Source organism: Bacillus sp. BF2-3 (assembly GCF_008368795.1).
GTDB classification, from domain to species: domain Bacteria; phylum Bacillota; class Bacilli; order Bacillales; family Bacillaceae_G; genus Bacillus_A; species Bacillus_A cereus.
In genome coordinates this window covers 230,019-272,082 of record NZ_QOSA01000020.1, presented here as the reverse complement: position 1 = coordinate 272,082, position 42,064 = coordinate 230,019, and the positions used below count along the sequence as shown (strand labels likewise).

Here is a 42,064-nt window from a genome sequence, read left to right as displayed (position 1 = left end):
TTTATCCTCTTCATATCTCTGGTTTTCTCCCAGGCAAGAATAAAAAAGGCCCTGACCGCTTCTATCCACGGTTCGGGCCTCTCTTCCATCTTAAAAAGATGCTTTTTATTCTTTATCTGCTTTCCTTCTAAACTAGAGGTCTCCTTCATAACTTTCATTAACAACTCTAACACCGGCTGTGCCTTCTCCATATCAAGTGCAATTCCATTATCATCTAAAATTGCCTTTGCTTCCGGTAAATGCTTCATTGCGATTTGTAAAAACTGCATGCTTTTTTCGTTCATATTATGCTCTTCCTCTCCATTAAAACTTTCACATACAATAGTGTAACACGCGTACTACCCTTCGTATAACTCTTTATATTTTTTCATGTGTGCCAGTTGCTTATTTAAACCGTATTCTAACGGAGTATTTCTTTTTATTGAAATTACCTTGATAGCCTCATCTCTTACTTCGTTATTATTTTTATTTACTTTATCATCCGCGCGTAAAAGATTCATACCTTTTTCCCATAATGACTGTTTACCACTAAGTAAATTGTATATACCAAGATGCGCCCCGTTCGTTCCATTTTCCCATAAGTATTCACATACATCTTCAACGTAAAGTAAATCATTCCCCTTTTCCTCAATCGTACAACGGCACTCTTTTTCACCTAATTCTGATAAAATAAGCTGATGAAACATCATAAAGGACGGTTGCCACGGTCCATATAATGTTGGAACTCGAAATACACTATATTGTAAATTCCCTTTTTTCAATCCTTCTTCTACTTTCAAAAATAGTCGCTTATTTTCGGATTCATCTGTACTGCCTACTTCAATAGAAGAAATTAAATTTAACTTCACTTTTTGTTCTTCACACATTCTTATAATTCGCTTTAAATATTGTAATATGACTCTTTCATTCCGAAATCCACTTTGCTGATTTGGCTCATATAAGCAAAAGTAAACAGTATCGAATCTCTCTTCCTCAACCGATCTCCATCCATCTTCATCTCTTATCGAATAATACGTAAATAATGCATTTCGCCCAATTAATAATAACTTCTCTTCATTAATTTTCGTCATACTATCGAATTCATCAAAATCAAGACCATATACTTCCACTTCTTCTGCAATCATTTTATTTACAAGGTGATAACCTACAAACGTAAGTGCACCTACAATTAGCACGCGTTCCATACCACCAACCCTTTCCCTCTGAAACAAATAGCTCCTCATTTATGTATATGGGAGCTTCATAATTCTTCTTCATATTTTTTAAAGAAATCGGTCGTTTGCCTAACCATTTTATATTTCACATCTTGCAGATGGAACAAGACAGAAGTATCACATTGATTTAGTTGCCTCATTTTCTCATATCTACGCAACTGCTGTTTTCTTCCTCTTTTTTCTTGTGTTGATACGAAAATTTTAACAGGTACACAAGATGGAAGAAGCGTAAATGATTTCTTATTTATTTTTGATTCTAATTCTTCTTCTTTGGCATCATACGCCAAACTTAATTCCTTCACGAGTCTCTTGTAAAAAAACTTATGCTCTTTCTCAAACTCCACATATTCTGGTAAATCTAAACACGGATTTAACATAATGACAGAGCGTATACACTCAGGGTATTTGTTCATCATTTCGAGTGCTACAAGTGCTCCCATACCATCTGCCATAATATGCATTTTCGCATTCAATGTCTCTTTTCTCAACACAACGTCATATAAACGTTTCGCTAGACGAACAGATTGGTCGTTTCCCCAATGTCTTCCGTATAAATTAGAAGAAAAGACTGTGTAGCCTTGCTCAATAAGGCCATGTAAAAAATAAGATCTACCCGCATGCTGTGTCCATAAACTTGTACCATTCTCAATAAAGTAGTTATAATCACCGAGGAGCATAACAGAAAATCCATTTGGCTTCTCCGGTAAATAAATGACACATGGTTCTTTTTCTAAGTAAAAAAAACGTTCCGTAATACTCATTTTTCCCCCGCCTTATTTTCTAAACATATAAAACCACTCTTTTATAATGTATGAACGGAATGCAAATTTGCGTTGAAAAATCTACAAATATTTTTCTATATTCTTTTTTCAATTGTGTTACAATAAGGACAGATTGAACGAATAGAGGTGTAAAATATGCGTTTCATTTGGGCATTAATTTGGTCGTTCTTACTTGTACATATGATGAGCTATGTAATCGGCTCTATGACTGGCGGTACATACGACTTTAACCAAGCGTCTATTTTCTCAGTTGTTCTTGCTGTGTTAGTACTAGCAATTTCAGCTGCAATTCCAAACGAGCCAGTAGAACAACACTAAAAAAAGAGTCCGGATTTTATCCGAACTCTTTTTTATTTTTATTTCACATGAACGACTAACTCGTTATTTTCTACATCAACAACTACGTGACTATTATCAGTAATTGTTCCTGCAATTAATTCTCGTGCTAATTTCGTTTCCACTTGACGCTGTACGTACCGTTTTAATGGACGAGCTCCGTACATTGGGTCGAAACCGGCTTCCACAACAAATTCTTTTGCTGCATCTGTTAATTCTACTGTAATGTGACGGTCAGCTAGACGACCTTGTAGTTCTTTTACAATTTTATCAACAATGCCTTTAATTTCATTCGTTGTAAGAGGTTTGAATAAAATAATTTCATCCACACGGTTTAAAAATTCAGGGCGGAAATGTCCTCTTAATTGCCCCATTACAAGGTCTCTTGATTCCTCTTTAATGGAACCATCTTCTTCTAATCCATCTAGTAAATGAGCAGATCCAATATTTGAAGTCATAATAATAACTGTATTTTTAAAGTCCACTGTACGACCTTGCGAATCTGTAATGCGTCCATCATCTAACATTTGTAATAAAATGTTGAATACTTCTGGATGTGCTTTTTCAATTTCATCTAATAAAACAACGGAATATGGTTTACGTCTTACCGCTTCTGTTAATTGACCGCCTTCTTCATATCCTACATATCCAGGAGGTGCACCAATTAAGCGAGACACGGCGTGTTTTTCCATATACTCAGACATGTCAATGCGAATCATTTGCTCTTCACTATCGAATAAAGACTGGGCTAACGTTTTTGCAAGTTCTGTTTTACCAACACCTGTTGGTCCTAAGAAGATGAAAGAACCAATCGGGCGGTTCGGATCTTTAATACCAGCGCGAGCACGAAGAACTGCGTCTGACACTAAGCTTACTGCTTCCTCTTGTCCGATGACACGCTCTGATAAGATTTGCTCTAAGCGTAATAATTTCTCGCGTTCACCTTCCACGAGTTTCGCAACAGGAATACCAGTCCAGCGTGAAACAATATCTGCAATTTCTTCTTCACTTACTTCCTCACGTAATAAACGATTTTCTTGTTTATTATGCGCGCCCATTTCTTCCGCTTCTTTTAACTCTTTTTCAATTGCGGGAATTTTCCCGTGACGAAGTTCGGCTGCTTTATTTAAATCGTAATTGCCTTCTGCTTCTTCTAATTCACGACGCAAACGTTCTAAATGTTCACGTAAGTCACGAACTTTGTGAATGTCTTCTTTTTCTTTCTCCCATTTCGCTCTCATGCCACTTGCAACTTCTTTTAAATCCGATAATTCACGTTGCAATGTTTTTAGACGCTCTTGGCTACCACGATCCGTTTCTTTCCCAAGAGCTGCTTCTTCAATTTCCAGCTGCATAATGCGGCGCGTTACTTCATCTAATTCTGTTGGCATAGAATCAATTTCTGTACGAATTGTTGCACACGCTTCATCAACAAGGTCAATTGCTTTATCAGGTAAGAAGCGATCTGAAATATATCGATCTGATAAAACTGACGCTGCTACAATCGCACGGTCATGAATATTTACACCGTGATAAATTTCAAAGCGTTCTTTTAATCCACGTAAAATGGAAATTGTATCTTCAACAGTTGGTTCTTCTGCTAATACTTGTTGGAAACGTCTTTCTAGCGCTGGATCTTTCTCAATATATTTGCGATATTCATCGAGCGTCGTCGCCCCGATACAATGCAGTTCACCGCGCGCAAGCATCGGTTTTAACATATTTCCTGCATCCATGGCTCCCTCTGTTTTACCAGCTCCAACTATTGTATGAAGTTCATCAATGAATAATAAAATGCGTCCTTCACTCTTTTTAATTTCATTTAATACAGCTTGCAGACGCTCTTCGAACTCACCACGGAATTTCGCACCTGCTACGAGCGCACTCATATCTAACGCAAAAATCGTTCTATCTTTCAATCCTTCAGGTACATCCTTTTTCACGATACGCTGTGCTAGCCCTTCAACGATTGCTGTTTTACCAACACCTGGCTCCCCAATTAAAACAGGATTGTTTTTCGTTTTACGTGAAAGAATACGAATTACACGTCGTATTTCACTATCACGGCCGATTACAGGATCGATTTTCCCTGCTCTCACTTCCGCCACTAAATCACGGCCATATTTTTCTAACGCTTCATAAGTTGCTTCTGGATTTTGACTCGTCACTCTTTGATTCCCCCGAACTGTCATTAAAGACTGTAATAAGTTATCTTTCGTAATATGCAATCTTGTAAATAATTGATTTATATCGCCTTTTTCTTCAGAAAAAGCAAGCAATACATGTTCTACTGAAATGTAATCATCCTGCAGTTTTTCTGCTTCTTTCCCTGCTCTTACAAGAAGTTGTTGCAGAGCGCTCGTTACATACAATTTTCCAACTTCTGCACCGCTCCCTGTTACAGAAGGTTTCTTTTTAATTAAACTTTCAGCACCTTGCTTTAATGCTTCTATATCAACATTCATTTTTTGAAATATACGTACTGCTAATCCATCTTGCTCTTCTAATAATGCAAGTAATAGATGAACAGTATCCACCTCTTGGTGATGATGAGATACCGCTAAAGATTGGGCACTCATAATCGCCTCTTGTGTTTTTGTTGTCATTTGATTTAAGTCCATCTTTACAGCCCTCCAAAAGTTTGACTTTCTTTGACCTTTGATTTGATTATACGCCAACTGACTTTTTTATACAATAATTTTGCCTATGTATTTTCAAACTTATTATTTGAAAAAGAAAAAGAGAGCATTCATTATACTGCTAAAAAATACGGTAAATGAAATTACAATGTGTAACGACAAAAAAGCCGCAATAATGATTGCGGCTTCTGTTACGGTTTTCTTTTATATGTCCACTGGCGGTTATGATTCGTGTTATCCGGAAACTTTTCACCGGCAGTTAATTTCACCATTTGCGGATCTTTCACCATACTTCCCGTTTCACCAATTTCTACGTAAATGCCATCATTCGGCGCTTTTTGTCCAGAACGAAACCTGCGATTTTGTCCCATCTTCATTCTCCTTCCATGACGTCTTGCCTCATTAGTATATCCATTTTAAAAGAAAGCTTTTCTGTCATGTTTAGGAAACAGTACTACATCTCATTCTTGTACATATATATGAATGACACAAGCGTAAGCAGGGATTTCTTTCCTACCTGTAGAAAAAAAGAAACCAACCTACTCTAGGCTAGTTTCAAAGGAGAGTCAAACATATACGAGAAGATTACATGTTCATTATATGCCTCATCACACGAGCAATGTAACCCTTTTCACAATTTGTACATAATGAAAGAAACATTGTTTGAACTTTCTAAAAAGATGTTGACTTTTCTTAATTTCCAACGATAAATAGTAGACACCACAGCACTTTGAGACGTAAGATGGATATATAGTGAAATTTCCATCTATGGTGATTTCACCGAGTCTAACCTCTTATTTCTGCATATTAAAAACGGAAATACAGATAGATACAAAAAAATTATTATAAGAGGTGAAATTATGAACAAACAACATTTAATCGCATTAGACTTAGACGGCACTTTATTAACAGACAACAAAATAATTTCCACTCGAACGAAACATACAATTGCAAAAGCAAAGGAACAGGGACATATTGTTGTTATTTCAACAGGACGTCCATTCCGTGCTAGTTATGATTACTATAAAGAACTTGATCTTAACACACCTATCGTAAACTTTAACGGCGCTTACGTACATCATCCTCTTGATTCAAACTGGGGAACACATCACTCTCCTCTTGAGCTAGCAACAGCGCAAGAAATTGTCCGAGCTTGCTTTGATTTTGGCGTAAAAAATATATACGCGGAAGTAATGGACGATGTGTATGTTCGTGAAATTGATGAAGATAAAAAACATATTTTCGAATTCGGCTCTCCTAAGATTTTTACGGGAGACTTATTAAATATTTTAAACGATCATCCAACTTGCTTATTAATTGACGCACATGACGAGCATTCTACTGCAATTCGTCAACATTTAACCGATATGCATGCGGAAGTAATCGACCATAGAAAATGGGGCGCACCTTGGCCGATTATTGAAATTGTGAAAAGCGGATTAAATAAAGCAGTTGGATTACAAAAAATTTCTAGTCATTACAACATTCCACAAGAGCGCATTATCGCTTTCGGTGATGAAGATAATGATTTTGAAATGATTGAATTTGCTGGTCACGGCATCGCAATGGGAAATGCCATCCCTGAATTAAAATCACTCGCAAACCATACGACGTTAACGAACGAAGAAGATGGTATTGCTTTATATTTAGAAGAGGTTCTTGGGTTGTAATCTAAAAATTCCCTACTTATAGTTTCCTGCCAAATGTCCATACTATAAGTAGACGCATGAGACATCGCGTCGATTGTTTTCAGCTAAATAAAGGGGGTTTTTCGAATGGGTAAAAAGAACAAATCAAAACGTTTTATCCAACAAGGAGCCGATGCTGTTATGAAGCATGATGCAAGATTCCCGTACAGAGGTACATTAGCTGAGGCAGAAAAAGCAAGAAGTAACTCTTCTTTTGGAGGGGTTTAAATGGGGAACTTACTATTCCAACAAGCTAGAGATGCTGTTGAAAATGCCGTATCTTGTTCAAGCGGTACTGAGCAACAAGATCTCGTGTATAGAGCAAAAAATGCTTTGCAATCCGCTTACGCAAACTCTTCAACTGCTGAAAAAGTTCAGCTCCGTGAAATGCAAGAGCAATTGCAAAACATTACGAATTTACATTAAAAAAGAGGACCAACTTTGGTCCTCTTTAATCTTTCCGAAACAATCCGAACACCCCAACTGTTTGCAGTATATTTGTAAATGCACCTGGGTCCACTTGTTTAATAATCCTCTCTAATTCGTATAACTCATAACGAGTAATAACCATCATTAACATTTCTTTATTTTCATTCGTATAAGCACCTGTTGCTGGTATCGTTGTAATCCCTCTTACTAATCGCGAGTGAATCGCCTTTCTTACATCTGCCCCATTCTTCGTAACAATTAATGCTGTAATCTTTACATGACGAGTATGAATTGCATCAATAATTCTCGTTGATACATATAAAGTCACTAGCGTATATAACGCTTTTTCCCATCCATATACATAGCCAGCAGCGATAATGATAATTGCATTAAAAAAGAAAAAGTATGTACCGACAGGCTTATCTTTTATTTTTGATAAAATCATGGCGATAATATCTAATCCACCTGTAGAAGCACCCCACTTTAAAGCAATCCCTACTCCAATTGCCGAAATAATCCCGCCAAAAATCGCATTTAATATGATATCATTCGAAACCGCTCTAACAGGGATGATTTCTAGAAACAGAGTCATAAATATAACACAAAGAAAACTAAAAAAGGTGAAGGCCTTTCCAACCTTTTTCCACGCTAAAATAACGACAGGAATATTAAATAAGCTAAACAATACTCCCGTAGATATGTGAATCGATAAAAAATCACCTAATATTTGTGATAATAATTGAGACAATCCAGCAAAGCCGCTCGCATACACTTTTGCTGGCGTTAAAAATAAATTCATCCCAATCGCGTTTAATAAACCTGCGATGATTACAACGATTAACTTCTTTATAAGTTCAGTATAATTCAACTTCAAATCCATTTCGAATCCACCTTTACCCTTCATAAATGCACCGCTATACATAGTCTTTACGAAAAAGGAAATGATAAACGTACAACGTTTAGAAATGGAGTTGATACATATGCCACATACGAGTGATAACGACAAAAAAGCACGTGATAATAACGCAAAACGCACACAAAAAAATGAGCAAGAGCAAAAAAATATTCAGCAAGGTAAACGTGCATACTCTAAAAAGACCGATCACCTTTGATTCCATCGTACATCAACAATTATGTTGATGTACTTTTTTACATTTTAAAGGAAAAAACATTAAAAATTCACTTCATGTTCACTTCTATATTCTACAATAGCGATAACATATTCGGATGAGGTGTTGGCATGAGAGGGAAACATATTTTCATTATTACTGCACTAATAAGTATATTGATGCTATCTGCTTGCGGACAAAAGAATGGCTCAGCTACAGTCGCTACAGCAACAGACTCCACCATTACAAAGGATAACTTCGAAAAACAATTGAAAGATCGTTACGGAAAAGACATGCTATACGAAATGATGGCACAAGACGTCATCACAAAAAAATATAAAGTACCTGATGAAGAGGTAAATAAAGAAGTAGAAAAAGTAAAAAAACAATATGGAGATCAATTCAAAAAAGTATTAGAAAATTATGGTTTAAAAGATGAAGAGGATTTCAAAAATCAAATTAAGTTCAAACTTGCTATGAATGAAGCGATTAAGAAAAGCATTACAGAAAAAGACGTAAAAGACCACTATAAGCCAGAAATTAAAGCGAGTCACATTTTAGTAAGTGACGAAAATGAAGCGAAAGAAATAAAGAGTAAACTAGATGCTGGTGCTTCATTTGAAGAATTAGCAAAACAAGAATCACAAGATCTGCTATCAAAAGATAAAGGTGGAGACCTTGGATACTTCAATTCAGGTACAATGGCTCCTGAATTCGAAACCGCTGCCTACAAACTAAATGTTGGACAAATTAGCAATCCCGTAAAATCATCAAACGGTTATCACGTTATTAAATTAACTGATAAAAAAGCTTTAAAGCCTTATGATGAAGTGAAAGACTCTATTCGCAAAAACTTAGAGGAAGAACGTACTGCTGATCCTGTATTCAGCAAAAAATTGTTACAAGAGGAATTAAAAAAGGCAAATATTAAAATAAATGATAGTGATTTGAAAGATACGTTTACTCTTGTTTCTCCGCAAGGAAATTAAAAAAAAGCACAACCTTATCTTTTTACATAAGGTTGTGCTTTTTAATCTTCTATCTTATTTCTTAAAGTAAGTCCAACCTTCTTCTTGGTAAACCTTTTCTTCTTTCATCAATTTACCAAGTGCGCGCTTAAATGCAGCTTTACTCATGTTAAAGCGTTCTTTAATATCTTCCGGATGGCTCTTATCCCAAAACGGCATTGCTCCGCCTCGTTCTTCCATATATGCATAAATTACTGCAGCATCGTCTTCCATTCCTTCTTCTTTACGAGGAAGAAGTGAAATGTTAATTGTACCGTCATCTTTTACGTCAATAATACGTCCTGTTACACGCTGACCGATGCGGACTTGTTCTTTTCTTTCTGTATGGTGTAAGAAAGCACGGAAATGCTCATCAGTTAGTACGAATGAACCGACTTGAAGCGAACGATATACACGTCCATTTACGTTTTTATTACGCATAGATGGCGTTGCATCTACGATAATTTCTTGCATATCACTGTCTCTTGCCGGAAGAGCAATTAAACGATCACGATTCGTTAATTTTAACGTACAATATAATTCGTCGCCTACTTCTGGCCATACTGGCATATAAATCGGGAACTCATCAGCTGGAATTAGTATATCTTTTGACACACCAATATCAACAAACACACCTAAACTAGGAATAACTTCTACAACCTTTACCCAGTTCCAGTCATAAGTTGTAATAATTGGTTCCTTCATTGTTGCTGAAATACGATTTTGGTGATCAAGGTATAAGAATACATCAATCGTATCGCCTTCTTCAATTTCTCCAGCTACTTCGTTTTTATGTAGGAAAATTTCTTCTTCTTCATTCCCAACCATATATCCTATTTCTGTTTCGCGTAAAACAGTTACCTGTTCAATCGATCCTATTTGCAAATACATATTTTTTAATTCCCTTCTATATATATAAAATTATCTTTTTTATCATTCCAAACAAAAGTTAATTATAACATGATTTTTCCTGTATTTGTCCAACTGCCCAAAATTCACTATAATAAAATGAGGTTACATGAATATAAGTACGAAAACACTTAAGTCTAGACTCGTTTTCAGCTATACTTTAGTATGTACAGTACATAACAAGATTAGAAATTTATTTGGAGGTGCTAACTATGGCAAAAGATAGTTCTTTTGACATCGTTTCGAAAGTAGAATTACCTGAAGTAACAAACGCAATTAATATCGCATTAAAAGAAATCCAAAACCGATATGACTTTAAAGGAAGTAAAAGTGATATTAAATTAGAAAAAGAAGTACTTGTTTTAACTTCTGATGACGAGTTTAAATTAGAGCAAGTAAAAGACGTTCTTATCTCTAAACTTGTAAAACGTAACGTTCCAATTAAGAACTTAGATTACGGAAAAGTTGAAGCTGCAACTGGCAACACTGTTCGCCAACGCGCAACACTTCAACAAGGTATCGATAAAGATAACGCTAAAAAAATTAACAACATCATTAAAGAAATGAAATTAAAAGTAAAAACACAAGTACAAGATGATCAAGTACGTGTTACAGCGAAAAGCCGTGATGACTTACAAGCAGTAATCGCAGCTGTTCGTAGCGCTGATTTACCAATCGACGTACAGTTCATTAACTACCGCTAAAAAGAAAACTCCTCTTAATTAGAGGAGTTTTTTGTTTTGTAGAGACAATATTCCGAGAACAAACCATAGAAAAATGGTGTATGCGGTGAAAATCACTAAGTGAACAGAGTCTAACCATACGAATACTTTACAAGTGAGCGCATGATTAAACTAGGCCTTATTGTAGAATTTGTTTTATACATGTATTTAGCAGACCTTATTGAAAATAAGAAAAATATACCTTAAGACGTTTCCCCTTCAATTTGAATTACTTTTCTTAATAACCACATCCTGGGCCAAAGTCATCTTAAAAATCGCTGTAACTCATAATTCCTCTCCCCGCCAAAACGTAACAATTTATGAGTATAAGAATATTTCCCAACCTTTAATGTAATGTAAAATTAGTAAGGATCTAAAAAATGTTAATTAAAAAAGAGTTAGAAGTGGTTTTTTGAAGAAATTAATATTATGGTTTTTATTAGCCACATTCTCCCTAAATACTGTAGGATGTTCTAATAATACGAATACACTAACGGATAAATCTAACTGTATCAACAAAGCTTGGTACAAAAAAAATATGTCATGTAATCATTTAAAAAACATTAAATAGTTAATGATAAAGATCTAAAGAAAAGACACCCCAAAGTACCTTCCTCCGACTTGAACCAATAATATTCGGATGGATTTAAAAAGAAGCATACATCTTTAATAAAGATGCATGCTTCAAAATAAAAAAGTACGCTAAAGCGCTAAGTAAACTCTTATTCAAAAATTTATATTAAGCACTAATATTTTAGAAGCAAGTTTATAAGTATAAAACCTACAGAGATTTCCCCTGTAGGTTTTATTATATTTCAAGTGATTTCCAAATGAATTATGAGTGACTTTTTTCAGTTTGGTTTTCAAAATATTTTTCTTTAACCATTTTTATCAGATTTTCTTTTTCTGTTAGTTCAAATATAAATAATGCTTTTTTCATGTTATTTGCAACATCTTCTTCATTAGGTTGTTTAAGTTTCAATAAATTCCAAGCTTTTCCATAGTATAATTCACCTAGTAAATATAAAGTATTTAGATTAATAGCTAGTTTGATACCCATATCATTGTATTTTACTGCCTCTTCATGTTGATTTGCATGACCTAAAATTTTTGCTAAATTAAAAATAATTTTCAATTTAATTTCTTTATCTCTAGGAAAATCTAACTTATTAAAATTAGTTAAACACCTTCTTAATATATTAATACTTTTTTCATATTCTTTATTTTCCCCATGGAATATAGCAATTGTCTGCATAATATCTATTTCTCTTTCTGATAAAAAATCAGAATTAGTTACAGTTAATTTTAATGCATTATTTAAAAAATCTAAAGCAGTTTTTATTGATTTATCCACCATAAATATAGCAATCGCTTCATGCCATATTAAAAATTGTTTATCTTCTGTTGATTGGAAGTTATTTTCGTTTTTCTCTTTTTTCACTATTTCATAAAGTTCTTTGTATTGTTTTTGCTTTAAGCAATCTTTTATTACGCATTTTACATTTTCTACATATTTTAATTTTTTGTTTTGAGTTAATGCAAATATATTATTTGGGTCAATACCAAGTCTTTCTGATAATTGATATAACAATATACTAGATGGATAAATCACACCTTTTTCTATTTTGCTAATTTGACTTTGCGAACATATTCCATGACATAATTCGGATTGTGATATATTTTTTTTAATTCTAAGCTCTTTAATGGTAATACCCAAATCGTAAAACTCCATTTTCCCACCTACTATTTAGCACTGTATTAGTATAAGAGTATTCTCTAACTTTTAATGTAATGTAAAATTAATATAGTTGCAATTATTGATTGCTTCAAAGATTCTTCCCTATCGGTGCTAACACAAAAAACAGGTTAGGAAGAAAATCCTCTTCCTAACCTGGCCCTCCTCTCACTAGGGACGTTTTCATTCTCACATCGTTTCTCTTAAGAAATTTCATATCAACAGAATAACACTATTGCCCCGCCGAACAAACTTACAAATACAATAAGAAGACATGAACATAGAGCGAGTAATTTCTCATCTCATCTACGCTTCCTTTTAACTGCAATTAGAAACGCAATAAATAATACATTCACACCGATTATTAAGGAGATAAATAACCAATTCACATCTGTTTCTCCGTTAACTTTATACACATTTGATTCTTCACGTTTTAAAACGAGATAAAACTTTCCGTTTTCCTCTCTTATAATTTCATCCTGTAACAATCCTCTTAACTCTTGTTTTTCACCAATTGCACTTGCAGGTAAGGAGACTTTTTGTGTTTCTTTCGTATTATTAATTGCTACTAAAGTTACTTCATCTTTATATTTTCGTTTTAGTATGCTCATCCCGCTCTTATCATACAGAAGCTCAAACGTACCGCGTCGTAAAGACGGTCTCGCCTGCCTAATTTCACCTAGTTTTGTTATGTGCTGCATAAATTTTTCGTCTGACTTAAAATCCATTAATCGTCTATTATCGGGTACACTTCCTCCATCTAATGCAATTTCCGTTCCGTAATAAAAATTCGGAATCCCAGGTGATGTTAACAAATAAGTAAGCGCCAGTTTTAAACGTGATGGCGGATAATACATATTTTCTTTTGCAATACGCGCATATCTTTTTGTTTCTTGATCATCTAAAAACGTAACAAATTCCCCTTCTTTTTTACTCACATCGTATAACGATTTCACCGATACATCCGCTTCGGAAAACGATTCTACGATTTTTTCGTTGTATTCGCTATCCTCCTTTGTCATAATACGAAAATCTTTCTTTATCACTTGCATATCTTTTTGCGCGTTATCCCAAAAGGAACGCGGCTTTTTTTCACTATGTATAACATAACTTCCGTCTAAATCAACTTCTTTTATCCACCATTTCATTGCGTCAATTACCTGTCGTTCGTTTTCTCCAAGCGGAAATTGAAATACAACTTTCATTCCTTTTGCATGAGCTTCTTTTACAAGTTCTTTCACATCATTGTCTGTCCCGAAATGTTCATTTACCTTTTTAAAATTTCGCACGTCTAATCCATCGTACTTTCCACTTTCAAAAAGCGGCGAAAGCATAACGGTAGTAAAACCCATTTCTTTTATGTAATCCAACCTTTTTATAATTCCTCTTATATCCCCGCCTTGATACCCTTCTAAATTACCAACTTCTAATTGTTTGTCATTTTTCGGTTCTCCATTATTGAAGCGATCAATCATAATGGAGTATATAACTTCATCTTTCCACTCTCTTTTTTCGTCTGCAAAAGTATGTATTGGTACAAACAAAACAAAAGCTAAGCAAAAACAAATGAATAGTTTCCTAGTCCGTATTTTTCCCACACGCATCCCCCAAGTTTTTAATTGTAAGAATATTATACCAATTATCCGAGAGAAACGCATATGTCGATTTCAATCCTCACAAAATAATCTATGTTACATTTTCTAACATCATGTATATATTTTTCTGAATTTTTAGTTGATTTTTAGTTCCTTTTCGAATATGATATGAAACATAACAAAACGATGTTATTTTTTCTAACATTATAGGAGGAGAGCTCATGAATATGGGAGATACAGTTTTTATGTTTGTGACGACAGTAATGGTCATGTTGATGACACCAGGATTGGCACTTTTTTATGGAGGTATGGTTCGCAGCAAAAATGTACTCAGTACAACGATGCATAGTTATAGTGCAATGGCTATCGTTTCGATTCAATGGATTGTTATCGGCTATTCTTTATCATTCGGACCAGATTGGCACGGGCTTATCGGTACACTTGATTGGTTCGGTCTAAACGGAGTTACCTACGCACCAAATCCAGACTACTCATCTACTATTCCTCACAATTTATTCATGATGTTTCAACTCATGTTCGCCATTTTAACTCCAGCTTTAATTTCAGGTGCATTTGCTGAAAGAATGCGATTTTCTGCCTTTCTTATTTTTATCCTTTTATGGACAACGATTGTTTACAATCCTGTCGCTCATTGGGTATGGGGCGTCGGCGGTTGGCTAAGGGAACTTGGCGCACTAGACTTCGCTGGCGGAAACGTCGTTCACATCACTTCCGGAGTTGCTGGTCTTGTATTAGCTATTTTCCTTGGAAAACGAAAAAACATAAATGGCTCTTCTCCTCATCATTTGCCATTTACAATGTTAGGCGCAGGCTTATTATGGTTTGGCTGGTTCGGTTTTAACGTCGGCAGCGCATTATCCTTAAACGACGTAGCTTTAACTGCATTTATTAATACAAATATAGCCGCTGCTGCCTCAGCATTAACTTGGATGCTTTCAGAGTGGTTCTTCCAATCAAAACCGACTGCGATGGGAGCTGCTTGTGGCGCCGTTTCCGGTCTAGTCGCTATTACACCAGCTTGCGGGTTCGTTACACCTTTCTCAGCTCTTCTTATCGGAGCAATTGGCGGCGTATTATGCTTCGGAGCGGTCTTTTTCTTAAAAACAAAATTCGGATACGACGATACACTCGATGCATTCGGATGTCACGGCATCGGTGGAACTTGGGGCGGTATTGCGACAGGATTATTTGCAACTACTGCCGTAAACGGCGATGGCGCTAACGGATTATTTTACGGAAACGCCTCGCTGCTGTTGAAACAACTTGTAGCGATCGGCGCAACATATGCGTTCACAATTATAATGACGTATGCCATTATTAAAGCAATCAACTTCTTCCTCCCTGTCCGGGTAGATGAGCACGAGGAACATATGGGACTTGATATTTCGATGCATGGGGAGAAAGCTTATGAGTATACTGAGCGAGTGAACTAAAAAAGAGATGCAATCTATTAGTAATAGATTGCATCTCTTTTTTGCGCACCGGGCAACATACCCCACCTAGTATAACCGGAAATATATTAACGTATGGGACTTGATATTTCGATGCATGGGGAGAAAGCTTATGAGTATACTGAGCGAGTGAACTAAAAAAGAGATGCAATCTATAGATTGCATCTCTTTTTTGCGCACCGGGCAACATACCCCACCTAGTATAACCGGAAATATATTAACGTTTTTTTGGATATATCAACGATTTTTCAAATATATCGATTGTTCCTTTCAATATATCAACGTTTCGACACAAGATATCGATTTACCAACAAATTCCGACATAACGAAACTGAAGAATACCCGCGTGTAACTTTACACATAAAAAAGACGACCGAAACCCAGTCGTCTTTTCCGATTTATTTCGGAGCATTTCCTACATATTGCGTAATATCAACGTTTAATGCCTGCGCTAAACGCATACCGTATTCTTGATCTGCACGGAAGAAGTTACAAACAGCTAGTAATTTCGTGCGTTCATTTACGTCTTTTAAGTCATTTGTTAAGTTTGCAATTAAGTTGTCTTGCTCTTCTTTAGAGAATGAACGGTAACGCTCACCTGCTTGTTTGAAGTCATTTGGTTTGTCAATTTTTTCACGAGATACATAGCCTTCTACTTTCATAGTGGAATCGCAGTAAGCTGGGTCTTCAACTGGATTCTCTGCATGACGGCTCGGTTCGTAGTTGATTGTAGATGGGTTTTGATTCACTTGCATCGCACCATCACGTTGTTGATTATGAACAGCTGCGTATGGGCAGTTTACAGGAATTTGTAAGTAATTTGCACCAAGACGATAACGCTGTGTATCTGGGTAAGAGAATAAACGACCTTGTAATAATTTATCTTCCGATGGCTCAATACCATTTACAGTTGCACTTGGAGAGAACGCTACTTGTTCTACTTCTGCAAAGAAGTTTTTCGGATTACGATTTAACGTCATTGTCCCTACTTCCATTAATGGGAAGCGATCTTCTGGCCACACTTTCGTTGGATCTAGTGGATCAAAGTCTAAAGAGTCCATTTCATCTAATTGCATAACTTGTACGTGTAAATCCCATTTCGGGTGATTTCCTTTTTCGATTGCGTCGAACAAGTCACGAGTTGCATGATTGAAGTCTTTCCCTTGTACTTCTTGCACTTCTTTCGCATTTAAGTTACGTACACCTTGCTGTGGTTTCCAGTGGTATTTAATATAAACAATTTTACCTTCTTCATTAATCCATTTAAATGAATGGACGCCGAAACCTTCCATCTCACGATAACTTGCTGGTGTACCGTAATCAGAAAATACCCATGTCATCATATGTGTAGATTCTGGAGTTAACGTCATGAAATCCCAGTAACGATCTGGCGTTTGAATATTCGTATCAGGTGCTGGTTTTAAAGAATGTACCATATCAGGGAATTTAATTGCATCACGAATGAAGAAAACTGGTAAATGATTACCTACGATATCGTAGTTTCCTTCTTCTGTATAAAATTTAACAGCGAACCCACGTGGGTCACGTGCTGTTTCAGGAGAACCTTGACCATGAATAACCGTTGAAAAACGAACAAATACAGGCGTTTCAGTTCCTTCATTTTGTAAAAATGCAGCTTTCGTATATTGCTTCATACTATTTTTCGTTACGAATACACCGTGAGCACCTGCACCACGTGCATGCACAACACGCTCCGGAATACGTTCACGATCAAAGTGCGCAAGTTTTTCTACTAAATGATAGTCTTCTAATAATACTGGTCCACGACGACCGGCTGTACGAGAATTTTGGTTGTCTCCAACTGGAGCACCTTGGTTTGTTGTTAAGCGATTATTTGGATTCATCTAGGGGGATCCTCCTCTTTATTTCGTAGTAATTATTATTTATTTAAAATTATTATAAATTAATTATTATTCAAAACTAAATCTTTGTCAACTATTTCCTTCACTTTTTTGGAAACAATTTCAGCCAAACAGTCGATAAATGCTGATTGTGCATTCGGCATATTTGGTCTAAAATATTTGGCATTTAATTCATCAGTTACAACTTTACATTCATAATCGTTGTCATATAAAACTTCTAAATGCTCCGCTACAAAACCAACTGGGCAATATATGAAAGATTCGTACCCATGCTCTTCATATAAATCTTTCGTTAAATCTTGCACATCTGGACCAATCCACGGATCTGGAGTATTCCCAGCACTTTGCCAACCGATTGTATAGTTTTGAATATTTGCAGCTTCTGCAATTAAATCTGCCGTATGCTTTAGTTGTTCTACATAAGGGTCTCCTGCTGCAATAATTTTTTCCGGCAAACTATGCGCTGAAAAAATTACGACTGCTTTCTCTTTATTATCAATTTCTGTAAACGTCTCTTTTATTTGGTCTGCCCAATACGAAATAAATTTCGGTTCATCATACCATTGTTCAATTGGTTCAATAACAGGACCACCGATTTCTTTTGAAAGACGAATAGCACGGTCATTATACGCTTTAATGCTAAATGTAGAGTAATGCGGCGCTAATACGATACTAATCGCTTGCTCGATCCCATCACGCTTCATTTCTTCTACAGCATCTTCTATAAATGGTGCAATATGTTTTAAACCTAAGTAACAAGTAAATTCATACTCTGTAAATATGTTATTCATTGAATCTGTTAATTTATGCGCCTGTTCTTTCGTAATTTTTGCAAGCGGTGAAATTCCACCAATCGCTTTATAGCGCCCAATTAAATCTTCAAGCGCTTCTTCTGATGGCGTACGCCCGTGACGGATATGTGTATAATATGCCTCTACATCGTCTAATGATTCTGGTGTTCCATACGCCATTACGAGTAAACCTATTCTTTTCTTTGTCATCTATCTAACACCTCAATTTTATAAATGAGAATCTTTTTCAGAACATTTGTTTCCAATTATAACAAGTAATAATAAGTACGTCAAAATAATAATTCTAATTAAGTATTATTTATAAGGTGATTTTGAATTTTATATGACAATTTCTTTAATAAAAAGCGACTTACATAATTGTAAGCCGCTTTTCCCTTATTCCTTAATATTTACCCCATATTCTTTAAACCAAACATGAATTTGTGCTAAATGAGCTAAAAGCTGTGGCCCAGTCATCAATTGACCAAACCATGGTGTTTGAAATGCACTGCCGCCAGACTGAATCAATCCGCTCAACTGCTCTTTATCAAACAGTTCGTGTAAAATTGAACCTTTATCCGTTAATAGATTTTGAAGCCATACTGTTACTGCTTTTGTATAGTGCGGATTGTGCGTTTTCGGATAAGGACTCTTCTTTCTATATAAGATGTCATGTGGAAGTACACCTTCTAACGCTTTACGTAATAGACCTTTTTCGCGGTTTTTATACATTTTCATTTCCCAAGGAATATTCCACGCATATTCGACAAGACGATGATCTGCAAATGGAACACGTACTTCTAAGCTCGCTCCCATACTCATGCGGTCTTTTCTGTCTAATAATGTTGTCATAAACCATACCATATTTAAATAAAATAATTGGCGTCTTTTTGCTTCTAGCGGACTTTCCCCCTCTAAAATAGGAACTTCTTGAATCGACTCTTCATAGCGCCTTTGTACATATTGTTGTAAATTTAATTTATTTCTCCATTCTTTTTTTAGAAGTTGTTCACGTGCCTCTGTAGAACGCATCCACGGAAATGCACTCGATTGTAAATCATCTTCTCTATAAAACCACGGATATCCACCAAATATTTCATCTGCACATTCTCCAGATAAGCCAACGACAAAATCTTGTTTAATTTCTCGGCAAAACCATAATAATGACGAATCGATATCTGCCATACCAGGCAAATCACGAACGAGTACTGCTTCAGTTAAATACTCTGCTAATTTTTCATTCGAAATGACGCAGCGATGATGGGTTGTTTGAAATGTCTCAGTCATTAAATTAATAAACGGAGCATCTGAATTTGGCTGGAATGCATTCGCTTTAAAGTATTTGTCATTATCTTCGTAATCAATAGAATACGTGTGTAATTGCCCTTTTCCTGATCTCTCATATTCTTTCGCTGCAATAGCTGTAATAGCGCTCGAATCTACACCACCCGATAAAAAAGTACATAGTGGTACATCAGAAACAAGCTGTCTTGTAATCGCATCTTGTAATAAAAAGCGCGTTTTCTCTACTGTTTCTTCAAAAGAGTCTTCATGTTTTTTACTTTCTACATTCCAATATCTCCATATACATAAACCGTTCTTTGAAAATGTCATTGCATGACCTGGACGCAATTCTTTTATACCAGCATAAATACCGTGGCCAGGCGTTCTTGACGGTCCGAGCCCGAATATTTCTGATAATCCTTCTAACGTTACTTCCGCCTTCACATCTGGATGCGACAATATCGCTTTTAACTCCGAACCAAATAGTAAGCGTCCGCTATCATATTTATAAAAAAGTGGCTTTACACCTAATCGATCTCTCGCAATAAATACTTGTTCTTTCTGTTCGTCCCATACTGCAAACGCATATATACCGTTTAAATGATCGACACATTCTTCTTTCCATTCAATATAAGAAGCTAATAATACTTCTGTATCAGAATGACCTTTGAACGTATATCCTCTTCTTAATAATTCCTTTCGAATGTCTTCTGTGTTATAAAGTTCACCGTTATAGCAAATGGCGTAATTCGTTTCACCTTTTAAACAAGTCATCGGCTGTTTACCGCCCTCAGGATCCACAACGATTAACCGCTTATGCCCAAATGCGACATTTCCTTTAATCCAAACTTTATTATCATCCGGCCCCCGTTTCGCTAACGTCTCAGCCATCTTCGTAACGACATCTCTTTCTCCTTCTAATGAGCGTTTATAATCCACCCATCCTGTAATCCCGCACATATAAATCATCCTTCCATCTTATTTCTTTTCTTGAACGTGCAGTAATCCCCACCCTAAGAGTGCGGATCAAAAAAATGAAAAACTTGACGATAACCTACTATCCACATATGGAATAGCATTTTCACTCAGTAAAACGTGTTTTATTGTATGCCCACCTATGTCTATATGTGTCTAGTTATAAAGAATGCACGAACTGTCTATAACAGGAATAACTACTTTTCATAAAGGAGAAATCGTGTATGATACAACGTAAACATATTTTATATAATCAGCCCCGTGCTCATACAGTCGGTAATGTAGAATATATAAACAATGAGTGGGTATTCTTTGATGATGAAAATGATGAAGCGTTTTTATTAGAAGATATTGCCGAAGATGGGTTTGAAATTTTGTATAATAACAATTGGCTACCAGCCCGTTTCTATGAACAAGATGTATTACAAATCGCCAACGAGCAACACCATTTGCAAAATGGTGAAATGATACGTATTCGAAAAAAGTTACTTCTTAGCTATAATGAATGGCTGGAGGAATTACCTGACTCTGTCTTCACATTATTAACCGAATCATTGCAATCACTTCACTACTCTTTATATGATTGCATGTATTGTCATAATTATTTATCTTTCTTACCGCAAGAGGAGTCACGCGAAGGAGTAAATATTCTTTTGTTTGATAACGAAGAAATGATCTGTACACTGCAGCACCATTTCGTCCGTCACACTACGTCAAATAAAAATATGTTCCGTTTTACGAAAGTAAATGGAGAAGAGTTGCATATCGATGCGACATAAAGTGAAACTTTAATCAGTGGGGGAGCCCACTGATTATTAGCCTTCACCAATCTGATGTTTACGGGATAAAGTAAAAAACCACCTTATAATCTCCCAAGTCTTTGAGATCATAAGGTGGCTTTATTTTTATTAGAATACTTTCCAGCCAATCGGTAATTTCAGCCCAAGGTAAAATACTGCTACTAGCGCAACAATAAATAAGCCCCAAACCGCCCCTGTTGGTTTGTTTTTGCTCATTTTCACAAGAACCATTTCCATTCCACCGATAACTAAAATACCAGCTAACATTTTTAAGCCATACCACATGTGCATGCTACCTGTTGCTGTCTTCACAATACTCATGTACAACATGAAGCCTGTCACAATAATAATGATATACATTAGGCGAAGCCCCATATGTACACCTTTCCCTTTTCTTCCTGCTGAATAAAGTGAATACGCAACGAAGAATAAAATTAAACCTAACGCCCATGCTGTAATATGCATATGTACCATCGTATCCCTTACCTCCTCTTTTCACACTTTTTCACTCTATATGATAACATGTTCATTTATTTTCAGGAAATGTTTCGCTTTTTTACATTTAAATGATATAATATTTAGAGTATTTACAAACTTCTTGTAATAACAAAAGGGGGAACAATCATGATTCAAACTAAGGATATTATCGAACTTACAGACACATACGGAGCAAATAACTATCACCCACTTCCAATCGTTATTTCTAAAGCAGAAGGTGTTTGGGTAGAAGATCCTGAAGGAAACCGCTATATGGACTTATTAAGTGCATATTCTGCAGTAAACCAAGGTCATCGTCACCCGAAAATTATTAACGCTTTAATTGACCAAGCTAATCGTGTTACGTTAACTTCTCGTGCTTTCCATAGCGATCAATTAGGTCCTTGGTACGAAAAAGTTGCGAAACTAACTAATAAAGAAATGGTACTTCCAATGAATACAGGTGCTGAAGCTGTTGAAACTGCAATTAAAACAGTTCGTCGCTGGGCTTATGATGTGAAGAAAGTGGAAGCAAACCGTGCTGAAATCATCGTTTGTGAAGATAACTTCCACGGACGTACAATGGGTTCTGTTTCCATGTCTTCAAATGAAGAGTACAAGCGTGGATTCGGTCCAATGCTTCCTGGCATCGTTGTAATTCCTTACGGTGATTTAGAAGCATTAAAAGCCGCAATTACACCAAACACAGCAGCATTCATTTTAGAGCCAATTCAAGGTGAAGCAGGAATTAATATCCCACCAGCTGGTTACTTAAAAGAAGCTTTTGAAGTATGTAAAAAAGAAAACGTTTTATTTGTAGCAGATGAAATCCAAACTGGCTTAGGCCGTACTGGTAAAGTATTTGCTTGTGACTGGGACAATGTAACTCCTGACATGTACATACTTGGTAAAGCACTTGGCGGCGGTGTGTTCCCAATCTCTTGCGTAGCAGCAAACCGCGACATTTTAGGTGTATTTGAGCCAGGTTCTCACGGTTCTACATTCGGTGGTAATCCACTTGCATGTGCTGTTTCTATCGCGGCTCTTGAAGTGTTAGAAGAAGAAAAATTAACAGAGCGTTCTCTTCAATTAGGTGAAAAATTAGTTGGGCAATTAAAAGAGATTGATAACCCAATGATCACTGAAGTTCGTGGTAAAGGTTTATTCATCGGTATCGAATTAAACGAGCCAGCTCGTCCTTACTGTGAACAACTAAAAGCAGCTGGTCTATTATGTAAAGAAACACACGAAAATGTAATTCGTATCGCACCACCTCTAGTAATCTCTGAAGAAGATTTAGAGTGGGCATTCCAAAAAATTAAAGCTGTATTATCGTAATGATAGAGAGGTTGTCCGACATGTTGGGACAACCTCTTTCTTTTTATATTCATTTATATTAAGATGAAATTGTAATTTTCTGTATTTTAAAATCGTAAAGGAGGTGCGACATGCTATTAAGATATGGTAAACATATTAACTATTTAGCTACAGCTTTTATTTTAGTTACATTCTTTGGTTTCCTACTTTCCACAACATGGCTTCATTACTCAACTCCTACTACACTCACACTACTGAAAGCATCATTTTGGACTGCTGTTATTCTTACTATCATTGGTTTTGGACGAGAAAAAAGCGCACTTACGGTTATACTATTTGGCATTTGTACACTTGCATTCATTGGTCTTTACACTTTTGCCGTTATCGATTACCTCTATAACCCAAGGCCATAAAAAAGAGCTATCTTTTAACAAGATAGCTCTTTTCTTTATTTCACTACATTTCGTAAAGTACCAATTCCTTCTACTGTAATGACCACTTCATCACCAGCATGTAAAAACTTCGGTGGTGTAAAACCTTTTCCGACACCAGCCGGCGTTCCTGTTGCGATAATATCGCCTGGTTCTAAAGTCATTCCTTTACTTATCGTTGAAATAATTTCTTCTATTGAAAAAATCATTTTATTTGTGTTAGAAGTTTGCCTTACTTCTCCATTTACTACCGTTTCAATGTGTAATGCATTCGGCGCATTAACCACCGATTTATGAATTAAATACGGTCCCATCGGACAAAATGTATCGAAGCTTTTCCCAAGGAAAAACTGTTTATGTTTTCTTTGAATGTCTCGAGCTGTTACATCATTGATAATCGTATAACCAAAAACATGCTCAAGCGCTTTTTCTTTTTTTATTTGCTTCCCTCGCTTACCAATAATGATAGCTAATTCTCCTTCGTAATCTAGTTCGTCCGTTGCATGAGGGTGACCATTAATTTGCTCATTTATGCCAATAACTGTTGTTGGTGCTTTCGTAAAGATCATTATATTTTCTGGAATAGACTCTACTCCGCCCATTTCTACCGCATGCTCACGATAGTTTTTTCCAACGCACAAAATATTCTTTCTTGGCCTTGGAATCGGCGCTAATATTTTCACCTCTGTTAACGGATAATACGCCGCTTCCCCGTTCTCTTTTGCCCAATTTACAATTTCACATACTTTCTCAAAGCATTCAGTCCCTCTTTCAATACACTCTAACATTGTAATAGGGATTGTAACCTTTTCCCCTTTTTGTCTTTGCGCTTCTCTTAAGTGTAATACCTTTTCTTCTTCTTCATCTACAATACCTACAAATACCTTTTCTTCTTTCTTCGCCGTTACAAAACGCAATATTTCCACTCTCCATCCTAAAACTCATACCCTTTAATTGTATTCGCATCCGCAAGAAAAAAACCTTCTCATGCACGCTAATTTTTACAATATTCTTCTCATCCCCTATTCGTTACCCCTTTATCATTTGGCATAAAATGTAGAAATTTTACTTTTTTTAGCGAATGCATTTCTTTTTTATGAAGTTTTTGTATAATATGTACTACATATATACTAAAAATTTCATTTAGAGATGGAGCCGATTTCAATGTTTGAGCAAGCGATTGAAAAAAAACGTGAAAAAATGATTTATTTTGCTGAACGCTATGGAATGACTTCTCAAAAAACAGTGGATTGTAGCCAAGAACTGGACAGGCTCTTAAATGTAATTTGTCATGTACATACGGATTTACACCCTACTCAAACATTCAAAACACACACGCAATAATGCGTGTGTTTCTTTTATTTCAAAAAAATACACATTTTATTGGAAACGCCCATACAATAGTAGAAAAGAAAATTTTAAAAACGAAGGGTGTTTTGTATGCCAGCTATGGTCGGACATATTCGTATCGTCAATATTGGATCAAGTGGTATTTTTCATATTGGAGATGTATTTGCGATTAGGCCTATTAGTTACTCACGTGCTTTCGCCGGGGCCGGCTCTTTCAACGTTGGAGATAATGTTTCTGTCTACAATTATCAAAGTGCAACGACTGTCAACGATTCAGATGTAATCGATCAAGCGATAATTGGCTCAACTTAAAGGAGGCAATTGCATTGAATTTTTATGTAAACCAAAGTATCATCATCAACAGTATTAAAATTGATAGCATTACAACCTCTTCTGTGTTCCAAATTGGTACTGCCGGAAGTATTAAAGCCCTATCTAAATTTTCAAATACGGGCGGATTTACGGAGCCGCTTCGCCCATTACAGGCGAAAGGACAAATTATTTCTATCAAACCATCAACTAGTTCTTCTTAAGACATCCTTGTCATAAATATATAGCAGGAATATTTTTACCCTCCCTATTGAAAAGGAGGTTTCACAAATGAATCAAGATATATATACTTACTTACACCAACTTCAACAAGCTCTTCAAACACAACAAGCAGCCATCTTGAATTTAGAAGATCAAGTGCGCCAACTCCAAGAAGAGCTTAACGAATTAAAAAATCGCCCCTCCTCTTCTGTAGGAAAAGTGGAATACAAATTCGATCAATTAAAAGTCGAAAATTTAAATGGTACTTTAAATATTGGTTTAAACCCATTTTCAGCAAAAGGACAACAAATTGAAGATTTTCAAGTGGATACAGAAACATTGAAGGTAAACCCTGAAACCGAAACAAACCCAGACTTTTATCAAGGTATCCTCCAAGAAATGCATCGATACTTAGATGAAGAAGCATATAATCGTATTCTCCATTTTGAACAAGAAGAGAGAACACCGCTTGATGAAATGTATCGACAAATGATGGTGGATGACATAAAAAAACAGATGGAGCATCGACTCCCTTATTATTTATCACAAGCGCAATCATATGAAGGTATTTCAACAGATCCAGATTATTTACGAGATATCATTATTCAGGCAATGAAACAAGATATTGACAAAGCCTTTCTCTCCTTTATTCAGCACATACCGGGAAATTTTCGAAAGGAGTAAGTAGGTATGAACCTTAACGTTGTAAACCGTGAGTTAAAAGTCGGACAGATTAAAATGAACGGTGTATCGTCGTCCGCACTCTTTTTAATTGGAGATGCAAATCTCCTCATTCTATCTTCTATTCTCGATACACCATTTGAAACAGTTACAGAGGGTCCATTTGTACCATTAGTAACAGATGTCCCTCCTACTCCAGGTTAAGGAGACTGAAAAATTATGTTGCATCATGTGTCCATTGTCCAAAATGTTTCTATTATTTCTTTAGGGATTACTGCCGTATTTCAAGTTGGAGATGCAAACCAAATGGAATTAAAAAGTAGAGCTATTGCCGTCCACCGTGAAATTCCTTTTTATATACGGGGAGAAGGTCGCTTTGATGCTTTTGAAATCTTTACAGATGAACACATTACAATTCCAAAACGAACGACAGATGTAAAATTAAATATTGTAAATGAATGCCCTTTTATTGAAGTGAATAACGTTGAATTGCGGACACTTTTAAATTCTGGTTGCTTTCAAATTGGAAATGTTGATTATGGTTTTAATAACTCTCGTATTATACAAATCCGCCAATATATTACGGATGAACCTTCCGCACAATAATTCATATAGTAATTAAAAAGCTTAGTAAAGTAGGTGGATGGTATGCCTTCAGTTGTAGGAAATCTCGTCGTGCAAAACAGTAACGGCTCTTTCAACTTAGGAGATTTTTATAACGTATCTCCGAAAGAAAACACGAAAGCCTATAACGGATCTGGAGCTTCCAATGTTGGGTTTGTCGTGAATACGTTTAACGGTGTTAGTGCAACGAATACATTTGATTCTGATGTGGCAGATCAAGATCAGATTGGAACAGCGTAAAAAAAGTAGGAGATATTCTCCTACTTTTTTCTTTTATGTAATTCAAAATTATTAAAATGAAATTTTAATAAGCAAGAGCTTCACTGTCCACAAATAGTGGTATAAACACGTAAGTAGTGAAGAGGCACTATTTCATTTTATTTAAATGATAACCCACTCTCCTCCAAAGCCTTTCTAAGCTTCGGCAAAGACGCAGGTCCCATACCATGCAGTTTTAAAATTTCTTTTTCACTATATTTTGAGAGTTCTTCTACAGTTTGAATTCCACGGTGCTCTAATGCCCTTCTTGCTGGCGCTGAAAGAAGAGAGAGAAAACCTTCTTTTGGTTTTCTCTCTTTCTCACAGACTGGGCAAGTTGGACAATCGCTACTTTTATAGTACTCGTGTCCCTGTTCACAAGTTCTTAACGTTTTTTCCGTTACCATTTTCAAGCCCCTCTATTCTTCAATATTTACAACGTGATTCCCATCAAAGAAGTATAAACATTTCTCTTTTACAGGATGTTGTAAGCTTTTCTCCAGTGCTTTTGCATATAACGAAAGCTGCACTTTATATCGATCTTCTAAAATTGGTTTCGCTTGTTCGAATCCGCCTGGGAATTTCCCTTCAATCGTATCTGTTTTAAAGTCGATTAACGTAATGCCATCTTCCTCTTCAATCATGCAGTCGATAACCCCTTGGACAAGAATCGTTTCTTCACTCTTCCCTTGCCAATCTTGATATGTTTCTTCTGCTGCAAGCATCATCGTAAATGGTACTTCACGCTCAACACTTTTCGCCGCTAATACCCTTTTACCTAAGTCACTGTCAAAGAATGAAATTACTTTTTCAATCGCTATTTCTTCCGCCTGCTCGAATGTTAATAATTCCTTATTTACCATTCCAGCAATTTGCTCTTGAAGAACTTCAACCGTAATCGGCTTCTTCAAATCAACATGCTGCATAACGGCATGGACTGCTGTTCCGCGCTCTGCGTACGTTAACCCTTTTTTCTCCATAAAGCGCGGGCGTGTTTTAATTGGTGCACGTAGTTTTTTAATAAAGGCGTTATCGCTACCTTCTTCAGATTGATAATTTCTCTTTATTTCTGTAACAGATTGCTTCGCACGATGAGATGTCGCATCCTCATATCCGTACTTCCACATTAATCTGTCGTACACTTCTTCTTTCCGTTCACTTTGCAGGGGAACAGCCTTTTTCTCACGAAGCGCTTCTAACAATTCTTGTTTCTCTTCTTGAACTGGCTCTGGTGCAAGTAGTGTGTTACCGTCCACAACTTCTACTTTCCAGCTAGTGTCATATCCGTAAATTTCATCTGGAATACTTCCTTGTCCTAATTCAAGAAGCATTTCACTATCACGGTGTCTATATAATGAAGGTGCAATCCAGTCTAAATAACAAGACGCTCCGGCACGTATGTGATCTGGTAATAACCATTCACTATGTTCCCTCGCATCAAGCCATTTTTCCATTTCCTTATTTGCATCCTTAACTGTTCCGATTAAAATTAACTTCTCTTTCGCACGCGTCAATGCTACGTATAGTACGCGCATTTCTTCCGCAATTAATTCCATTTTCATTTTACGCTTAATCGCAAGCTGTGATAATGTTGTATATTTAATTCGTTTACGCGGATCGATAAATTGCGAACCGAAACCGAAATCTTTATGCAGTAAGAAACGCTTCATTAAGTCTTGTGTATTAAAACGACGACCGAGTCCAGCTACAAATACGACCGGGAACTCTAGCCCTTTACTTTTATGAATCGTCATAATGCGAACAACGTCTTCTTGTTCACCTAGGGCTCTCGCCGTACCCATATCATCACCGCGTTCTAAAATACGTTCAATAAAACGTAAGAAGCGGAATAATCCTCTAAATGATGTTGCTTCATATTGTCTTGCGCGGTCATATAGTACGCGTAAGTTTGCCTGCCTTTGCTTTCCAGCTGGTAAACCGCCAACGAAGTCGTAATAACCTGTCTCACCGTACACTTTCCAAATTAAATCAGAAAGTGATTGTTGACGGGCGAATTCACGCCATCCTTGCAGTAAGTTATAAAACCACTCTAATTTATCATGAAGTTCTTGCTCCTCTTCAAGCGGTGCCCCTTTTAAGAATGAGCTCATTACTTCATAAAACGAGCCTTTCTTTCCATGAGCACGAAGCGTTGCAAGTTCTTCATCGCTCAATCCAACGATTGGGGAACGAAGTACAGCGGCAAGCGGAATATCTTGCATCGGATTATCAATAACGCGGAATACGTTCATCATAATATTTACTTCCGTCGCTTCAAAATAACCAGTCGCGAGGTCAGCGTATACTGGAATTCCTTGTAATTTTAACTCTTCCATAATTTGCGGGGCCCACGGCATGGAGCGAAGTAAAATAACGAAATCGCGATATTGCACCGGACGCATACTATCATTTTTACGGTCATACACTTCATAACCGGAATCAACCATCGCTTTAATGCGCTGCGCCATAAGGCGAGCTTCAAGCTGTGCTTTTTCGACTTCTGCACCTTCTTCACCGTCTATTACTTCTTCTTCCGTTTGCTGAATACATAATAATTCTGCTGCTACATCTTCACCTTCTGGATAGGTAGCACCTAGCTTTAGTTCGGCGTCAGCATCGTAGTCAATTTCCCCAACTTCTTCGCCCATAATTTGTTTAAAAATAAAGTTCGTACCTGCTAGTACTTCATGACGACTACGGAAATTTTTCGCTAAGTCAATCTTCATTCCGCCGCCCAACCCTTCTTGTGTGAAGCGTTTATATTTTCCTAGGAATAATCCTGGTTCTGCTAGTCGGAAACGATAGATCGACTGCTTTACGTCACCAACCATGAACAAGTTTCCTTCACTCTCAGAATCTTTCGTTACGAATTTAATAATGGATTCCTGTACAAAGTTCGTGTCTTGATATTCATCGACTAATACTTCAGCAAATTTATTACGATATTGGAGCGCCACTGCTGACGGATTCATTTCACCATTTTCACTTTGTTCACTTAAAATTTGTAAACAGAAATGCTCTAAATCTGTGAAATCGACCATTCCTTTATCTCGCTTCATCGCTTGGAAACGCTCTGTAAATACTTTTACAAGTTGAACAAGCTTTTCTAATACTGGGTGCATATCTTGAAAATCTCGTAAGAAACTTTCAGGTTTGCGGCTAAATAACTCTTCTTGTAATTTCTTCACTTCATCTTTCGCTTTATTACGAAGAGAGTCTACTTGTTTTACAACATCTTCATTGTAATCACTTTTCTTAATACGCTTTAACGTTTGCCACGATACGTTTTGCATCGCTTCATACACACTTGTCCACGACTCACGAGCAGCTGATGATAGCGTTCCAAGTAATGCTACATCTGCTTGCAGGGTTTCAATGCGAGGCGCTGGACCGTCAGGAAGCATTGCGAGTTCAGTTGCCTTACGAATATGCTGTTCCGCTGTTTCAAGCTGGAATTTCACATCTTCTAATAAATAAGAAGCATATACTAAATCCTCAATTGTCTTTCCTTCTACGTCATATGCTTCTACTAATTTATCAAGCCATTTTTCCGGATTTGGATGCGCTCTTGATTCTGTATGAAGCGCTAAAATCATACGTTGTAAGTCATCATCACTACGGTCACTCGTATAACGATCAACGAGTTCAAAGAATATCGTATTATCTTCGATGCCATACTCTTCTTCTAATATGTCATCTAGCACTTCTTCTTTTAACAATTCATTTTCTGTTTGATTCGCAATACGGAAACGAGGATCAACATCAAGCATGTAGTAATATCCTCTAATTACTTGTAAACAGAATGAGTGAATTGTTGAAATGGAAGCTTTATTTAATAGGCTCAGCTGCTTTCTTACGTGTTGAGAGCCTGGTTCATCAATTAATACCTTTTCTAACGCTTCTCCGATTCGGTTTTTCATCTCTTGTGCTGCTGCATTCGTAAATGTTACAACGAGCAGGCGGTCGACATCGACTGGGTTCTCTTCATTAATAATCTTTTTAATAATACGTTCAACTAATACTGCTGTTTTACCTGATCCAGCTGCAGCAGCAACTAAAATATCACGTCCGTTAGCTACAACAGCTTTCCACTGGTCATCTGTCCATTGACTACCTTCTGGTTTTTTAGGCCAATTTTCTATCATTCTCCGCCAACCTCCTCTCTTATTTTCTCCATCGCTTCGCTATCTTTCATATCTTTTAACGATCGGAACTGATTATCTTCCAGTGACTCATCAAACTGACAAACAGATTTGAAGTTACAGAACGTACATGCCGCTTTATTCCCCATTTTATAAGGAGCAATATCGATAACACCTTCTGTAATATCTTTTCCGATATTTTCAAACGTATGGTGTACATATTTTTGCAGTACGTTAAACTCTTGCTCACTTGCAATACTTGAACGCGCACTAAAGCTACCGTCTTTTTTCAGGCCAGCAGAAATAATATCTGAGCTTCCTGTTGAAAGTTTGTTATCCATTAAACGAACAACGTCAGCATCTCCTAATACGAGTCCTTTCATTTTAAATTTCTTTAAAATTTCTTTTTCAATTTCAGCTTCCGTTGCGTCACCTTTCATCTCAACGATTGGGTTATGAATATGGAAATACAATACACCAGCTGGTGATGCTGCGTGGCCTTTTTTCATCCACGTCTGTGCATTCGAAGTAACAACATCTAAATACGTTAACATTTGAAGTGCTAATCCGTAATACACTTCCGTTAAATCTAACGCTTTTGAACTTGATTTATAATCAATAATACGTAAGAACGTCCCGTTTTCATCTTCTGCCTTATCAACACGGTCAATACGGCCGACTACTTCCATCTTTACACCATTTGGTAATGAGAATTCCATCGGCGGAAGTGACCCTGTACCTCCCATACCGAACGGCACCTCTAAATCAACTGGTACGAATCCGCTTGACTTCGCATGTTCACGAAGAATGATTGACGTACGGAAAATGATTTGTTGTAGTTTTTGTTTTAAATAGAAATGACGGTTTGAACTTAATAAAATTTGTCGTTGTAATAAAGGCGCAATTTCTTCTATTACTAAAACAGAAAGATGCTCACACTCTTTTATGGATAAATCCGCCCAAGTGCGGTTTTCACGCAATAACTTGTCCGCAATTTTCTTTAATGCCGCATGGAATAATTCGCCGATGTCTGGCGCATCAAGCTTGAAAATATCACGCTCTCTAAGCGATAAACCGTGCTGCGCAAAATGAGCGTATGCACAACGATTAAATAGTTCCATACGAGAGACGCTTCCTTTAATTATATCTCCGTATAAATCTCTACTTACTGCTGTACTTAGTTTCTTCGCACGATTTCGATAGAATAAACTTGATAAGACGCGGCTACTTTTTTGTTTCCATTCATCTGAAGTTACGTAGAAATTATATACGTCCCACCAAAAGTCTAAATTCCCTTCAAATCCGTATCGCTTCCACGTTTGTAGTTGCTGCATAACGTAAGATAACGTTACTTCTGGCGTTGCTACATATGAAATTTGTTCTGAACGTGATAAATCATTTACGTCATTCGTAATAAATGAATCTTTCACATTAGGGAACATTCTTTTTATTTTCTTAATAAAGCTAGACGCAAGTAACGTCTTTCCTTCTTCATCTGCAAGCGGGCATGAAATGTATAACTTCTCAGATGCTCTCGTTACCATTTGATACATAACGAACTGTTCTTCTAACAAAGTTTGTCTCGTCGTTGGCGCTAATTCAATCCCTGCCGCACCAAGAACTTCTCTTTCCTCATCAGAAAGCATACCTTCATCCATAGGTGCTGCTGGAATGACACCCTCATTTACACCTATAATAAACGTTGCTCTCACATCAGATAATCTGGAGTGATCAATATTAGCAATTAACACTTGGTCTAATGACGGCGGAATGTTAGCAAATTGAAGTGCCTCAAGACCAGTCGACATAACGTCAGTAAACATAGAAAGAGACATTTTTTCTTCCCCAAGCATCTCTACAAATGTATCAAGAAGGCTCATTACTTCTTCCCATACTTGTTCATGATCTGTCGCAAATAAGAAATCTCCACTTTCTTCTGCACGTATACGTAATTCTTCTAGTTTTTTCGGAACATCCAGTTCTTCTAAAAACAAGTAAACTGCTTCACACATTTGCATAACTGTTCCTGCACGCTTTAACCTTTTTTGCATGCGAATAACAGGTGTTCTTACAACGTCACGTAGCCTATTTATTTTCTCTTCCATTTCACGTTCACTGTCTGTAATCATCCCGTTCGTATCATCAAGAGAACGATAACGGCGATACATCCATGGATCTTCAGCAGTCCATCTCTTTCCTTGTACACCGTACGCTAAACAGTAATTTTCAAATTCATCCATTTCTTCACGCATCGCTTCTTTTCCTACGTCTAATGGATATAAAAGCTCTGTTTTCACGCAGCGGAACACCGCATCATAACGCCAATTCCCACTAATAATCTCGAGTGCAGAACGAATACATTCTACCAATGGGTGGTGTGACATTGGGCGCTTTTCATCGATGAAGTGCGGGATATTGTAATCTGTAAATAACGTTCGCATCACATCGTAATAACTTTCCCCATTACGAAGAAGCACTGCAATATCTCGGTAACGATATTTTTCATCCGCAACAAGTTTACGAATTTCACGAGCAACACCTTCTACCTCCGCTCGTAAATTCGCAGCTGTACTAATCGTTACACTCGCTTCACCGTTAAATTTTTCATTCGGACGCGCTTCATAATGAGCTTCTAAATGCGCTAATGCCGGAGAATGAAAACGCCGCTGTTCCATAAGTGGAATTGTTTTTTCAATTTCTATTTTCTCTTCACGCGCTACTTGTTTTATTTTTTCATACGTTAACGTCGTTTCATAAAATAAATCGAGTTCATTTACTGGCTGCGCTAACGTTTTTTCATCTATCGTTAACGTGATCGTAACTCTCGCTCCGCAAATCATAAGCTGTCTTACAATCTCTAACTCTTGCGGGGAGAATGAATGAAATCCGTCTATATAAATTTCCGCACCATTTACATATTCAGACTGCGGAAGCTTTTCCACTAGCAATTGCAGGTAGTCTTCTGAATCTAAATATTTTCCAATTAAAGCACGTTCAAAATCATCGTATAACAGCTGTAAATCATACACTTTATTCGCTAGTAACTTTTGTTCGGCACTGCTACTATGCGCATCTAATTGTTGCCACATTTCATATACGTTAGATGGCGTTACATTGTAACGTTTAAACTCTGCAATCATACTACCAAGATGTTCAAAGAAACCGTTTTGCTCCGCTGCTTTTTGGAACACCGATAATCCATCTTTACGAGACTCTACAATTTTACGGAGTAACATATGTACACCAGCTTCATCAATATGAAGACGACTCGCTCCGCCAACTTCTTGCAGTACCTTCCACGCTAATCGTGAAAAACTAAAAACTTGTGCCCGAATAGAACCTCTTACATCCTCACTTCCAATTAACGCCTGCTGCGTCTGGAATGTCATCTGTTCTGGCACAAGATATAATATTGTTTTCCCTCTCGGGCGTTGTTTTAACTCTTCTTGCACTTCGCGTAAACAAAGTGTACTTTTTCCACTTCCCGCTCTACCAATCACAAATCGAAGTGACATGTAACCCCACCTTTCACTTACATAACGAACGTTAGTTTGCTACTATAATTGTATTATAGGACACGAAAAAAGACAAACTGAGTTGTTTGCCTTTTTCTATACTTCTATCTATTATATCAACCTTTTGAAAAATTCGTTTGCACCTCTTGAATTGGCCAATATCGCAAATCAACTTTACCGACGACTGTATCAGCTTTTACAAAGCCAAAGTGTCTACTATCCCAGCTCCCGAGCCGGTTATCACCTACTACAAAAATAAACCCAGGTGGCACCAGTTTTTCTTTCGTTAACTCTTCTAATGTAAAGTCGCCTGTTAGTTGCCTTCCGTTTATCTCTTTCTTATACTTCTCTAAATACGGCTCATCAATAAATTGACCGTTTATATATAACTTATCCTGCTTATATTCAATATGATCTCCAGGTAAACCGATAATCCGCTTTACATAGTCCTCTTTTTTATTCGCATGAAATACCACAACGTCAAATCTGTTCAAGTCCCCAACTTGATAACTCACCTTATTTACAACTAGCATATTGCCATCTTGCAATGTCGGCATCATTGACTTCCCCTCTACAACATACGTTGAAAAGAAAAACGTTCGAAAAAATACAGCTAATAATACACCAATTAAAATTGTTCGTATCCACTCCATGCCTTCTTTTTTCAAAGTTTTCTTCATCTGCTTCTCCCCTTATCCTTTAATACTGAAGCTTTCCTTTACAAAGAAGACTATTCTTAATGTAGTTCTAACTTTACTTCGATTTTCTTACCGACATACCATAAAATAAAAATACCAATCGCTACAATAACTGATTTCACCGGATTATGAATAAATGACATTAAATCATGACCGATATACGTTAAAATAAAAATCATCACAAGTTTTCCGAATGCTAACGCTAGACCAAACTGTTTTACACTAATTCGGGATAAACCAGCGACAACATTTATGAGCGCTGACGGTGTAAACGGAAAACAAAATATAACAAAAATCGGTGCGAATCCTTTCCTTTCAATCCACCCCATTGCTTTTCGTACTCTCTCATGCTTATTTACAAACGAAAAGAAACGACTGCGACCAAAATGGCGGATGATGAAAAAGACAAGTAATGCACCCATTACTGATCCAAGCCATGAATAAAGAAAACCGAGCCAAAAGCCAAATGCAACAGCATTCGCCAGTACAAATACGATAAGCGGTAATGCTGGAATCAACGCCTCTATCATCGGTAAACCAATACCAAGAAGTGGTCCGAACGCTTTATAACTCTCAACAATATGATCCATATTTTCTGGTGAAAAATACTCTTTGATTGTCTGAAAATCCATTCTACACTTTACCCCTTTACTCTAAATACTATCCCTACTGTATCATTGCTTATATGAAAGAGGAAATGGTAGATACGACATATGGAGATGTATTTATTAAAGTTTCCATATCTTTCATAAGAATTCCTTCATTATTTAGCTATGATAATCTATCAATATTCGACAGGACGTGTCATTCGTTTTGTTATTTAGATTGTTTTTTTGATTTTTTCGGTAAATGAAATTACAATGGTGATTTTCTAAATATAACAATTACAACTCGGTTTTTCTAATATATCGCCTTACCTACAAAGACTGATAAAGTGAAACTTTAATCAGTGGGGATTTTGTTGATCCCCCGCTTAACTTCTTTGCTTTCGCTGAATTTTGAGGCGGGGGTCTTACTGCCCACAAATAACAGGATAAACAAAAAAGAATGGGGATTCCCCCATCCTTTCACACTTCGCCTTCCTTCACAAAATACACACTCTCATAAGCGGGTCTTAATGTTGATTCCTCTTTTTTATCAACCTCTTTAAAACAAGGATTCCCTTGTTTTTTCCTACGATCTTCATATTCAGTACGTAATTTCGCTGTACGATTTTGTTGATTTTCAAAACTAGTTTTTGATATCTCTAATTTCACAGCAAAGCCATTTATAAATCTAATAATAAGATTTCCATCTTTTAATTCTTTATTACTTTCAATATAAAAATGAGACAACCAAGCACACTCTTTTCTAGAGTAAGAATAGGTAGGGAAAAAATAAAGTTGATCTGCTGGACTAATCGCAATCGGTGCTTTATGTGTAATATGAGTTAACTCTTTCGTTCCTTCTTTTCGGCCTAAGAAACTAGAGCCATGCTTGCGGCAACTTCTTTCTATAATATCTAGAGGTTTTTGAAATACGAAAAAAGAATCATTCATTTCAACGACTCGCGTAACAATTTTCTTTTCACTTAGAATAACAGGAAGTAAGGCCATCGTATTTTTCGTTACAACATAATTTTCGACATAGCGTTCCACTTTACTTTCCATACTCCATTATCTCCTTTTTTCCATTTATATTAGCAGCTGCATATATAATTTTAGCATCTATGAAAAGGAAATAGCTTACAAGTTCCGCTTTTTTACAATTTTTTATCATTTATCAAACATTTGTTAAATAAAAAAATCACGATATAGTAATGTTTTAATTTTAAAGTTATAAAAACAGCATTTATACTACCTATAAATATTTATTATCCCTTCCTATTTTCACATCATGAAAACAATTAACTTTGCTATAATTAAAATGTAAATCCAATATATGGAGGGCCACTATGGAGGAAAAAGAGATCCAACCATCGATTCAAATGAAAAATAGTAGCGTCATTATCGTGAAAAACTCAGCTAGTATTATATTTGGTTTATTTTTCATTCTGCTATTCTTTGCTAAACCGTTTCGTAAATCAAGATGTCCAGAATGTAAAAAACGTGAGAAGAAAAAATTAGAGCAAGAACAATAAAAGGCCTTCCTTTATGGATTGCCTTTTTACATTTGTAGCATCATTTTATTTATTCTTCTCCCTAAAAAAACAACTATATTTTCTCCCAAGGTTCTCTACATCTTTTTTGATTTGTAATATGATCCTTATATAAAACATGAGAAAGAGTATTACTTGTTACCCGCTTTTAATTTTTATTAAACACTTCAAATTTGTACATCTTTATCCATCACTAACAATTCGTTAATTAGTTAACTTTGTAATATAAGTTTTGTATATAATGTCATTCAAAAACACAATATATATAAGTAGCTATTTATAATTACATTGCTTTTTATCGAATTCCAAAAAGGAGCTGTATACTATGGACAAAGAAAATCTATTAAGCCAGCAGGTTAATAGCATCCCCTCAGATGCTCTGAATACCCCTAGTAAGGAACAAGAACAACTGTTAGAAACATCATCTCAAAACGTACAAAATTCCAACAACAACACTAACAAAAAAGATGTTACTCAAGGTCTATCTGGAAAAGATTTCCCCATTTCAACAGAGAATACAAATTTATAGTTATTTACTATCATACGCAGCAAATGCTCTTGCTGAACTAATTCCTCTATAGAAACTAATACGCATTCCAGATAATTTTTCACTCGTTGTAACATAGAAAAAGAGATTTAGATATAAAAACAGGCTCTGAAAAAACTTTCCTCACAACAAAAAAAGGATGGCATTAGCCATCCTTTTTTCCATCATCAACTATAAAATTATAGTTTGATTACGTTTTTAGCTTGAGGTCCACGGTTACCTTCTTCGATTTCGAAGCTAACTTTTTGGCCTTCTTCTAGAGATTTGAAACCTTCAGTTTCGATTGCAGAGAAGTGTACGAATACGTCGTTTTCGCCTGGAACTTCGATGAAACCGAAGCCTTTTTCGTTGTTAAACCATTTTACTTGTCCTGTTACTGCCATGATTATTTCCTCCTAAGAAAATACAAATTTAATTTTTTTAGTCTTCCTGTCTAAAAAAAGAATCCACACATTATCAAATACGAAACATAAACTAGTTCTCACATACTTTTTCTCGTTCGTTTTCAGCACTTGATAACATATGGATTGCTTAATTTAACTATTCAACTGACATCATCATAGCACATTAAAATAAAATGTACAATCTTTTTCGAAAATAGAATTTCTAATTTTTAGTATTTCTTATAAAATATAATTATCTCTATTCTAAATAAGGAGGAGTTTATGACCAATAAAATTCCTAAAAAAACATTAAAAAGAATTGAAGAGGATATTGAAAATAATAATCTTGGAAAAGCAAGAGATAGATTGCATGGCCTCATCTTTACATACCCAAATGAATTACATCTTCGAAAGCAACTCGGAGATATTTATTATAAATTACAATATCCGGAAATGGCTGGACGTTACTGGTATCTAGAGGAGCATAAAACAGACATTATGCATGAATCATGTTTATTATTTGAAAAATCAATGGGAAATAGTCCTCATCATATTGCACGTGCTTTAAAGTTTAAAGGCGATTCTAACCATATAAAAGGTTTGTATAAAGATCAATCTTTATCTTCAGTGCAGAAGAAAGTAGCAGAGGAGTTAATTTATGAGTATAAAGAAACATGGCAAGATAAGCTAGTTCCTTTTGGCTGTCTAGCATTGCTTGCTTTCCTTCTCTTTTCTGCCGTTATTGGTCTATTCACTATTTGGAATTGGATTTTTTAATTACAGGGGGAATTTTCACATGTCAAACTACGCTAAAGAAGAAAGACTAACAGGGGGAAACGTCTCAAGCGTATATCGTTCTGAAAATACTGTTCGGCGAGAGTTAAAGCCAGGCAGTGAAAAGATTCATGAGTTATTGCAACATTTAGAAAACAAAGGATTTCATTATGCTCCAAAGTTTTTAGGTGTAGATGAAAAGGATAGAGAGATTTTATCCTTTATTGAAGGAGAAGCTGGCAATTATCCTTTAAAAGAATATATGCGATCTAATGATGTATTAAAAGAAATAGCAAAGATGCTCCGCCTTTACCATGATGCTGTAAGTGATTTTCCTTTATTAGATGATTGGAAACCGATGGATCACACGCCAAATAACATTGAGGTTTTATGTCACAATGATTTTGCCATTTATAACATTATTTTTAATAATGAGAAGCCAGTAGGGATTATTGATTTCGATGTTGCTGCTCCTGGCCCAAGACTATGGGATATCGCTTATACACTCTATACTTGTGTGCCTTTAAGTAGAGTGTATTATACAGAATCCGGTGAAGCCGTTCATTATGACTCATCGCAACATGCAGATCGTATTAAAGAGAGAGTGAATTTGTTCATTCAGTCCTATGATAAAAATATGGATGAAGATTACTTAGGAATGGTGTTGCTTCGATTAGAAGGGTTATGTACATATATGAAACGAAAAGCGCAAGAAGGCGACTTGAATTTCCAAAGAATGATTGATGAAGGACATCTAGAGCATTATGAGAAAGATATGAAGTTTATTCGTGATCATAGGGCTGAGTGGAGTTGATTTAGCAATAAAGAAAAGTTAGTATTGTTTTTTGCCAACAACTCAATCTCTCTTTTCGAATCATTTAGAAAATAACAAGGGGCACCTTTCAAAAAGGTGCCCCTTCCTTTTATTTCGTAAACTGTGCTTCTTCCGTAGATCCTTTTAACGCTGTCGTTGATGAAGTTCCGCCTGTAATCACTTGTGCTACTTCATCAAAGTAACCTGTTCCTACTTCGCGTTGATGACGTGTTGCAGAGTAGCCATGTTTTTCAGCTGCGAATTCTGCTTGTTGTAGTTCAGAGTATGCTGCCATGCCGCGCTCTTTATAGCCACGTGCTAGTTCAAACATACCGTAATTTAATGAATGGAATCCAGCAAGTGTTACGAATTGGAACTTGTAACCGTAAGATGCGATTTCCTTTTGGAAGCTTGCAATTGTTTTTTCATCTAGTTTTTGTTTCCAGTTGAATGAAGGTGAGCAGTTATATGCAAGTAGCTTCCCTGGATGCTCCTTATGAATTGCGTCCGCAAATCGTTTTGCATCTTCTAAATTTGGTTCTGACGTTTCACACCAAACGAGGTCTGCGTACGGTGCATACGCTAAACCGCGCGCAATTGCTTGATCAAGACCTGCATTCGTACGGTAAAACCCTTCTGGTGTTCTTTCTCCTGTAATAAATGCTTTATCAACAGGATCGATATCGCTCGTAATTAAATCAGCTGCATCCGCATCTGTTCTTGCAACGATAATTGTCGGCACTCCCATTACATCTGCTGCAAGGCGTGCAGAAATTAAATTGCGTACTGCTGTTTGCGTTGGTAGTAGTACTTTTCCACCTAAATGGCCACATTTTTTCTCTGAAGATAATTGATCTTCAAAATGCACACCTGATGCACCTGCTTCAATCATACCTTTCATCAGTTCGAATACATTTAATTGCCCACCAAATCCAGCTTCTGCATCTGCTACAATCGGTACGAAATAGTCTGTATCATCGCTTCCTTCCATATGCTGAATTTGATCCGCACGTTGAAGCGTTTGATTAATTCGTTTTACTACAGCAGGTACGCTGTTCGCTGGATATAAACTTTGGTCTGGATACATATGTCCAGAAAGGTTTGCATCAGCTGCTACTTGCCAACCACTTAAGTAAATCGCTTTTAACCCAGCTTTTACTTGTTGCATCGCTTGGTTTCCTGTTAATGCGCCAAGTGCGTTAATATAGTCTTCTGTATGAAGCGATGTCCAAAGCTTCTCAGCACCGCGACGCGCTAACGTATGTTCAATATCAATTGACCCGCGCAGGCGAATTACATCTTCTGCCGAATATGGACGTGTGATCCCTTTCCAACGCTCATCTAATTCCCAGCTTTCTTGTAACTTCTCGATTCTTTCGTTTTTCATTTGTTCCATCCCCTTTTCATTTTTTATAAAATTTCATAACCCGGTAATGTTAAAAATGGTACGAATTCATCATTTCGAACGAGATCTGTAAACAACGTTGTCGCCTCTTGGAATCTCCCTTTCTTAAAGGCTTCCTTACCAATCTCTCTTTCTATTTTTGCTAATTCTTCTTCTTTTAGCTCTTCCATTAATTCAAGCGTAATATTACGACCATCATTTAGTTTTCCACCTTCATGACGAATCCATTGCCATACTTGTGCTCTTGAAATTTCAGCTGTTGCCGCATCTTCCATTAAATTATAAATGGGTGCTGCTCCCCGTCCGCTTAACCAAGATGCAATATATTGAATACCTACGCTAATATTCATGCGAAGGCCCTCTTCTGTAATCGTTCCCACCGGTACCTCTAGTAAATCGTTTTCTGTTACACATATTTCTTCACGTTTTCTAAAAATTTGATTTGGTGTTTTCATAATGTGATTAAACACTTCCATTGCAACCGGTACAAGTCCAGGGTGGGCAACCCAAGTCCCGTCATGACCGTCTAAAGCTTCGCGTTCCTTATCAGCACGCACTTTTTCAAAAGCTGCTTCATTTGCTTCTGGATTATTTTTAATCGGAATTTGTG

General features: G+C 36.5%; 44 protein-coding genes and 1 pseudogene (1 of these 45 running past the window's edge). 22 read left to right on the top strand and 23 right to left on the bottom strand.

The annotated features are described in order from the left end of the window. Window positions 1-105: 105 nt before the first annotated feature. The 3 genes and pseudogenes from DN401_RS16925 to DN401_RS16915 all read right to left on the bottom strand — a co-directional run bounded on the left by DN401_RS16925 (window position 106) and on the right by DN401_RS16915 (window position 1,975). Window positions 106-284 (bottom strand): annotated as a pseudogene (locus tag DN401_RS16925) (ComZ family protein). 54 nt (window positions 285-338) lie between these two features. Continuing rightward, window positions 339-1,211: an NAD-dependent epimerase/dehydratase family protein gene (locus DN401_RS16920; RefSeq protein WP_002204825.1), complete on the bottom strand. Its 873-nt coding sequence runs from the start codon at window positions 1,209-1,211 to the stop codon at window positions 339-341. A gap of 29 nt (window positions 1,212-1,240) precedes the next feature. Then, entirely contained in the window at window positions 1,241-1,975 is a 735-nt protein-coding gene (locus DN401_RS16915) for a lipase family protein (RefSeq protein ID WP_000028712.1), read from the bottom strand. A 156-nt stretch (window positions 1,976-2,131) separates the two neighbouring features. Here DN401_RS16915 and DN401_RS16910 point away from each other — a divergent pair, with 156 nt between their 5' ends. Next, entirely contained in the window at window positions 2,132-2,314 is a 183-nt protein-coding gene (locus DN401_RS16910) for a YjzD family protein (RefSeq protein WP_001211116.1), read from the top strand. A 38-nt stretch (window positions 2,315-2,352) separates the two neighbouring features. Here the strand turns inward: DN401_RS16910 and clpB are convergent, their stop codons facing one another. Both clpB and DN401_RS16900 read right to left on the bottom strand, forming a co-directional pair. Beyond that, window positions 2,353-4,953, bottom strand: a complete 2,601-nt coding sequence (gene clpB / locus DN401_RS16905) for an ATP-dependent chaperone ClpB (protein WP_000365401.1) — start codon at window positions 4,951-4,953, stop codon at window positions 2,353-2,355. A gap of 209 nt (window positions 4,954-5,162) precedes the next feature. Further along, complete coding sequence (locus DN401_RS16900) at window positions 5,163-5,342, bottom strand: YjzC family protein (protein ID WP_000531421.1); 180 nt, start codon at window positions 5,340-5,342, stop codon at window positions 5,163-5,165. A 489-nt stretch (window positions 5,343-5,831) separates the two neighbouring features. Between DN401_RS16900 and DN401_RS16895 the strand changes: the two genes are divergently transcribed. From DN401_RS16895 to DN401_RS16885, 3 genes are all read left to right on the top strand, one after another. Further along, a complete protein-coding gene (locus DN401_RS16895) occupies window positions 5,832-6,641 on the top strand; it encodes a Cof-type HAD-IIB family hydrolase (RefSeq protein ID WP_001041232.1) in 810 nt (269 codons plus the stop codon). A gap of 105 nt (window positions 6,642-6,746) precedes the next feature. Further along, window positions 6,747-6,887, top strand: coding sequence for a hypothetical protein (locus tag DN401_RS16890; RefSeq protein WP_000516816.1), 141 nt, complete (start codon window positions 6,747-6,749; stop codon window positions 6,885-6,887). Then, a complete protein-coding gene (locus DN401_RS16885) occupies window positions 6,888-7,085 on the top strand; it encodes a DUF3813 domain-containing protein (RefSeq protein WP_000527407.1) in 198 nt (65 codons plus the stop codon). It abuts the gene before it with no gap. Window positions 7,086-7,110: 25 nt separating this feature from the next. Here the strand turns inward: DN401_RS16885 and DN401_RS16880 are convergent, their stop codons facing one another. Then, window positions 7,111-7,968 carry a YitT family protein gene (locus DN401_RS16880; RefSeq protein WP_000364431.1) on the bottom strand — a complete coding sequence of 286 codons (858 nt, stop codon included), beginning with the start codon at window positions 7,966-7,968 and terminating at the stop codon, window positions 7,111-7,113. Between the two features lie 100 nt (window positions 7,969-8,068). On the opposite strand from DN401_RS16880, the gene DN401_RS16875 reads away from it, so the two are divergent. Then, on the top strand, window positions 8,069-8,200 hold the full coding sequence (locus tag DN401_RS16875) for a DUF3941 domain-containing protein (RefSeq protein ID WP_001120851.1): 132 nt from the start codon (window positions 8,069-8,071) through the stop codon (window positions 8,198-8,200). Between the two features lie 128 nt (window positions 8,201-8,328). Then, the gene (gene prsA / locus DN401_RS16870) at window positions 8,329-9,186 is read left to right on the top strand and encodes a peptidylprolyl isomerase PrsA (protein WP_001214214.1); all 858 of its coding nucleotides are present in this window, start codon (window positions 8,329-8,331) and stop codon (window positions 9,184-9,186) included. A 54-nt stretch (window positions 9,187-9,240) separates the two neighbouring features. On the opposite strand, the gene DN401_RS16865 is transcribed toward prsA, so the two are convergent. Beyond that, window positions 9,241-10,095 carry a CvfB family protein gene (locus DN401_RS16865; protein ID WP_000281262.1) on the bottom strand — a complete coding sequence of 285 codons (855 nt, stop codon included), beginning with the start codon at window positions 10,093-10,095 and terminating at the stop codon, window positions 9,241-9,243. A gap of 230 nt (window positions 10,096-10,325) precedes the next feature. On the opposite strand from DN401_RS16865, the gene DN401_RS16860 reads away from it, so the two are divergent. Next, window positions 10,326-10,817 carry a YajQ family cyclic di-GMP-binding protein gene (locus DN401_RS16860; RefSeq protein ID WP_001040149.1) on the top strand — a complete coding sequence of 164 codons (492 nt, stop codon included), beginning with the start codon at window positions 10,326-10,328 and terminating at the stop codon, window positions 10,815-10,817. Between the two features lie 853 nt (window positions 10,818-11,670). On the opposite strand, the gene DN401_RS16850 is transcribed toward DN401_RS16860, so the two are convergent. Together DN401_RS16850 and DN401_RS16845 are read right to left on the bottom strand one after the other, a co-directional pair. Beyond that, the gene (locus DN401_RS16850; RefSeq protein ID WP_000397889.1) at window positions 11,671-12,567 is read right to left on the bottom strand and encodes a helix-turn-helix domain-containing protein; all 897 of its coding nucleotides are present in this window, start codon (window positions 12,565-12,567) and stop codon (window positions 11,671-11,673) included. A gap of 305 nt (window positions 12,568-12,872) precedes the next feature. After that, window positions 12,873-14,228, bottom strand: coding sequence for an alpha-amylase family glycosyl hydrolase (locus DN401_RS16845; protein ID WP_127063865.1), 1,356 nt, complete (start codon window positions 14,226-14,228; stop codon window positions 12,873-12,875). Between the two features lie 158 nt (window positions 14,229-14,386). Here DN401_RS16845 and DN401_RS16840 point away from each other — a divergent pair, with 158 nt between their 5' ends. Beyond that, on the top strand, window positions 14,387-15,619 hold the full coding sequence (locus DN401_RS16840) for an ammonium transporter (protein ID WP_001055855.1): 1,233 nt from the start codon (window positions 14,387-14,389) through the stop codon (window positions 15,617-15,619). A gap of 416 nt (window positions 15,620-16,035) precedes the next feature. Here the strand turns inward: DN401_RS16840 and katB are convergent, their stop codons facing one another. The 3 genes from katB to asnB all read right to left on the bottom strand — a co-directional run bounded on the left by katB (window position 16,036) and on the right by asnB (window position 20,555). Then, window positions 16,036-17,502, bottom strand: coding sequence for a catalase KatB (gene katB, locus DN401_RS16835; protein WP_136363192.1), 1,467 nt, complete (start codon window positions 17,500-17,502; stop codon window positions 16,036-16,038). 59 nt (window positions 17,503-17,561) lie between these two features. Further along, window positions 17,562-18,521, bottom strand: coding sequence for a ferrochelatase (gene hemH, locus DN401_RS16830; RefSeq protein WP_078385730.1), 960 nt, complete (start codon window positions 18,519-18,521; stop codon window positions 17,562-17,564). A 186-nt stretch (window positions 18,522-18,707) separates the two neighbouring features. After that, window positions 18,708-20,555: an asparagine synthase (glutamine-hydrolyzing) gene (gene asnB / locus DN401_RS16825; protein WP_025687429.1), complete on the bottom strand. Its 1,848-nt coding sequence runs from the start codon at window positions 20,553-20,555 to the stop codon at window positions 18,708-18,710. Between the two features lie 239 nt (window positions 20,556-20,794). On the opposite strand from asnB, the gene DN401_RS16820 reads away from it, so the two are divergent. Beyond that, window positions 20,795-21,349 (top strand): DUF2777 domain-containing protein, encoded by a 555-nt coding sequence (locus tag DN401_RS16820; protein ID WP_000616046.1) that lies wholly within the window; start codon window positions 20,795-20,797, stop codon window positions 21,347-21,349. Between the two features lie 129 nt (window positions 21,350-21,478). Here the strand turns inward: DN401_RS16820 and DN401_RS16815 are convergent, their stop codons facing one another. Continuing rightward, window positions 21,479-21,844 (bottom strand): YisL family protein, encoded by a 366-nt coding sequence (locus DN401_RS16815; protein ID WP_000233494.1) that lies wholly within the window; start codon window positions 21,842-21,844, stop codon window positions 21,479-21,481. Window positions 21,845-21,994: 150 nt separating this feature from the next. On the opposite strand from DN401_RS16815, the gene rocD reads away from it, so the two are divergent. Both rocD and DN401_RS16805 read left to right on the top strand, forming a co-directional pair. Further along, on the top strand, window positions 21,995-23,185 hold the full coding sequence (gene rocD, locus DN401_RS16810) for an ornithine aminotransferase (protein WP_000616658.1): 1,191 nt from the start codon (window positions 21,995-21,997) through the stop codon (window positions 23,183-23,185). Window positions 23,186-23,295: 110 nt separating this feature from the next. Continuing rightward, window positions 23,296-23,577 (top strand): hypothetical protein, encoded by a 282-nt coding sequence (locus tag DN401_RS16805; protein ID WP_000926857.1) that lies wholly within the window; start codon window positions 23,296-23,298, stop codon window positions 23,575-23,577. A gap of 35 nt (window positions 23,578-23,612) precedes the next feature. Here DN401_RS16805 and DN401_RS16800 read toward each other — a convergent pair whose 3' ends face one another. Then, complete coding sequence (locus DN401_RS16800) at window positions 23,613-24,512, bottom strand: fumarylacetoacetate hydrolase family protein (protein WP_001213071.1); 900 nt, start codon at window positions 24,510-24,512, stop codon at window positions 23,613-23,615. Between the two features lie 247 nt (window positions 24,513-24,759). Here DN401_RS16800 and DN401_RS16795 point away from each other — a divergent pair, with 247 nt between their 5' ends. From DN401_RS16795 to gerPF, 7 genes are all read left to right on the top strand, one after another. Continuing rightward, window positions 24,760-24,939, top strand: a complete 180-nt coding sequence (locus DN401_RS16795; RefSeq protein WP_149287877.1) for an aspartyl-phosphate phosphatase Spo0E family protein — start codon at window positions 24,760-24,762, stop codon at window positions 24,937-24,939. A 96-nt stretch (window positions 24,940-25,035) separates the two neighbouring features. After that, the gene (gene gerPA / locus DN401_RS16790; RefSeq protein WP_001111187.1) at window positions 25,036-25,257 is read left to right on the top strand and encodes a spore germination protein GerPA; all 222 of its coding nucleotides are present in this window, start codon (window positions 25,036-25,038) and stop codon (window positions 25,255-25,257) included. 14 nt (window positions 25,258-25,271) lie between these two features. Next, window positions 25,272-25,478: a spore germination protein GerPB gene (gene gerPB / locus DN401_RS16785; RefSeq protein WP_001012508.1), complete on the top strand. Its 207-nt coding sequence runs from the start codon at window positions 25,272-25,274 to the stop codon at window positions 25,476-25,478. 67 nt (window positions 25,479-25,545) lie between these two features. Beyond that, the gene (gene gerPC, locus DN401_RS16780) at window positions 25,546-26,160 is read left to right on the top strand and encodes a spore germination protein GerPC (protein ID WP_001070760.1); all 615 of its coding nucleotides are present in this window, start codon (window positions 25,546-25,548) and stop codon (window positions 26,158-26,160) included. Window positions 26,161-26,166: 6 nt separating this feature from the next. Further along, window positions 26,167-26,361: a spore germination protein GerPD gene (gene gerPD / locus DN401_RS16775; protein WP_001052807.1), complete on the top strand. Its 195-nt coding sequence runs from the start codon at window positions 26,167-26,169 to the stop codon at window positions 26,359-26,361. Window positions 26,362-26,376: 15 nt separating this feature from the next. Beyond that, entirely contained in the window at window positions 26,377-26,763 is a 387-nt protein-coding gene (locus DN401_RS16770) for a spore germination protein GerPE (protein WP_000902324.1), read from the top strand. 42 nt (window positions 26,764-26,805) lie between these two features. Further along, window positions 26,806-27,021, top strand: a complete 216-nt coding sequence (gene gerPF / locus DN401_RS16765) for a spore germination protein GerPF (protein WP_001141566.1) — start codon at window positions 26,806-26,808, stop codon at window positions 27,019-27,021. 137 nt (window positions 27,022-27,158) lie between these two features. Here the strand turns inward: gerPF and DN401_RS16760 are convergent, their stop codons facing one another. From DN401_RS16760 to DN401_RS16735, 6 genes are all read right to left on the bottom strand, one after another. Then, window positions 27,159-27,446, bottom strand: a complete 288-nt coding sequence (locus tag DN401_RS16760; RefSeq protein WP_000255728.1) for an RNA polymerase alpha subunit C-terminal domain-containing protein — start codon at window positions 27,444-27,446, stop codon at window positions 27,159-27,161. A 12-nt stretch (window positions 27,447-27,458) separates the two neighbouring features. Further along, window positions 27,459-31,184 carry a helicase-exonuclease AddAB subunit AddA gene (gene addA / locus DN401_RS16755; RefSeq protein WP_149287876.1) on the bottom strand — a complete coding sequence of 1,242 codons (3,726 nt, stop codon included), beginning with the start codon at window positions 31,182-31,184 and terminating at the stop codon, window positions 27,459-27,461. Beyond that, entirely contained in the window at window positions 31,181-34,696 is a 3,516-nt protein-coding gene (gene addB, locus DN401_RS16750; RefSeq protein WP_149287875.1) for a helicase-exonuclease AddAB subunit AddB, read from the bottom strand. Before addB ends, addA begins: the two co-directional genes overlap by 4 nt. A gap of 116 nt (window positions 34,697-34,812) precedes the next feature. Further along, a complete protein-coding gene (gene lepB / locus DN401_RS16745) occupies window positions 34,813-35,376 on the bottom strand; it encodes a signal peptidase I (RefSeq protein WP_000751919.1) in 564 nt (187 codons plus the stop codon). Between the two features lie 56 nt (window positions 35,377-35,432). Continuing rightward, the gene (locus DN401_RS16740) at window positions 35,433-36,026 is read right to left on the bottom strand and encodes a TVP38/TMEM64 family protein (protein ID WP_000347517.1); all 594 of its coding nucleotides are present in this window, start codon (window positions 36,024-36,026) and stop codon (window positions 35,433-35,435) included. A gap of 435 nt (window positions 36,027-36,461) precedes the next feature. Next, window positions 36,462-37,043, bottom strand: a complete 582-nt coding sequence (locus tag DN401_RS16735) for a competence protein ComK (RefSeq protein ID WP_000444443.1) — start codon at window positions 37,041-37,043, stop codon at window positions 36,462-36,464. A gap of 284 nt (window positions 37,044-37,327) precedes the next feature. Between DN401_RS16735 and DN401_RS16730 the strand changes: the two genes are divergently transcribed. Further along, window positions 37,328-37,513, top strand: coding sequence for a hypothetical protein (locus DN401_RS16730; protein ID WP_075677594.1), 186 nt, complete (start codon window positions 37,328-37,330; stop codon window positions 37,511-37,513). A gap of 343 nt (window positions 37,514-37,856) precedes the next feature. Beyond that, window positions 37,857-38,060 (top strand): hypothetical protein, encoded by a 204-nt coding sequence (locus DN401_RS16725; protein ID WP_000356916.1) that lies wholly within the window; start codon window positions 37,857-37,859, stop codon window positions 38,058-38,060. 197 nt (window positions 38,061-38,257) lie between these two features. Here the strand turns inward: DN401_RS16725 and cspA are convergent, their stop codons facing one another. Further along, complete coding sequence (gene cspA, locus DN401_RS16720) at window positions 38,258-38,461, bottom strand: RNA chaperone/antiterminator CspA (RefSeq protein WP_000301522.1); 204 nt, start codon at window positions 38,459-38,461, stop codon at window positions 38,258-38,260. 282 nt (window positions 38,462-38,743) lie between these two features. Between cspA and DN401_RS16715 the strand changes: the two genes are divergently transcribed. Continuing rightward, complete coding sequence (locus DN401_RS16715) at window positions 38,744-39,238, top strand: DUF6584 family protein (protein WP_098584194.1); 495 nt, start codon at window positions 38,744-38,746, stop codon at window positions 39,236-39,238. 19 nt (window positions 39,239-39,257) lie between these two features. Then, window positions 39,258-40,049, top strand: coding sequence for a phosphotransferase (locus DN401_RS16710; RefSeq protein ID WP_103621879.1), 792 nt, complete (start codon window positions 39,258-39,260; stop codon window positions 40,047-40,049). Window positions 40,050-40,158: 109 nt separating this feature from the next. Here the strand turns inward: DN401_RS16710 and aceA are convergent, their stop codons facing one another. Further along, window positions 40,159-41,436: an isocitrate lyase gene (gene aceA / locus DN401_RS16705; protein WP_000787346.1), complete on the bottom strand. Its 1,278-nt coding sequence runs from the start codon at window positions 41,434-41,436 to the stop codon at window positions 40,159-40,161. Window positions 41,437-41,459: 23 nt separating this feature from the next. Next, on the bottom strand, window positions 41,460-42,064 hold the 3' end of the coding sequence (gene aceB, locus DN401_RS16700) for a malate synthase A (protein ID WP_149287874.1). It continues 985 nt past the right edge of the window; only the last 605 of its 1,590 coding nucleotides appear in the window; the start codon falls outside the window, past its right edge; it ends in the stop codon at window positions 41,460-41,462.

Excerpts from the sequence above, each read along its gene's own strand:
- DN401_RS16900 (WP_000531421.1), bottom strand. The coding sequence starts at position 5,342 with ATGGGACAAAATCGCAGGTTTCGTTCTGGACAAAAAGCGCCGAATGAT.
- hemH (WP_078385730.1), bottom strand. The coding sequence starts at position 18,521 with ATGACAAAGAAAAGAATAGGTTTACTCGTAATGGCGTATGGAACACCA.
- gerPD (WP_001052807.1), top strand. The coding sequence starts at position 26,167 with ATGAACCTTAACGTTGTAAACCGTGAGTTAAAAGTCGGACAGATTAAA.
- DN401_RS16865 (WP_000281262.1), bottom strand. The coding sequence starts at position 10,095 with ATGTATTTGCAAATAGGATCGATTGAACAGGTAACTGTTTTACGCGAA.
- DN401_RS16910 (WP_001211116.1), top strand. The coding sequence starts at position 2,132 with ATGCGTTTCATTTGGGCATTAATTTGGTCGTTCTTACTTGTACATATG.
- DN401_RS16735 (WP_000444443.1), bottom strand. The coding sequence starts at position 37,043 with ATGGAAAGTAAAGTGGAACGCTATGTCGAAAATTATGTTGTAACGAAA.
- DN401_RS16805 (WP_000926857.1), top strand. The coding sequence starts at position 23,296 with ATGCTATTAAGATATGGTAAACATATTAACTATTTAGCTACAGCTTTT.
- DN401_RS16740 (WP_000347517.1), bottom strand. The coding sequence starts at position 36,026 with ATGGATTTTCAGACAATCAAAGAGTATTTTTCACCAGAAAATATGGAT.
- addB (WP_149287875.1), bottom strand. The coding sequence starts at position 34,696 with ATGTCACTTCGATTTGTGATTGGTAGAGCGGGAAGTGGAAAAAGTACA.
- katB (WP_136363192.1), bottom strand. The coding sequence starts at position 17,502 with ATGAATCCAAATAATCGCTTAACAACAAACCAAGGTGCTCCAGTTGGA.
- DN401_RS16820 (WP_000616046.1), top strand. The coding sequence starts at position 20,795 with ATGATACAACGTAAACATATTTTATATAATCAGCCCCGTGCTCATACA.
- DN401_RS16725 (WP_000356916.1), top strand. The coding sequence starts at position 37,857 with ATGGACAAAGAAAATCTATTAAGCCAGCAGGTTAATAGCATCCCCTCA.
- DN401_RS16890 (WP_000516816.1), top strand. The coding sequence starts at position 6,747 with ATGGGTAAAAAGAACAAATCAAAACGTTTTATCCAACAAGGAGCCGAT.
- rocD (WP_000616658.1), top strand. The coding sequence starts at position 21,995 with ATGATTCAAACTAAGGATATTATCGAACTTACAGACACATACGGAGCA.
- DN401_RS16915 (WP_000028712.1), bottom strand. The coding sequence starts at position 1,975 with ATGAGTATTACGGAACGTTTTTTTTACTTAGAAAAAGAACCATGTGTC.
- DN401_RS16875 (WP_001120851.1), top strand. The coding sequence starts at position 8,069 with ATGCCACATACGAGTGATAACGACAAAAAAGCACGTGATAATAACGCA.
- DN401_RS16885 (WP_000527407.1), top strand. The coding sequence starts at position 6,888 with ATGGGGAACTTACTATTCCAACAAGCTAGAGATGCTGTTGAAAATGCC.
- aceA (WP_000787346.1), bottom strand. The coding sequence starts at position 41,436 with ATGAAAAACGAAAGAATCGAGAAGTTACAAGAAAGCTGGGAATTAGAT.
- DN401_RS16760 (WP_000255728.1), bottom strand. The coding sequence starts at position 27,446 with ATGGTAACGGAAAAAACGTTAAGAACTTGTGAACAGGGACACGAGTAC.
- DN401_RS16850 (WP_000397889.1), bottom strand. The coding sequence starts at position 12,567 with ATGGAGTTTTACGATTTGGGTATTACCATTAAAGAGCTTAGAATTAAA.
- DN401_RS16840 (WP_001055855.1), top strand. The coding sequence starts at position 14,387 with ATGAATATGGGAGATACAGTTTTTATGTTTGTGACGACAGTAATGGTC.
- gerPC (WP_001070760.1), top strand. The coding sequence starts at position 25,546 with ATGAATCAAGATATATATACTTACTTACACCAACTTCAACAAGCTCTT.
- DN401_RS16880 (WP_000364431.1), bottom strand. The coding sequence starts at position 7,968 with ATGGATTTGAAGTTGAATTATACTGAACTTATAAAGAAGTTAATCGTT.
- DN401_RS16730 (WP_075677594.1), top strand. The coding sequence starts at position 37,328 with ATGGAGGAAAAAGAGATCCAACCATCGATTCAAATGAAAAATAGTAGC.
- lepB (WP_000751919.1), bottom strand. The coding sequence starts at position 35,376 with ATGAAGAAAACTTTGAAAAAAGAAGGCATGGAGTGGATACGAACAATT.
- prsA (WP_001214214.1), top strand. The coding sequence starts at position 8,329 with ATGAGAGGGAAACATATTTTCATTATTACTGCACTAATAAGTATATTG.
- cspA (WP_000301522.1), bottom strand. The coding sequence starts at position 38,461 with ATGGCAGTAACAGGACAAGTAAAATGGTTTAACAACGAAAAAGGCTTC.
- DN401_RS16860 (WP_001040149.1), top strand. The coding sequence starts at position 10,326 with ATGGCAAAAGATAGTTCTTTTGACATCGTTTCGAAAGTAGAATTACCT.
- addA (WP_149287876.1), bottom strand. The coding sequence starts at position 31,184 with ATGATAGAAAATTGGCCTAAAAAACCAGAAGGTAGTCAATGGACAGAT.
- clpB (WP_000365401.1), bottom strand. The coding sequence starts at position 4,953 with ATGGACTTAAATCAAATGACAACAAAAACACAAGAGGCGATTATGAGT.
- gerPF (WP_001141566.1), top strand. The coding sequence starts at position 26,806 with ATGCCTTCAGTTGTAGGAAATCTCGTCGTGCAAAACAGTAACGGCTCT.
- DN401_RS16710 (WP_103621879.1), top strand. The coding sequence starts at position 39,258 with ATGTCAAACTACGCTAAAGAAGAAAGACTAACAGGGGGAAACGTCTCA.
- DN401_RS16815 (WP_000233494.1), bottom strand. The coding sequence starts at position 21,844 with ATGGTACATATGCATATTACAGCATGGGCGTTAGGTTTAATTTTATTC.
- DN401_RS16795 (WP_149287877.1), top strand. The coding sequence starts at position 24,760 with ATGTTTGAGCAAGCGATTGAAAAAAAACGTGAAAAAATGATTTATTTT.
- DN401_RS16770 (WP_000902324.1), top strand. The coding sequence starts at position 26,377 with ATGTTGCATCATGTGTCCATTGTCCAAAATGTTTCTATTATTTCTTTA.
- asnB (WP_025687429.1), bottom strand. The coding sequence starts at position 20,555 with ATGTGCGGGATTACAGGATGGGTGGATTATAAACGCTCATTAGAAGGA.
- DN401_RS16845 (WP_127063865.1), bottom strand. The coding sequence starts at position 14,228 with ATGCGTTTCTCTCGGATAATTGGTATAATATTCTTACAATTAAAAACT.
- DN401_RS16895 (WP_001041232.1), top strand. The coding sequence starts at position 5,832 with ATGAACAAACAACATTTAATCGCATTAGACTTAGACGGCACTTTATTA.
- DN401_RS16715 (WP_098584194.1), top strand. The coding sequence starts at position 38,744 with ATGACCAATAAAATTCCTAAAAAAACATTAAAAAGAATTGAAGAGGAT.
- gerPA (WP_001111187.1), top strand. The coding sequence starts at position 25,036 with ATGCCAGCTATGGTCGGACATATTCGTATCGTCAATATTGGATCAAGT.